The organism is Myceligenerans salitolerans (assembly GCF_017349295.1).
Taxonomy (GTDB): domain Bacteria; phylum Actinomycetota; class Actinomycetes; order Actinomycetales; family Cellulomonadaceae; genus Myceligenerans; species Myceligenerans salitolerans.
Genome location: NZ_JAFMPK010000044.1, coordinates 1 through 57,671, shown reverse-complemented (window position 1 = coordinate 57,671; position 57,671 = coordinate 1). Strand labels below are relative to the sequence as shown.

Here is a 57,671-nt window from a genome sequence, read left to right as displayed (position 1 = left end):
AGCGCGCCTGGCAGCACGACGTCCAGGTCATGGTCGAGGGGCCCGGGCACGTCCCGCTGCACCTCGTACGGGAGAACGTGGAACGCCAGCAGGAGCTGTGCGACGGTGCGCCCTTCTACACGCTCGGACCGCTCGTGACCGACATCGCTCCCGGCTACGACCACATCACCTCGGCGATCGGCGCGACCGAGATAGCCCGGTACGGCACCGCGATGCTCTGCTACGTCACGCCCAAGGAACACCTCGGGCTGCCGAACAAGGACGACGTCCGCACCGGCGTCGTGACCTACAAGATCGCCGCGCACGCCGCCGACATCGCCAAGGGCCACCCCGGCGCGCGGGACCGCGACGACGCGTTGAGCAAGGCCCGGTTCGAGTTCCGCTGGCGGGACCAGTTCGCGCTCTCGCTCGACCCCGAGCTCGCCCAGGAGTACCACGACGAGACGTTGCCGGCCGAGGCGGCCAAGACCGCGCACTTCTGTTCCATGTGCGGGCCCAAGTTTTGCTCGATGAGGATCTCTCAGGACATCCGGGACGAGTTCGGTGGCGCCGCCGAGCAGCAGGCGATCGCCGGGGCGGCACCGGGCGGGCTCACCGCGGAGGAGGCACGCGCGGGCATGGCCGCCAAGTCCGAGGAGTTCCTCGCCGCGGGTGGCACCGTCTACCTCCCCGATCCTCAGGTCGGCGCCCCGAGCTAGCCTCCTGATCCCGGGGACCCGGGAGTGCTGCCCGTGGTGGCAGGCGCAGGAGGCGTCCAGCCCTCATCGCTCCGGATGGCACGCATGATGCGACGAGAGATCTCGCGAAGCTGCCGGGTCTGCGGCTTCGTCAGGCGGTCGAGCACCAGCTGGCGGACCGTGCGCACGTGACCCGGTGTCGCTTCGTGGACCTTCTTCCGGCCCAGGTCGGTGAGAATCGCCAGAGTGAACCGCCCGTCGGCCGGGTCGGGGGCGCGGCGCATCCATCCCTTGGACTCGAGCCGCGTGGCCGCGCGGGACAGCCGCGACAGCGAGCTGTTCGCGTACCCGGACAGGACGCTCATCCGCAGTGTGCCGTCAGGGGCGTGGGCGAGCGCGTACAGGACGCCGTACTCGAAGTGCGTCAGTTGTGCGTCTCGCTGCAGCTGTGCGTCCAGGGCCGCCGGCAACCACTCCATCACGGTGGCCACCGCGGCCCACGTCTCGAGCTCCTCGGTAGTCAGTTCCGCGGGCAGGTCGGGATCCGTCATGCCGCCACAGTAGCGGTGATCGCGCCCGAGGTGACTTGCTTGGGAAACTGTCCCGGCGTAGCGTCTGACTTGACTGAGCAAGTCATTGTCGCCACGGACGGGACGAGAGAGACGGTAACCATGGATCTGGAACTGGCCGGCAAGAGGGCCTTCATCAGCGGTTCGACCGAGGGCATCGGCTACGCGGTCGCCGAGAACCTGCTGCGTGAGGGAGCGGCGGTCGTCGTCAACGGCCGCGACGAGCGCCGGGTGCAGACCGCCGTCGAACAGCTCGAGGCGGAGGTGCCCGGAGCGGACGTGACCGGGATCGCCGCGGACTTCGCGGACCCCGAGCAGGTGCGGCGACTGCTGGCCCGGCTGGGGGCGGTCGACATCCTCGTCAACAATGTCGGAGTCTTCGGCGTCCAGAACTTCACGGAGATCTCCGACGAGGAGTGGCAGCGCTACTTCGACGTCAACGTGATGAGCGCGGTCCGGCTATCCCGGCACGCGATCGGCCCCATGCTCGAGAACGGCTGGGGCCGGATCATCTTCGTCGCGAGCGAGTCGGGCGTGAACGTCCCGGTCGACATGACGCACTACGGCGTGACCAAGGCCGGGCTGCTCGCGCTGGGCAACGGCCTGGCCAAGGTCACGCGGGGCACCCGGGTCACGGTCAACACGATCCTCGGTGGGCCGACCTACTCCGACGGCGTCGCCCGCACGGTCGAGCAGATCGCCCAGGCCCGGAACATGGCGGCCGAGGACCTCAAGAGCGCGATCGTCGCCGGCAACCAGACATCACTTCTGCAGCGCTTCATCGAGCCCGTCGAGATCGCCGACCTGGCTCTCTACCTGGCCAGCTCGCGTTCTGCCGCCACGAACGGCGCGGCGGTGCGTGCCGACGGCGGCGTCCTGACGACGATCTTGTGACGTGACACGAGCGTTGACCACGACCACGACGGCCGGGCGGAACGCCGTCCGGCCGCCGCACCCGGGGGCATCGAGGCAGGCCACGTCAGTGGCAAGCTCGTCATGACGGGAGCGGTGGCATGACCCGGGCCGGGTGTTGACGCAGCCGGCGGGGTGTCACCAGCCAGGGCGCTGAAACGGCCAGCCGCTCACCACGGCGAGAACGGCCACCCCGACGCCGAGACCGAGAAGGACGAGGATCATCGGCTCACGGCCAGGGACGGGATGAGGGGTGCGGCGAGGCCGGCGGGCCTGCCCACGGGGACCGCCGGGGCCGCCGGGAGAAGCATCTGGGGCATGTGAGACATTCTGGTTGTTCTTGCGGGTGACGGCCAGCAAAGTAGCAGTAGCCGCCGGATCGTCGCCGAGCCGGCGTCGTCGAGCCGGTGGTGCGAGCCCGCGCGTCGCCCTCACGGCGCGTGCGCGAGCACGGCATCCAGCAGCCGCACCGCCGCCGCTTTCTCCAGCGGCGAGTTGTACGACCCGCATTTCGGGGACTGCACGCACGCCGGGCAGCCGTCCGGGCACGAGCATCCGGCGATCGCGTCCCGGGTGGCCCGCAGCCAGGTCGCACCGAGCCCGTAGCCCCGTTCCGCGAACCCGGCCCCGCCCGGAAAGGCGTCGTAGACGAACACCGTGGCCTCGCCGGTGTCGGGGTGCAGTTCGGTCGACACCCCGCCCAGGTCCCAGCGGTCGCAGGTGGCCAGGAGCGGGAGCATCCCGATCGACGCGTGCTCGGCCGCGTGCAGGGCACCGGGTGCCTCGTCCGGAGAGATCTCGGCCGCCCGCAGCACGAAGTCCGGGACGGACCACCACACCGCCACGGTGCCGAGGGTGCGTTCGGGCAGTTCGAGCGCCTCCGTGCCCAGGGTCTGCAGATCCGGCAGGCGCCGCCGCTGGAAGCTCACCACCTGGCTGGTCACCTCGACAGGCCCGATTCCCCAGCTGATCGGTCCCCATGCCCGGGTGGTGATCCGCCGGTCCTCGCCGGAGCCGGGTGCCGTGTCGCCGGAGCCGGGTGCCGTGTCGCCGGCCCCGACGACGGTCACCTCCATCACCTCGCGCGACCACGTCCCGTAGTCGACGTCGCGTCGTACGACGACGGCCGTGCGGTCGTCGAGATCCAGGCGGTCCACCACGTAGGTGAGGCCCTGGTGCACGTAGACCGCGCCGTCGTGCACCTGACCGTCCGCCGAGGGCGCGTCCACCGTCCCCAGGAGCCGTCCCGAGCCGGCTTCCACGACCCGCACCGGCGCACCGCCCGACCCCCGCAGGTCCGTCAGACCTGCCGCGGACTGCGCGTGCGTCCAGTACCAGCCCGATGCCCGACGCCGCAGTGCGCCACGAGCGACCAGCACCTCCAGGACGTGGCGGACGTGCTCGGGGGCGCCGAACCGCACCAGGTCGGCCGACCGCAGCGGGATCTCCTGCGCGGCCGCGCACAGGTGCGGGGCCAGTACGTGCGGATTCGCCGGGTCGAAGACCGTGGCCTCGAGGGGCGCCTCGAAGACCGCTTCCGGGTGGTGCACGAGGTAGGTGTCGAGCGGATCCTCGCGGGCCACGAACGCCACGAGCCCGTCGGCGCCGGCGCGTCCCGCCCGGCCTGCCTGCTGCCAGAGCGATGTCCTCGTGCCGGGCCAGCCCGCCACGAGGACCGCGTCCAGTCCGGAGATGTCCACCCCGAGCTCCAGGGCGTTGGTCGTGGCCAGTCCCAGGATGTCCCCGGCACGGACGGCGCGTTCCAGCTCGCGGCGCTCCTCGGGCAGGTAGCCGCCGCGATACGCGGCGATCCGTTCGGACGGATGCACGGCGGCGGGCGCGATCGCGTGGCGCAGGTGGTCCCGGGCGCGTTGTGCCACCGACTCCGCGCCTCGGCGGCTGCGGGTGAACGCGAGGGTGCGGGCGCCGGCGGCGGCCAGGTCGGCGAGGAGGTCGGCGGTCTCGGCCGTGGCGGAGCGCCGGGGACTCTCCCGCGTACCACCGGGCGGGCCTGCCGGCTCGTGGGCGGGATCGGCGTCGAGCGCCCAGGGGTCGTCGACGCCGGCGTCGTCCCCGCGGTCGCCTCCCGTCCGCACGAAGCCGTAGCCCGCGACTTCGGGCGGCCGCCACAGCGCGAACGTGCGCCGTCCGGCGGGCGACGTGTCCCGGTCGACGACGGCGACCGCATCCGGGGGCATCCCGATCAGCCGCCCCGCGCTGACGCCGGGATCGGCGCTGGTCGCGGATGCCACGACGAACGTGACCCCGCGGCCTTCCCGCCCGCCCGGGAGGCCCTGTCCACCGTCGGGGGCGCCGCCTCCGCCGACCTCGCTGCTGCCTCCGTCGGTGTCGACCGTGGCATCGGCCGGGGGGCTCCCGTCGGCGCCGGCGTCGTCGCCGGCGCGGAGGCCCGCGGCGACCGGGCGCGGTGCGGGGCCGGGAAACGACGGGAAACTCGGGACGGTCGCGTAGTGCGCCGCGAGGCGCGTCAGCCGGCGCAGCACGTGGGACACGTGCGCGCCGAACACGCCGCGGTAGGCGTGCCCCTCGTCCACGATCACGTACCGCAACCCGCGCAGCAGCCGCGACCAGCGGCGATGCCCGGGCAGCAGGGCGAAATGCAGGAAGTCCGGGTTGGTCAGCACGACGTCCGCGTGGTTCTGGGCCCAGATCCGCTCCTCGCGCGGGGTGTCGCCGTCGCACGTGGTGACGCGCACGTCGCTCGCACCGGCGGCGTCGAGCACACGCCGCAGCGCGTGGAGCTGGTCCGCGGCGAGGGCCTTGGTGGGGCTCAGGTAGATCGCGGTCGGTCGCGGGGACCTCGCCGGCGACGGCGATCGTGGGTCGTCGCTCGCCGTCGGGCCCGCAGCGCCGTCGGAGGACCGGACGGACGACAGCACCGGCAGCCAGAACGCGAGCGACTTGCCCGAGCCGGTCGACGTCGCCAGCGCGACATGGCGGCCGTGCCACGCGGCGTCGGCGGCGTCGGCCTGATGGACCCACGGCCGGTCGGCCCCCAGGGCCTGGTACCCGGCGACGATCCGGGGGTCGGCCCATCCGGGCCAGTCGGCCCGCTCGCCGGCCCGCCCGGGAAAGGTCCGCACATGCGTGACGCGCTCCGCGCGCGACCCCTGAGCGGTGAGCACGTCGAGCAGCGGATGTTCGGCGAACGACACGGCCCAAGTCTGACAAACGAACACCGGGCGGCGATCGGCTCGCGGTCGCTTGAGCATCGTCCCGACGCGAAGACCGTCCCGCCGATCCAGGCAGGCTCGTGGGTCAGGCCTCCCGCGGCCAGCGGTTCGCCAGGGCCAAGGCCTTGCGCGCCGCGTTCGTGGTGTCTCCGGAGGCCGCCGCCAAGCCGGCCGCGTAGCCGACGGCGTAGGTGGTCAGAGGCGCGGCCGGCCTTGCGACGGCATGTGCCGCGTCCCGGGCCAGGTCGAGGACCGCGTTCATGTCCACGGTCCCGGGATCGAGCCCGAGCTCGGTCTCCAACGCGGCGATCCAGGTCTGCAGGTCGGTCATGCTCGTTCCTTCGGTGAGGGACCGGGGTGGACGCCCAGGTTCTCGGCATCGTCCCACGTGTCGACGTCTGCGGACAGACTGCCAGGGTCCGGGACGTCGAGCAGGCGCAGGCCGGACAGCAGCCGTCGCACGGAGATGCCGCGCCCCGGCGACGTGGCGTGTTCGACGGTGGTCGCGGCGAGCCGCTCCCTCAGCGCGGCGGTGCGATACATCCCGACGAGCCACTGCGCTCGCCCCTCGGCGACGAGATGCGCCCCGTCCACGCCGGGCTCTCCCCCGGCGACGGCGTCGGCGAGCCGCGGCACGGCGTCCGCGGCGCGCGGGACGTCGACGGCGAGGATCAGCACCCATGGCACGTCGCGCGGGGCCGGGGGCTCGGGAGCTCCCAGCGCCGCGAACCCCGCCGCGATCGCGGCCACCGGGCCGCCGAACGGCGGATCCTCCCTGGTGAGCAGGGTCCGGGGAGCGGCCGGGTGGGCAGCGACCGTTCCCGTCAGGTCGTCGGGGCCGACGACGGCGATCCGGCGAGCATCCCCTGCCGCGTCCAGCGCGAGGTGCAGGAGCGGGACGCCGTCGCGGGACCGCAACTCCGGCTTGGCGGCACCGCCGAGTCGGGTCGCGCGGCCGCCCGCGAGCACGATCGCGTCGTGCGGCTCGACGGCGGAGCCGGTCGCACGGGTGGAACCGTTCACAGCGGGACCACCGGCACCGCATCGCCCGGCTCGACCTTCTCGACGTCGGCGGGAACCACGGCAAGTGCGTCCGCCGCCAGCAGTGCCGACAGGTGATGCCCGTCGCCGGTGGGCTCTACGCCATGGGGCAGCACCCGTACCGGCACGACCTGCTCCCGGCCGCGCGGGCTGCTCCACCCGACGGCGGCCGGCCGGGACTCCGGCGCGCGACCCGGGCCGGGCAGCCCGCGCAGCCGCTCGATCGCCGGCCGCACGAACATGGCGAACGAGACGTAGGCGGCCACCGGGGTGCCAGGAACGGCGATCCACGGGACACCGCGCCAGCGCGCGAGCGCCTGCGGCCGCCCGGGCTTCATCCCCACGGCGGCGACATCGACGTCGGACACGGCTCCCGGCCGGCCGCTCTCGGGACCCGAGGCCGCTCCGTCGGGGGCCGCCCCCGGCAACCGCGGCGAGAGCACGGCCCGGACGACGTCGGCCGCACCGGCGGACACGCCGCCGGCGGTGACGACGAGGTCGATCCCACGGCTCCTGGACGGGGCCGCATCGCCTCCCCGGCGGGCGGGGTCCGCCGTGGTGACGGCGTCCGTGGTCGGGTCGCCCGCCCGGAGAGGGTTCGCCGCTTCGCCGACCGCCCTGTCCAGCACGGCGCGCAGCGCGGCGGGGTCGTCCGGCACCGGACCCAGCCGGACGACCTCCGCTCCTGCCGCCCGCACCGCGGCCGCGAGCATGAGCGAGTTCGAGTCGGTGATCTGTCCCGGCCGGGTCGGTGACCCCGCCGGGGCCAGCTCCGAACCGGTCGCGACGACCGCCACCCGAGGCCGTCGTCGGACACGGACGTGCGAGACGCCCGCGGCGGCCAGTCCCGCCACGACCGGTGCGGTCAGCTCGTCCCCGGCACGCGCGAGCACGGATCCCGCCGTCATGTCCGCGCCCCGCCGGCGGATGTGGTCGCGAGCCTGCCGTCCCAGTGTCACCGTGCCGGCGGTGCGGCCCGGGTCGCGGGGCAGAGCCGCGGAGCGACGAGACCCCGCCGCCGGGTCGAACCGGCCGGTCGACGTCCGCTCCACGGGGACGACGGCATCCGCGCCGGGTGGCAGGGGCGCACCGGTCATGATCCTGGCGGCGGTCCCCGGCGCCAGCGCGCGGGGTTCGTTCGGTGCGGCGGGGATGTCGGCCACGACGTGGAGCGTCACCGGTTCGGAGTCGGCGGGCAGGTCGCCGCTGCGAACGGCGTACCCGTCCATGGCGGCGTGGTCGAAGGCGGGGACGGCATGCGCGGCCCGCACCTCCTCGGCCGCCACCGCCGGACCGGGCTGCCCGCCGTCGACGACGTCCGCGAGCGCCGTCTCGCGCGCGGGCAGCGGCGCGACCATCGCGAGCACGCGATCGAGGTGCTCGGCCACGGTCCGGCTCGTCGGTTCCACGACGTCAACGCTAATGGTCCGCCGTTCGCGACGGGTTGCACGGTTCTCACCACCGAGGGGCACGGCCTGTGAGCCGCGGAGCGCCACCCTCCGCCGCCTCACACCGCACCGCGGACGCCTGTGCGTTCTTTCTTACGGTCGCTTCACCGCCTCATGACCGGCATGGAAACACCGCTTTCCTACCGTCGTCGCATCCGGTCCGACGTCGGGCCGGTGCCGGGAGCATCGTTCCCGGATGCCCGACGTCGTCGGGCACCAAGCCATCAGGGAGGCACCACGTGTCCGCACCGACCGCCCGAGAAGACGATCCCACTACCGCCGTCGCGCACACGGCGACCGCGACCGATGTGGCGCGGACCGGCGCGGCGGCAACCTCCGGGAAAGCAGCGACCATCGAGGCCGGCGACGCGACGACCGAAGCCGGCACGGCTCCCGCCCACGCCCTCGAGGCGGCCCGCGCGGCCGGCATCCGCGCCGCCGCGGAACGCCGGCACCACCGCACCGGCCGCTGGATCCAGCACTGGGACCCGGAGGACCCGACCTTCTGGAACGACGGCGGGCGCCGTATCGCCCGCCGCAACCTCCTCATCTCGATCTTCGCCGAGTTCCTCGGGTTCTGTGTCTGGGCGGTCTGGTCCATCGTCGTGCCGCAGCTCCCCGCGGCGGGCTTCGTCCTGACGACCGACCAGATGTTCTGGCTGATCGGCCTTCCCGCCCTGGTCGGCGCGACCCTGCGCATCCCGTACACGCTTGCCGTCCCCCTGTTCGGCGGCCGCAACTGGACGATCGTCTCCGCGACCCTGCTCCTGATCCCCTGCTCGGCGCTCGCCGTCGTCGTGCAGAACCCGGACACGCCGTTCGGGGTGCTGCTCGGTGTCGCCGCGCTCGCGGGCTTCGGCGGCGGCAACTTCGCGTCGTCCATGGCGAACATCTCGTTCTTCTACCCGGAGAGGGAGAAGGGAGCGGCGCTCGGGTGGAACGCCGCCGGCGGCAACATCGGCACGGCGGCCGTGCAGTTCGTGGTGCCGCTGGTGATCGTGACGAGCGCGGGCGTGGCGCTGGAGAACGCGGCGTACGTCTTCGTGCCGTTCGTCCTGCTGGCGATCTTCCTGGCCTGGCGGTTCATGGACAACCTCGGCACGGTGAAGGCCGACCCGCGCCAGTTCGCGATCGCCACACGCAGCAGGCACACCTGGCTCATCAGCTTCATCTACATCGGGACGTTCGGGTCGTTCATCGGCTTCGCCGGGGCGTTCCCGACACTCATGAACGGCCAGTTCCCCGAGGTCTCCCTGTCGCTGGCGTTCATGGGCGCCCTGGTCGGTTCGCTGGCTCGCCCGCTGGGCGGGATTCTCGCCGACCGGCTCGGTGGCGTGTCGATCACGCTAGTCTCGTTCGCCGCGATGGCGGCCGGCACCGTGGGTGCGATCTGGTCGCTCGGCACGCACCACTTCCCGATGTTCTTCGCGTCCTTCATGTTCCTCTTCGTCTTCACGGGCATCGGCAACGGGTCGGTGTACCGGATGATCCCCGCCGTCTTCCGGGTCGCGCGCGGCACCCCGAAGATGGCCGCGGGCTGCATCGGCATCGCGGGTGCGGCGGGCGCGTTCGGCGGGTTCCTGATTCCACGCGGGTTCGCGGTGTCGACGACCGCGACGGGTTCCCTCGTTCCCGCCTTCTGGGTGTTCATCGGGATGTACGCCCTGATGGCCGCTGTCTGCTGGTTCGTCTACGGGCGCGGTGAGATGCGCGCCGCGAAGGTCTGACATGACTGACACCCACTGCCCCTACTGCGCCCTGCAGTGCGGCATGTCCCTGGCGCCGGGCACCGGGCCCGGTGCCGGGGGCGCGCCCGCGACGGCGTCGCCCGCTGGTCACGAGCGCCGTCACCCGCCCGCGACGGCGTCGCCCGCGGGTGACGGCGGTCGTGGCGCGGACGGTCCCTCCTCCGGGGCCTCCCGTCGGCGCGTCCTGCCGCTGACGGTGACGCCGCGCCAGTTCCCCACCAACCGCGGTGGCCTGTGCCAGAAGGGCTGGACCTCCGCCTCGGTCCTGACGGCCACCGACCGCATCACCGTCCCCCAGATCCGCCGCTCCCTCCTCCCGCCCCCGATCCAGGAGCTGCCGCCCTCCACCCAGGAGCTCCCGGCCCCCACCCAGGAGCTCCCGGTGCGCGACCACGCCATTCGTGGGGATGGCGACGTGAACATCGGCGAAAATGACGTGGTCGCGCACGATGGCGTGGTCGCCGATGGGCGTGGCGGCGACAGCGGCCGCGGCGGCGACAGGGGGCGTGGCCATGGTGCCGCGTCGGATGGGGCGGTCGGCGGCGGACGGCCGGGCGCGAAGGCATCTCGGCCGGCGGTGGCGGAGGATCCCTTGGTCCCTGTGAGCTGGGAGGTCGCGCTCGATCTGGTGGCCGGCAAGCTCGCCGCGCTCCGGGCCGAGCACGGACCCGGGTCGGTCGCGGTGTTCGGCGGTGGCGGGCTCACCAACGAGAAGGCGTACGCGCTCGGCAAGTTCGCGCGAACGGTCCTGCAGACCCCGAACATCGACTACAACGGGCGGTTCTGCATGTCGTCCGCGGCGGCCGCCGCCAACCGTGCCCTCGGTGCCGACCGCGGGCTGCCGTTCCCTCTCGCGGATGTCGGCGGGGCCGACGTCGTGCTGCTGCTCGGCTCCAACCTCGCCGAGACGATGCCGCCCGCGGTGCAGCATCTCACCGGCGCGCGTGAGGCGGGCCGCCGCGGTAGGGGCGGGCTCGTCGTCGTCGACCCGCGCGTCTCCGCCACGGCGAAACTGACCGACGACGGTGCGGGCGTCCACCTGCAGCCGGTTCCCGGCACCGACATGGTGGTGCTCCTCGGCCTGCTCCACGTGATCCTCGCCGAGGGCCTGGCCGACCGTGCCTACCTCGCCGAGCGCGTGACCGGGTTCGACGACGTCGCCCGGTCCGTGGCCGCCTGGTGGCCCGAGCGTGCCGAGACCGTCTGCGGCGTCCCGGCCGAGGAGCTGCGCCGCGTGGCCCGGCTGCTCGCCGTGGCGGCGCCGGCGAACGGAGGGCGCGGCGCCTACGTCCTGACCGGCCGTGGCGTGGAGCAGTCCGCCCAGGGCACCGCGACCGTGACGGCCGCGATCAACATCGCCCTCGCCCTCGGCCTCGTCGGCCGAGAGGGCTCCGGATACGGCGCCGTCACCGGGCAGGGCAACGGGCAGGGGGGACGCGAGCACGGCCAGAAGTCCGACCAGCTCCCCGGCTACCGCAAGATCGACGACCCGGCCGCGCGTGAGTACGTCGCCGGTGTGTGGGGCGTGACCCCCGAGTCGCTGCCCGGGCCGGGCAAGCCCGCGGTACAGCTGCTCCAGTCCCTGGGGGCGCGGCCTCGCCCGGCCACCGCGTCGTCCGGCACCGCGCCCGGCGGCACCGCGCCCGGCACCATGTCACCCGGCCCCGGTGCGCGGGAACCCGGACGGGCCGAGACACGCCCCCGGGCGCTCCTGGTGCACGGATCGAACCTGATCGTCAGCGCACCGAACGCGGACTCGGTCGCCGACCGCCTGAGGTCGCTCGATCTTCTCGTGGTCTGCGACTTCGTCCCGTCGGAGACCGCGCGGCTGGCGGACGTCGTCCTCCCCGTCACACAGTGGGCCGAGGAGGAAGGCACCATGACCTCCCTGGAGGGCAGGATCATCCGCCGTCGGCGTGCCACCGACGCGCCGGGCGAGGCCCGGTCGGAGCTCTGGATCCTCGCCGAGCTGGCCCGCCGCCTGGGGACGCCCGGCCAGACCGTACCGGGATCGGTGCGTTTCCCGACCGACCCCGCCGAGGTGTTCGACGAGCTCGCCCTCGCGTCCCGCGGCGGCGTCGCCGACTACTCGGGCCTGTCCCACGCCCGCCTCGACGCCGACGAGGCGTCCGGCGGCCCGGGACTCTTCTGGCCGGTCCCCGCGGCGCCGGTGCCCACGCCTGGCTCCGTCGTCGGCGGGTCTTCCGGCCACCCCGGCACGCCGCGGATGTTCCTCGACGGGTTCCCGACCCCCGACGGGCGCGCCCGCATGATCGCCGTCGACCACCACGGGCCGTCCGACGACGTCCGCCCCGGCGCACCCCTCTACCTCGTCACCGGCCGCGTGCTGCAGCACTACCAGTCCGGGGCGCAGACCCACCGCGTCACGGAGCTGGAGCGGCTCGTCCCGGAGCCGTACGTCGAGATCCACCCGGTGCTCGGCTTCCGCATCGGCGTGCCCGACGGCGCCCGCGCCCGGCTCACCACCGGTCGAGGCTTCGTCGAGGCGACCGCCCGCTGGACCGACGCCGTGCGCCCCGACACGGTCTTCATGCCGTTCCACTGGTCCGGCGTCGGCTCCGTGAACCGCGTGACCACGGACGCCACCGATCCGATCTCCGGGATGCCGGAGTTCAAGGTGTGCGCCGTCGAGGTCGCACCGGTGCCCGACGGCCTCCCGCCGGGCACCGCACCGGGCCGGGCGCCCGGTACCCGCCCCGAGTCCGCCCCCACACTCGAGGAGACCCCCGCATGAGTCTGCGAGTCCCGTTGCGGATCGTCGTGATCGGTTTCGGCATGGTCGGCGGCAGGTTCGTCGACGAACTGCTGCGCCGCGACACCGACGACGCGTTCGACGTCACCGTTCTCGGCGCAGAGCCGTACGAGCCGTACAACCGCGTGCTGCTGAGCGACGTCGTCGCGGGTCGCACCGACGTCGCGGCGATCGGCATGCCCATGCCCGACCTGGAACGCGTGGACCTGCGTCGCGGCGTCGGAGCGGTCTCGATCGACCGTCAGGCGCGGGTGGTCGTGGCCGACGACGGTTCCCGGCATCCTTACGACCATCTGGTCCTGGCCACCGGGTCCGAGGCCAGGATCCCCCCGGTCCCGGGCCTGGGCACGGGCGGCTCGGCCGGGCTGCCCGCCGGCGCGCACGCGCTGCGCACCCTGGACGACGCCCGCGAGATCGTCGCGGCCACCGTGAACACCCCACGTGCCGTCGTGGTGGGTGGCGGCGTCCTCGGCGTCGAGGCCGCGTACGGTCTCGCGGCCCGGGGCCTGGAGGTCACGATCGTCGACGGCGCGCCGTCGCTGATGGCGCGCCAGCTGGACGGGCCCGCCGGCGAGGTGCTCGCCGCCGGCCTCGCCGCCCGCGGCGTGACCGTGCGGGCCGGGGTGCTGCCCAGCGAGGTGCTCGTCGCAGGCGGCCGTGTGGTCGGTGTGCGGCTCGGGAACGACGACGTGGTCGCCGCCGGCCTCGTCGTGCTGTCCACCGGAACCGTCCCGACCGCCGGGATCGCCCGGGCGGCGGGACTGGCGACGGACCGCGGCATCGTCGTCGGCCACGACCTGACCAGCCCGGACGACGAGGCGATCTGTGCGATCGGTGACTGCGCCCAGCCGCCCGAGGGGTCACGCGGTCTGGTCGCCGAGGGCTGGGACCAGGCTCGCCGCCTGGCCGAGCGGTTCGCCGACGAGGCGGCCGCGCGTGCCGCTGCCAGCGCACGGGAGGCCGCCGGCCTCGACCCCGCCGTGGGCGCCTCCGCCGTGACCGGCGGACCCAGGGAGCATCTGCGCTTCCCCGACCAGGGCGAGCGGCCGTCGATGGCCGTGCGGCTCGGTACGCTCCTCGGCTCGCAGGCGGTCACGCGCACGCCGTCCGACACAGGGATCGACACCCGCGGCACCGACGTCGTGAAGGTCAAGGCGGGTGACCTGAGCATCGTCAGCATGGGCGCGGCAGGCCTCGGCCGCTCGCCCCGCCCGGGTGAACGCGCGGTACGCCTCGCCGACCCCGCCGGAGGCCGGTTCGTCGAGGCCGTGGTCGCCGACGGCGTCCTCGTCGGCGCCACGTGCGTGGGTGACCCGCGCGTCGCGGCCGACCTCACCGCCGCCTACACACGACGTATCCCTGCGCCCGCCGACCCGGCGTTCCTCCTGATCACACCGATCATGCCGACCGCGGCGCCGGTGGACTCACCGGAGCACATGCCCGACGACGCCGTGGTGTGCCGGTGCAACGGCGTCACGAAGGGCGAGATCGCCGGCTGCTGCGCGAGCGGCACGGACTCGCTGGAGGAGATCGCCGCGGAGACCCGTGCGACCACCGGCTGCGGTTCCTGCAGGGAGGCCGTCTGCGGGATCGCGGCGTGGGTCCGGTCGGCGAGGCCGACGGCCTCGGAGCTCGACCCGAGCGGTGCGCAGGTGCCCGCATGACGCGCGGCTCACACGCCGGCCCCGGTCCGCGTGAGGAAGATGTTCCCGACGTGCAACCGACGTCGCACCGTACCGAAAAGCTGCCCGCCTACGGTCAAGACATGGTCAACTCATCGGTGCCCGGACCAGCGGGCGACACCCAGCGTGAAGCCGGGAGCGACGACACGCGGCGCGTCGTCGTCGTGGGCGGCGGCATGGTCGCGCAGCGTTTCGTGGAGGCCCTGCGCTCCCGCGACACCGACGGCCGCTACTCCGTCACGGTCTTCGCCGAGGAGCCCCGGCCCCCCTACGACCGCGTCGGCCTGAGCCGCTGGTTCACCGACGGGCCCGAGGCCCTCGCGCTGGGTGAGCCCGAACTGTGGGACGACCCGCTCGTCACCCTGTACCGCGACCGCAGGGTCACGGCGATCGACCGCGAGCGGAAGACCGTCACCGACCGCCTCGGCCGCGTGCACCCCTACGACCACCTGGTGCTGGCCACGGGCTCCTTCCCGTTCGTGCCACCGATCCCGGGAGCCGACCTGCCGGGCGTGTTCGTCTACCGCACCATCGACGACCTGGCCGCCCTGCGCGGCTGGGTCGAGCAGAAGAGAGAGGCGAGCCCGAACAAACCCCTACGTGGCGCCGTCATCGGAGGCGGCCTCCTCGGCCTCGAGGCGGCGGGCGCGCTCAAGGCGCTCGACGCGCACGCGACCGTCATCGAGTTCGGCACGCACCTCATGGGCGTGCAGATCGACCTGGGCGGAGGCGAGGCCCTCAAGCGGCTCATCAACGGCAAGGGCATCGCGGTCCGCACGGACACCGCCACCAAGGAACTCAAGCCCCACCGGCGCACCGGGCACGTCGGGCGCATGGAGTTCGCCGACGGCGGGCGGCTGGACACCGACATCGTCGTCGTCGCCACGGGCGTCCGTCCGCGCGACGAGCTGGCGCGCGAGGCCGGCCTGGAGATGGGTGAGCGTGGCGGCGCCGTCGTCGACCTCGCCTGCGCCACCAGCGACCCGGACGTGTCCGCGATCGGGGAGGTGGCCTGCATCGAGGGCCGCTGCATCGGCCTCGTCGCGCCCGGCTACACCATGGCGGAGATCGTCGTCGACCGCCTGCTGGGCGGCGACGCGACGTTCCCCGGCGCCGACACCGCGACCAAGCTCAAGCTGTCCGGCGTCGACGTCGCCTCCTTCGGCGACGCCCACGGCCGGACCGACGGCTGCGTCGAGGTCGTCTGGGCCGACCAGGTCGCCGGGATCTACAAGAAGCTGGTGCTGTCCGACGACGCCCGCACCCTCCTCGGCGGTGTGTTCGTCGGCGACGCCGCCCCGTACGCGATGCTGCGCCCCCTGCTCGGCGCCCAGCTCCCCGAGGGCGACCCGAGCAGCTTCATCCTCCCCGAGAGCGGCAACGGCGCCGCCCTCGGGGGGCTCGAGCTCCCGGACGACGCCACCGTCTGCTCCTGCAACAACGTGTCGGCGGGAGAGATCAGGGCCGCCGTGGCCGGATCGGACGGAGTGCCCGGCTGCACCGACGTCCCCGGGGTCAAGGCCTGCACCAAGGCGGCCACCACCTGCGGCGCCTGCCTGCCCGTGGTCAAGAAGCTCACCAACACCGAGCTCGAGAAGGCCGGCATCGAGGTCAGTAACGCCCTGTGCGAGCACTTCGAGCTGACCCGTGCCCAGCTGTTCGACGCCGTCCGCGTGGCCGGCCTGCACACGTTCAGCGAGATCATCGGCCGGTTCGGCCGGGCCCCCGAGGGCGCCGCCGGTCCCGGCCGCGGGTGCGACATCTGCAAACCCGTCGTCGCCTCCGTCCTGGCGAGCCAGGGCAACGGCCACATCCTCGCGGGCGAGCAGGCCGCGCTGCAGGACACCAACGACCACATGCTGGCCAACCTGCAGAAGGACGGTACCTACTCCGTGGTGCCTCGCATGCCGGGCGGCGAGGTCACGCCGGAGGGGCTGATCGCCGTCGGCGAGGTCGCGCGGGACTTCGGCCTGTACACGAAGATCACCGGCGGCCAGCGGGTCGACATGTTCGGCGCGCGCGTCGAACAGCTGCCCGACATCTGGCGCCGCCTCGTGGACGCCGGCTTCGAGTCCGGCCACGCCTACGGCAAGTCGCTGCGCACCGTGAAGTCCTGCGTGGGCTCCACCTGGTGCCGGTACGGCGTGCAGGACTCCGTGGGCATGGCGGTCGAGCTGGAGCTGCGGTACCGCGGCCTGCGAGCGCCGCACAAGCTCAAGATGGGCGTCTCCGGCTGCGCCCGCGAGTGCGCCGAGGCCCAGAGCAAGGACGTGGGCGTCATCGCCACCGACAAGGGCTGGAACCTCTACGTGGCGGGCAACGGCGGGCAGCGCCCCGCGCACGCCAAGCTGCTGGCCGAGGACCTCACCCGGGAAGACCTGATCACCACCATCGACCGTTTCCTCATGTACTACATCCGCACCGGCGACCGCCTGCAGCGCACCGCCCCGTGGATGGACGAGGTCGAGGGCGGCCTCGACGGCGTGCGCCAGGTCGTCATGGAGGACTCCCTCGGCATCTGCGCCGATCTGGACGCCGCCATGGCCGACCACGTCGCGAGCTACGAGGACGAGTGGAGGGCCGTGCTCGAGGACCCGGAGAAGCTACGCCGCTTCACCTCGTTCGTGAACGCCCCCGAGGAGACCGACCCGAACCTCGCGTACGTCGCCGAGCGCGGCCAGCACCGCCCTGCCACCGACGCGGAACGTGCAGCGGCCGTCGCGGGCGCGCAGGACGCGCCCGTCCTGATCTCGGGTCCCCACCTGGAGGTGCGCTCATGACCCTGTCCGAACACGAGCTGGACCGCGACGGCTCCCGTACCGTGTCGCGGCCCGGCGGGGCCGTGGCGCTCGCCCGGGGAGCCGAAGGGAGCGAGGACGTGGACGTGCCCGGTGACGTCGTGTGGCACACCGTGTGCCCGGTCGACGACCTGACGCCGGAACGTGGCGTCGCCGCGCTGCTCGACGGCGTCCAGGTGGCCGTCTTCCTGCTGGCCGAACCGTACGACGGCGTCCGGCTGCGTGCCGTGCAGAACCTCGACCCGTTCTCCGGGGCGTACGTCCTGTCGCGCGGGATCGTCGGCACCCGGGGCGGAGTGCCGACCGTGGCCTCACCCGTCTACAAGCAGGTGTTCTCCCTCGTCACGGGTGAGTGCCTGGTCGAGGCCGACAAGGAGCCGAAGCCCGGGCTCGTGGCGGACCTGACGGTCCACCCGGCCCGGGTGGTCGACGGTGTCGTCCGAGTGGGAGCACCGGCGTGAGAGGCCCGCAGACGTCGGGGCCGGGCGGTGCGGCAGGCGATCCGCCCGGCTCCGGCCACCCACCGCGCGGGCGGGTGACCCTCGTGGGCGGCGGTCCCGGTGCCGTCGACCTGCTCACGTTGCGGGCGTGGCGCGCCCTGCAGAACGCCGACGTCGTCGTGGCCGACAGGCTCGGTGCCGTCGGGGTGCTCGACGACCTGCCCGCCACGACGGATGTCGTCCACGTGGGCAAGGCGCCCGGCCACCACCCCGTGCCGCAGGACGAGATCAACCGGATCGTCGTCGCGCGCGCCCTGGCCGGGGCGCACGTCGTACGCCTCAAGGGCGGCGACCCGTTCCTGTTCGGGCGGGGCGGGGAGGAGATGCTGGCCTGCCGGGAGGCGGGGATCGAGGTCGAGGTCGTGCCCGGGGTCACCTCGGCGGTCAGCGTTCCCGGGCTCGCGGGGATCCCCGTGACGCACCGGGGGACCGCTCACGGGGTGCACATCGCGTCGGGGCACGGCGGGCTCGACGCCGCCGCGATCGCCGTGGCCCGGGAGAACACGGCTACGCTGGTGGTACTCATGGGGGTCTCGTCGCTGAGCACCATCGTTCAGCAGGCGCTGCGTGCCGGGACCGACCCGGCCACTCCCGTGGCGATCGTGGAGAACGGCTCCACGCCGGCCCAGCGTGTCACGCGGACCCGCCTCGACGAGGCGGCGGACGTCGCCACCAGGGCGGGTGTGGCGGCCCCCGCCGTCATCGTCATCGGTGGCGTGGCGGCGGACGGACTGCTCGGGGGCGCGCGTGACGGGCGACTGGCAGGTGCCGGTGTCTGAGGCCGCGCAGGGCGTGGCCCTGCCCCGCCCTGCGCTGGGACAGGTCATGGCGGGCTGCACGGTGCTCGTGACCGCCGAGCGGCGGGCCGCGGAGCTGGCCGCCGCCCTGGAACGTCGTGGTGCGCAGATCCGCCACGCCCCCGCGCTGAGCATGATCCCGCACGTCGACGACCAGACCCTGCTCGCCGCGACGCGTGCGATCATCGCCGACCCACCCGATGTCGTGGTCGTCACCACCGGGATCGGGTTCCGCGCCTGGTTCGAGGCGGCGGACGCGCACGGGCTCGCCGAGCAGCTCACCGCGATGCTCGCCGGCGTGCGGATCGTGGCGCGCGGACCGAAGGCGCGGGGCGCGATCCAGGCGGCCGGCCTGTACCCGGACTGGGTCGCCGAGTCGGAGACGTCGGCCGAGGTCGCGGAGGTGCTGCTGAGCGAGGGCGTGTCCGGGCTGCGGATCGCGATCCAGCACCACGGTGCCGGCGCCGACGGGCTGGACGACGTGTTCGAGAAGGCCGGCGCGCAGGTCGCCAGCCTCGTCGTGTACCGCTGGGGTCCGGCGCCGGACCCGGCCGCGGTCGTGGCGTCGGCGGACGCCGCCGCCGTGGGGGAGATCGACGCCGTCGTGTTCACGTCGGCGCCCGGTTCGGAGGCGTGGATCCGAGCCGTCGAGGAGGCAGGGGTGCTGTCCGCCGTGCGGGAACGGGTCGAGGGGGACCGGCTCGTCATGGCTGCCGTCGGGCCGATCACGGCCAAGCCGCTCGAGGACCGCGGCATCAAGACGCTGCAACCGGAGCGGGGGCGCCTGGGCGCGCTCGTGCGGGCACTGGTGGGGCACTACGAGCGGATCGAGTCGGTGGCGCTGGCCACCGTCGCGGGCCCGCTGCAGATCCGGGCACGGGTCGCGGTCCTGGACGGGCGGGTGCTGCCCCTGTCCCCGACGGGCGTCGAGGTGCTGCGGCTGCTCGCCGCCGCCGGGGGTGATGTCGTCTCCCGGGACCAGGTACTGGCCGCGCTGCCGGGCGACTCCACCGACCCCCACGCGGCCGAGGTGGCCGTCGCCCGGCTGCGTGAGACGGCGGGCCGGGACCTGATCCGCACCGTGGTGAAGCGGGGCTACCGCATCGAACTCGCCGTCAGCCCCCGCTGACGGCACCGTCCTCGATCGTGACGGTGATCGGGTCGGAGACCACGAGCCACTCCTCCTCGGAGCTGCCCCCCACGGACATCGCCCCGTAGACGTCGAAGCCGTCAGGGCTCGGGCCCGATCCCTGGGGGCGCACGGCCCTCCATCGATCCCTGGGGGCGTGCGGCCCTCCATCGCGCCACCTCTGCCTCAGCGGTCGGCAGGCCGTAGCCGTCGTCGGCGATCGTTGGGGGCAGGGGCGCTGCCTTCACGATCTCTTCACGTCAGACCTGTATCAGGGCGCCGGGAGGCCGCTCTGAGTCAGATGAGACTCGTTTCGCGTGCGGCACGCGCAATGCGGAAGAATCTCTCGGTTGCCCCCAACCATCGGGGGCGCTCGTTCGTGACGACCTGACATGAGAACCCTCAGGAGGCCCCGGTGCCGCAGTGGGACAAGGAGCTGGCCGACCTCATGATGCATCGAGGAGCCGCTCTGAACGGCTATGCCTACCTGCTGTGCGGTGACCGGCACCAGGCCGAGGACCTGGTCCAGGAGGCGCTGGTCCGGACCTTCTCCCGGTTCCGGCGTCCGGCGGTGCCGCGCGTGGCCGACGCGGGTGGACAGCCGTTCGCCGACGACGCACACGGTGCCGGCCTCGACCCGGCGATGGGCATCGAGCGCTACGTGAAGCGCGCGATGACCAACATCTACGTCGACGGGTTCCGCCGCCGCTCCCGGTGGTTCGGCATCCAGCACCTCCTCGCCGACGACGGCCGGGCGCGCAGCCCGGAACACGCGGCGTCCGCCAAGGCGGACATCGAGGCGGCGCTGGAGCGGCTTTCGCCGCGGCAGCGTGCCGTGGTGGTGCTCCGCCACTTCGAGGACATGACGGTGCCGCAGATCTCGACCACCTTGGGCATCGCGCAAGGTACTGTGAAGCGGCACTTGTCGGACGCCATGTCGGCGCTTCAGAACGTCATGGACGTGCAGCCGGGAGGAAGCCTGTGACGAACGCAGACCACCCGCCCGAAGGAGAACATCCGGGGGCGGGATCCGGTCTTGCCGCCGCACTCGAGGAGATGTCCCGCCGTGGCGAGGCGATGGCACCACCTCACGTCGACGCGTATGCGGCGGTCCGTGGGCGTGTTCGCACCCGGAGGGCGGCGAAGGCCGCGGGGGCGGGCATGATGTCCGTCGCGGCGGTGACGCTCGTGGCGACCGGCGCACTGTACGACCCACCCCACGACATGGGCTACGCGCCCGGTGTCGCGGGGTTCACGACCGCCCCCGACGTGCTCGGCCTGGGCCGGCACGGTGAGGCCCATCTGATGCTCGGATTCCAGCCCCCGGGCTGGGAGGGCAGTCCCATCGCCTGCGGCGGGCGCCTGCCGGCCCGGTTCTTTCCCGACGAGGGCGAGGCGCGTTCCGGGGACGCCGCGCCGGTGGCCGACGGTTCCTCGACCGGTGGGTACGGCCTGCGGATCACCGATGTCCGCCGCAACACCCTCGCCGTGACCCGAACCGAGGAATCGTTGTCGGACGACGTACTGGCCGGCCCGCTCTCCTTCGTCTGGACCCAGGGCGGCCGCGTCGTGTCCCTTCCGGTCGACGCCGTGCAGGACGCGACCGTCGGCATCGAGGACTTCACCCACTACGGAACGCCGTCGACCAGGTCCGCGTGCCTCGGCAGGGACGGCGCCGACGAGGACGTGAGCGGGCCCACCGCGGAGGCGCCCGAACTCCCGGCCGGCACCTACGAGGTGCGCGCGTACCAGTACCTCGTCCCGACGGGCGAGCCGGGGGCGGTGGGCCGGGCCGTCGAGGATCCCTCGTCGTGGAGCGCCGCGGTCACGGTCGTGCTCACGGAGGACGGGGTCCTGCTTCCCGCCGGATGACGCGGCTCCCGCCGCGCCTGCGGGACGGTCAGTTGTCGCCGTGCCGCGCGTCGCGGAGCAGCTCGTCCTCGGCGTAGTCCCATCGCCGGAACTTCGGCACATGGGCGGTCAGCTTCGGCTCCCCGATCCACCAGCCCGTGCCGCCGTCGCACCGCGGCATCCGGTCGGCGGGCTCCCCCGTGGCGATCCAGTGGTAGCGGCTGGTCTCCTCGACCCAGGTGAGCACCGTCATGGCACCGCACATCATGCAGGAGGCGTGTTCACCGGGGAAGGAGCGCTCGCCGGGCGGGATCTCCCCGGCGGTCCGGCCGCCACGTCGTCCTGCCGTGCCGTTGTCGCCATCGCCTCGGGGCGTCATGGGATATCGCGCGGTGTCGAGCGGGTCGCGACGTTGTCCTGGGGGGTGACGGGTAGGGCCGGGGCGCGCACCGCAGCGTGCGTCTCACCGGCCCTGACCTGGGTAGGGACCGAGCACATGCCTCTGGATGCTAGTTTCGCCGAGCGCCCCGGTCGTGCAATTTTCTCAATGTTTCTCGTCGATCTGCCGTGCGGCGATCTGCCGCGCGGCATGGCGCAGCACCGCCCGTGCTCGCTTCCCGTGCACGGCGGCGCTCTCCAGGGCGTCGAACGCGGCGGCGTAGGCCTCGACCTCCGCCGCCTGAGTGAGCTGCAGCAGCGCGGAGACCGTCTCGACCACGACCCGCCGGTCGTCGTAGATGCCGAACGGGTGCTTCGGTGTCACGACGAGCGGCTGGTCGAAGGGAATGATGCCGAAGCGGACGTTCGGCAACGCCGTGGCCTCCCGGAGCCTGTCGACCTGGCCGAGCATGTCGCCCGGAGAGCACAGGTTGTACAGCAGCACCGCCTCGGTGATGACGAACCTGAACTGCTTCGACGGATCGCGCAGCACGTCCTGCCGGCGCATCCGCGCGACGACCGCCGCCTCGAGATCCGTGCGCCCCCACGTCCTGCTCACCCGCTCGAGGATCGCGGTCGCGTACGCGGGTGTCTGCAACAGGCCCGGAACGATCCCCGACTCGTAGCCTCGGAACAGGCGGGTCTCCTCCTCACGCCGCGCGACCGCGTTCTGCGTCGACGCCATGCCGCCACGCAGGACGCGCTCCCACTCCTGATGGCGCGTCTGGAGCGTGTGCAGCTCCGCGAGCAGGGACTCGACCTGGTCCGTACTGTTCGTCGCCGCGCACCACGAGCGCACGTCCTCATCCGTGGGCGGCTGATGCGCGTTCTCGATCTTGGAGACCTTCGACCGCGCCCATGACAGGGACTCGGCGAGCTGCTGCCCGGTCATCCCAGCAGCCCGCCGGAGATCACGCAGCCGAGCGCCCAGTGCGGTGCGCCCCTCACGGATGCGAGGACTCAACGCGGTGCGAGGCACGGGCATCTCTCTTCTATCCGGCAACAGCAGACATCACCGAAGACAAGGTATCGGATACCCAAGTAGGCGATGAATCACACTAACGGATGACCGCTTCCTGATAACGCCTCGCCCACATCACCAGCACCTCCTCGGGCACCTCAACGATGTCCTCGTGCTCGGGCAACTCGCCGACCTCCTGCCGTACCTGAGCATCCGTCACTTTCCAACCCTGGACGACGTACGTCGCCCGATCCGTTCGGTCCGTCGCGAAGAGCGTCGGGGAACCGTCAGGCTCCGAGGCGGGATCCTTCCCGAGAAATCGCACGTGCACGAGCATCCTCCCCTGTTCAGTGGTTTCCAGGATCATCACAGCGCTGCCCGCGCTGGTCCGCACCTGGGTGTGAAGGGCGGATGATGGGCCGAGGCGCTTCCGGTACCCGGCACACCACCGAGGCAACGATCCGCACACCCCGCGCGTCATGGTCAGTGTGTCCGGCAGAACGAGCCGGAGAAGATCCACGGAGAGGTGACGCATCGTGGCGTGGGAGGACGAGCTCGGCGAGCTGATGGCCACGCGCGGCAACGCGCTGGTCCGCTACGCCTACATGCTCGCCGGCGACCGCGCGCTCGCGGAGGACCTGGTGCAGGACGCACTCGTCAAGGTCTTCTCCCGCCTGCGCGGACCGGCCGGCCGTGCCCGGCGCCCGGCGGGGAGCGAGCGGGGAACGCACGTGCACACGCTGGACGACTCGCCGCTCGAGAACACCGAGGGCTACGTGCGACGTGCCATCCTCACCCTCTACCTCGACGGCTACCGCAAGCGGCAGCGCTGGTACGACATCAAGCACCTCCTCGCCGACGACGGCGTCGGCAGGAGTGCCGACGCGGCGGCCACCGCCCGGGTCGACGTGATGGCGGCACTCGCCCGGCTCGGGCCCCGCCAGAGAGCCTGCGTGGTGCTGCGCTACTTCGACGACCTCACCGTGCCGCAGATCGCCGACGCGCTCGGGACGGCACAGGGCACCGTGAAGCGATACCTGTCGGACGCCACCGACCACCTCCGGGACCTGCTCCGCCCCGACGATCTCCGCCCGGCCGAAGGGAGGGCCGCCCCATGACCAGCAACCTGCCCGAGCGAGACGACGCGGACTTCCTTTCCGGCGCACTGCACGGCGCCGCCGACGCGATGCCCGGAGGCGAGACGGAAGAGATGCACCTGCAGTTCGGCGTCGTCCGCGACCGGGTCCACCGGCGTCGCGCCACGAAGATCGGCGGGATCGGAGCCACGGCGCTCGCTGTCGTCGGCGGGCTCGCCGTGGGGGCGGCCCAGTTGTCGCCGTTCGACGACGAGGCCCTCCTCCCCGCAGACCCCACGCCGTCGGACACGGTCACGGTGCAACCGGGTCCGACCCAGGACACGATCCTGGACGGGTACCTGCCCTCCGACATCTACGAGGGGACCCCGCTCGCCTGCGGAGCGGGCGAGGACGTGGTTCCCCGGTCCGCCGACGGGTACGCGATCGAGATCGAGGGACTGTACGTCGATCGCGCCGGGGGCGAGGAGATTCCGTGGCTGGACCTGACCGTCGAGGGCGAGTCCGCGGACTTCCCGGGACACCTGGAGTTCCCGCCCGGGACCGTCTGGGTGCGGGACGGCCAGATCGCGCGCCTCCCCTCGTACTTCGATCCGGAACCGCACCAGGTCGCGTTCGACGAGACCGGGGTGGGGCGGACCGAGGACTACCTGTCGACCGGCAACACGTGCATGCCTCCCGAGGGGTTCGAGGACATCCCGTCCTCCCGGCCGGTGCCGTACGAGCAGCCGCTCCCGGCGGGTGCCTACACCGTCTATCCGATCCTGTGGACCGACGTCACGGCGGGAAGTGCTGACTACGTCGCGGGCGAACCCGTCGTCGTCGAGGTGCTGCCCGGGGGTTCGGTCGCCGGGTTGGACGAGGCGCCGTTCGGGGACGCGCAGGACACGTCGCCGGACGGGCCGGGAAACGAGCCGTCCGGTGACCCCGGGTCGTCCGGCGACGGGAACGGGCCCGGCGCGGGGACGGGCTCGGACGGCGCGGGCGGGTCCGGAGAGGCGGAGGCGGGCGACGCACCGGGCGACTGCTCGGCCGCGGGGCTCGACGACACGAGCGACTTCTCCTTCGAGCCCGAGCCGGTGGCTCGCACGGCACGGGCCCTGGTGGACGCCGCCCTCGCCTGTGACGTGGACGCGCTCGAGCTCGTCGAGGAGCCCGGTGTCACCCAGCTCCACCGGGCCGCGGAGGTCTCGGTGGCGGAGCGGTTCGCCCTTCCGGAGGGGGAGGACGACGTGTACGCGAAGCTCGTGGCCCTGCTGAGCGGGACCGCCGTCGTCGACCCCGGCACGGGGAACCACGTGTGGCCGACCGTTGCCTCGCCGGAGTACCAGGACGACCCGGTCGCCTGGGACTACGCCGTCGAGATGGGCTTCGCCACCCGGGCCCAGGCCGACGCGTGGCGGGCCGCCGGCGGTGCCTACCACGGCTGGCGCATGTCGATCGAGCCGGACGGGACCTGGCGCACCTTCCTCGGGACGGACCCCGCGGCCGGCTGACGGGCCGGACCGGGCCGGCGCGCATAATGTGCCCGTGAGTCCTCAGAATTCGAACCCGCCCGTTCCGAGCCCGCCGCTGCCGCCGTCGATCCCGCCACGCCAGCCGGCGCCGAAGGCGGCCAAGCAGCACGTCGAGGACCTCGGCGCGTTCGTCGCCGCGTCGCCGTCCTCATATCACGCGGCCGCCGAGGTCACGCGCCGTGCCAGGGTGGCGGGGTTCGTCGCGCTGGACGAGAACGATGCCTGGCACGTGGTGCCCGGCGGCCGGTACGTCGTCGTCCGTGACGGTTCGGTGATCGCGTTCGCGATCCCGGCCGACGCCGGTCCGGACTCCGCGTTCACGATCCTCGGCGCTCACACCGACTCACCCGGGTTCAAGCTCAAGCCCAGGCCGACCACCGGTGCGCACGGCTGGTGGCAGGCCGGCGTCGAGGTCTACGGCGGGCCGCTGCTCAACTCGTGGCTGGACCGGGAGCTCGAGCTCGCGGGCCGGGTGGTGACGACCGAGGGCACCGAGCACCTCGTGCGGACGGGGCCGCTGCTCCGCATCCCGCAGCTCGCGATCCACCTCGACCGCGGTGCGAACGACGGGCTGAAGCTCGAGCCGCAGCGGCACACCCAGCCGGTATGGGGACTGGGTGACCTGTCCGGCGCGGACGTGCTCGCGGAACTGGCGCCCCAGGCGGTCGACCCGGCCACGATCGCCGGGTACGACGTCGTGGTCGCCGACACCCAGCCGCCGCGGACCTTCGGCGCGGGACAGTCGATGTTCGCCTCCGGCCGCCTGGACAACCTGCTGTCCACGCACGCCGCACTGACCGCCCTGCTCGCCCGGGTGAACGGCGGGAAGAAGGGGAAGGCCGGCGGCGCGCCGTCGTCGGGCACCGCCGCGAACGGAGCGGCGAACGCCGCCGCGAGCGGGCGCATCGCCGTGCTCGCGGCGTTCGACCACGAGGAGATCGGTTCCGCCTCGAGGTCGGGCGCCGCCGGGCCGTTCCTGGAGGACGTGCTGGGCCGGATCCATGCCGCGCTCGGTGCGTCCGCGGAGGACCGCGCACGGTCGTTCGCCGGATCGCTCCACGTCTCGTCCGACGTCGGGCACGCGGTGCACCCCAACTACCCGGAACGCCACGACCCGGCGAACCGGCCCGTGGCGGGCGGCGGCCCGATCCTGAAGATCAACGCCAACCAGCGGTACGCGACCGACGCACACGGTGCGGCCGCCTGGAACGCGGCGTGTGCGGCGGCGGGCGTGCCGAGCCAGGAGTTCGTGTCGCACAACGACGTGCCGTGCGGGTCGACGATCGGCCCGATCAGTGCGACACGGCTCGGCATCAGGACGGTCGACGTCGGCGTGGCGCTCCTGTCCATGCACTCGGCCCGCGAGATGACGGCCGTGGTGGACCCCTGGTACCTGTCGCGGGCCATGACGGCGGTGCTGACGGGCTGAGGCGACAAGATCCTCCGCCGCCCGTGCGGTTTCTGCCGATTTTGGCCCGCGCGGGCGGCCTGGCACTCTGGCCTGCGACGACGGCCCCAACTGTTCTTCCCGGAGCGGGTGAATTCTTGGCCTGTTCCTCATGCACGCACGCCTTCACGGTGATATCACGGAAGTAATCTGCTCAGTCGAAGAGCGATTTGACGAATCATCTGGGAAAGTCGGTCATACAACGACAACGTCATGGGTTGCCAACAGGGGGAGGCTGGCGAAATGCCCAGTAGCAGAAAGTCACGAACGTGCGCTCGATGCGGTTGCGTGTTGAGCCGATACAACTCCGAGGAGCAGTGCGCCGCGTGCCGGCGCACCGAGCGCGTCCCGGTGGTCGAGCTCCCGACCGTTCCGGCGCACGTCTGGGACGACGCGGGGGTGCGTTCCGCGCTGGAGGACTGGGACTTCGGCCAGGTGAGCCGCATGGTGCGCCAGCTCGTCCCGCTGCGTCAGGAGGACGTCGCCGCGCTGACGGGGCTGAGCCAGTCCTACCTGTCGATGCTCGAGTGCGGTGACCGCAAGCTGACCGACGTCGCCCGTGTGGTGCAGTTCCTGTCGGGGCTCGGCACGCCGGTGGACCTCGTGCGTCTGCCGCTGCCCGGGGCGTCGCGCGGCGAAGGCGCCGACGTCGAGCGTTCGGCGAGCGGCCGGCCGGTGGCCGGTGGCGCGAAGCCCACCACGGGTTCGGTCCGGACCGTGGCCAGGAAGAAGATCGAGGCGGCACGCAAGGTCCCCGCGGCGGTGGACGGCACGGCTGACAACGACGTCGCGCCGAGCCTGACCGACCCGATGCTGGACCCGGTCGAGCCGTGGACCAACGACCGCCTGACGCTCGCGCTGCGGGCGGCGCTCCGGACCGACGTGTCCGTCGAGGAACCAGCGTCCGCGCTGCAGTTCGCCGAGCCGAACCCTGGCAACGCGGCCGTGCTCAGCGGTCTCACGCTCGCCGCCTACGTGCACCACTGGGGCACGGAGGAGACGGAGCTCCTGCGGCGGACCGTCGGGGGCGCGCGGGTGACCCAGCAGATGTGCGACCACCTGCAGGGCACCACCGATCAGCTGCGGATGATGGATGCGGGCGCGGGCAGCGGTAGTGTCGCGGACATGGCGCGCGCCCACCTCGCTCTCGTGCTGCGGGCGCTCGAGCACGGGAACTTCGACGAGTCGGTCGGGCGTCGCCTCGCGGGCGTCGCCGCCGACACGGCGGCGCAGGCCGGATGGTACGCCTTCGACGCGGACCGGCACGCGGCGGCGCAGGCCTACCTGCTCGGCTCGCTCCGGGCGGCGCACACCGCCCAGGACGCCCGCCTCGGTGCAGGCGCCCTGTCCTACCTGGCCATCCACGCATATGCGAACGACCGTCCGCGGGACGCCATCGTCGCGGCCCAGGCCGGCCGGCAGCAGGTCCGCGGCTTCGACGTGCCGCACCTGGAGGCGGTGCTGCTCACCCGGCAGGCCCGCGGCCACGCCTTGCTCGGAGAGCGCGAGGCGGTGCGGCGGGCGCTGGGTACGGCGGCCGAGCTCTGTGTGAAGGGCCCGGGCAAGGACGACCCGCACTGGATCTACTGGATGAACGAGGGGGAGATCCACGGGCAGACGGCGTCGGCCAGCCTGGCCATGGGGGACACCGCCGCCGCGGTCCAGTCGTTCGGGCGCGCGGCCGAGGGGCTGAACCCGACCGAACAGCGCACCCGCGGCCTCTTCCTGTCGCGGGCGGCGCAGGCGTACGCCCGGGCGGGCGACCTCGACGCCGCGTGCGCCACGGGCGGCGAGGTGGTGACGCTGGCAGAGCGCGTGCAGTCGGCGCGGCTGCGCAAGCACCTCACCGACGTGGCGGGCGACGTGCGCACCGCCGCCCGCCGCACCACTCGCGGTCGGTCGCACGCCGGGGCGCGCAACCTCACCGAGCGGATCGCCGTGCTGGCGTAGTGAGGTGAGATGAGCTCCAGTTCCACGGCACGCGGGGAACCCGGCACCATCCTTCTGCTGTGGGACATCGACCGGACCCTGATCTACGTCGGCGACGTGGACCGCACGGCGTATCGCGAGGCGTTCGAGGAGGTCGTCGGACGCCCCGCGAGGCGCTTTCCGGCGCGCGGCACGGGGGTGACCATGCCGCGCGCCATCCGTGGACTGCTGCTGGACAACGCCGTGCCCGAGGACGACCTCGAACAACTGCTGTCCCGGATGCTGAAGGTGGTGCCGGAACGGCTGGCCGCTCATGAGGACGACGTGCGGCGCGACGGTTCCCTCATGCCGGGGGCGAGGGCGGCCGTCACCGCGGTCGCGGCCGCCGACGGGTTCGTACCGGCCGTCGTCACCGGCAACCTCGAGCCGAACGCCCGCCTCAAACTCCGGGCGTTCGGGCTCGACCGGTACATCGATCTCGACGCGGGCGCGTACGCGTCCGACGACGAGCACCGCCCCGCTCTGGTCGCGATCGCCCAGAGGCGCGCGGAGGAGCGTTACGGCGCGCGCTTTACCCGGACGAACACCGTGATCGTGGGCGATTCGCTCGAAGATGTGCGTACCGGTGTGGAAGGCGGGGCGCGCGTCGTGGGCGTGGCCGCCGGCCGGACATCGACCGCGGCGCTCCGTGAGGCCGGTGCCGACGCGGTGCTCCCGGACCTCACGGACGTCGAGCGGCTGTTCCGGGCGGTGGATCCCGCCCGCTAGTGACCGGTGTCACATGCAGGTACACTCGGCGCATTCCCGCTGCCAACGTTGCCGGCGGGACGTTCCATACCCACCAAGGGTCATGACCCGTTCATGGAATCCCCCGTCGAGGAGGACGGATGCTCACACTCGGCTCCACCAGCATCACCGTTGTCACGGTGATCGCCCTCATTGCCGTAGGCGCACTCGTCTGCGCGTTCGTGCTGCGCAGGCAGGTCCTCGCCGCACCTGAAGGCACCCCCAAGATGCAGGACATCGCTCAAGGGGTGCAGGAGGGCGCCTCGGCCTATCTCAACCGCCAGTTCCGCACGCTCGCCCTCTTCGCGGTGGTCGTGTTCGCGTTGCTCTTCCTGCTCCCGGGCGAGAGCGGGGTGCGCGTCGGCAGGTCCGTCGCGTTCCTGTTCGGCGCCGGATTCTCCGCCGCGATCGGCTACCTCGGGATGTGGCTGGCGGTGCGGGCGAACGTGCGCGTCGCCTCCGCGGCGACGCGCCCCGGTGGCCGGGCCGAGGGGGCGCGGATCGCGTTCCGCACCGGCGGCGTCGTCGGCATGTCGGTGGTGGGCCTCGGCCTCCTCGGCGCCGCGATCGTCGTGATCATCTACCGTGAGCAGGCACCCGGTGTCCTGGAGGGCTTCGGTTTCGGCGCGGCCCTCCTCGCGATGTTCATGCGTGTCGGCGGTGGCATCTTCACCAAGGCGGCCGATGTCGGCGCCGACCTGGTCGGCAAGGTCGAGCAGGGCATCCCGGAGGACGACCCCCGCAACGCCGCCACGATCGCCGACAACGTGGGGGACAACGTCGGGGACTGCGCCGGTATGGCGGCCGACCTGTTCGAGTCCTACGCCGTGACGCTGGTGGCCGCCCTCATCCTGGGCAAGGCCGCGATGGGTGAGCAGGGCCTGGTGTTCCCCCTGATCGTCACCGCCATCGGTGCGCTCGTCGCGCTGCTGGGCGTGTTCATCACCAGGGTGCGCGGGTCGGAGAGCGGGCTCACCGCCATCAACCGGGGCTTCTACATCTCGGCGCTCATGGGTGCGGTGCTGGCGGGTATCGCGGCATTCGTCTATCTGCCGGGCTCCTTCGAGCAGCTCGACGGCACGGCGGACCTCGGCGACGTCAGCGGGATCGACCCCCGCATCGTGGCATCGGTGGCTGTGCTCGTCGGCGTGGTCCTGGCCGGCGTCATCCTGTGGATCACCGGCTACTTCACGGACACCAACAAGAAGCCGACCGCACACGTGGCAGCGACCTCGCGCACCGGCGCGGCGACCGTGGTGCTGTCGGGCATCGGCGTGGGCTTCGAGTCGGCGGTCTTCACGGCCGGCACGATCGCCGCGGCGATCTGCGCCGTGTTCCTCCTGGCCGGCGGCTCGGTGTGGCTCGCGCTGTTCCTCGTGGCGCTGGCCGGTTGCGGTCTGCTCACGACGGTGGGCGTCATCGTGGCGATGGACACCTTCGGCCCGGTCAGCGACAACGCGCAGGGCATCGCGGAGATGTCCGGCGAGGTCGACGAGGAGGGCGCACAGATCCTCACCGACCTGGACGCTGTCGGGAACACCACCAAGGCCATCACGAAGGGCATCGCCATCGCGACGGCGGTGCTCGCGGCCACCGCGCTGTTCGGCTCGTACGCGGAGGCGGTGACCCACGCCCTGGCAGGCGTCGAGGAGCAGGGACGCGGCCTGGTCACCTCCATGCTCGACTACCAGATCATCAGCCCGGTCACCCTCGTGGGCGTGATCCTGGGCGGCGCGACGGTCTTCCTGTTCTCGGGCCTGGCGATCGACGCGGTGACCCGCGCGGCCGGGGCGATCGTCTTCGAGGTGCGGCGCCAGTTCCGCGAGCACCCGGGCATCATGACGTTCGACGAGCGTCCGCAGTACGGCCGCGTGGTCGACATCTGCACGCGGGACTCGCTGCGTGAGCTCGCGACGCCGGGTCTCCTCGCCGCCTTCGCTCCCATCGCCGTGGGCTTCGGTCTCGGTGTCGGGCCGCTGGCGGGCTTCCTCGGTGGCGCGATCGGTGCGGGCGTGCTCATGGCGATCTTCCTCGCGAACTCGGGGGGTGCCTGGGACAACGCGAAGAAGATCGTCGAGGACGGTCACTACGGCGGCAAGGGCTCCGAGGCGCACGAGGCGACGATCATCGGCGACACCGTGGGCGACCCGTTCAAGGACACGGCCGGTCCGGCCATCAACCCGCTCATCAAGGTGATGAACCTCGTGGCGCTGCTGATCGCGCCCGCCGTCGTGGCGATGTCGATCCCGGCCGACGCGAACCACGCGCTCCGCATCGGCATCGCGCTCGCCGCGGCAGCGATCGCGCTCGGTGCGGTCGCCTGGACGAAGATCCGCGCCAACCGGGAGAACGGTGCCTCGGAGGCGAGCGAGGAGAAGGCGTCGGCGGTGGTGTGACGACGGGGCGGCTCGCCCCGCTCGGGGCGAGCCGCCCGGATCCGCTCCCTCGCGCGACGGCGCGTCGCCGGGGCGCCGAGTCCCTCTTTCCGCGCCGGTGCGGGAAGATGGCCGCGTGCCTGCCTCTCGTCCGGTGACCCCGTCCGCTCCGCATGTCGATCCGGCGCTCGTGTCCGCGCTCCACGGGGACCTCGAGTCCAGCGGCTACGACGTCGACGGCGTCGAGGACCTGCTCGGTCCGGTGGCCTCGGCTGCGCTGCACCGCGAACAGGCGTTGCCCGCGCGCCGTGTCGTGGAGCCGGTCCGCGCCAAGGACCCTCGTGCCGCGCTGGTCTCCCTCTTCCTGCTGGGGGACGCGGTCCCACGGGCTGCGGTCGACCGTGCGCTGCCCGCCACCGGCGCCGCCGGAGCGGAGCATCTCGGCCTCGTCCGTGCCGCGGGCACCGGTCCCGACGACGGCGTCCGCGCGGCCGTCGACCTGCGTCCCTACGGCGCCACCGACGCCTCGGGCGACGTGCGCTGGTGGCTCGCCTCCGACCTCGGCGAGACGGCCACCGGGTCCCGGCTTCCCTCCGACCACGTGCTCGGCGCGGGCGGTGCCTCCCTGACGCTCGCGCAGGTGACGATCCGCCGGTCCGTCACCCGGGTGCTGGACCTGGGCACCGGTTGCGGCATCCAGGCGTTGCACGCGGCCCGCCACGCCCGGGACGTCGTCGCCACCGACATCTCCCGGCGCGCCCTCGCCTTCGCCGCGTTCAACGCCGCCCTCAACCTGGACGGCGACGGCCGGGACGACGTCGCGGCCGACCGCACCGCCGACCGCACCGCCGACCGCCGCGGCGCGGCGGCACGCGCTGCTCGGCTCGACCTGAGACACGGGTCCATGGTCGAACCCGTCGCCGGTGAGCAGTTCGACCTGGTGGTCTCGAACCCGCCGTTCGTCATCACGCCGCACACCGGTTCCGCGGGGGCGGCGGTCCGCGCGGCGCTCGGTGACTACGAGTACCGTGACGGCGGCAGGGCGGGCGACGACCTGGTCCGTGAACTCGTGACGGGTATCGGAGAGGCTCTGGCGCCGGGTGGGATCGCCCAGATGCTCGTGAACTGGGAGCACCGCCGGGGCGAGACGTGGCACGACCGCGTGGGCGCGTGGCTGGACGTGGCGCACGAGCGGTACGGGTTGGACGGCTGGGTGATCCAGCGTGAGGTTCTCGATCCGGCGGAGTACGCGGAGACGTGGATCCGCGACGGCGGCACCACCCCGGACCGTGAACCCGCGGCATGGGCGGGCGCGTACGAGGCGTGGCTCGAGGACTTCGCGTCCCGTGACGTGGAGGCGGTCGGCTTCGGGATCGTGACGCTCCGGCGGCCCGGTGCCGTCTCCGGCAGCGGCACGAGCGGAGCGTCGGCCGACGACGGCGCCCGGCGGGGCGGCCGGGAAAGGTTGCGCCGCCTGGAGGAGCACGGCGGATCGGTGCGCCAGCCCCTCGGCGGTCATCTTGCCGCGGTGCTGGACGCGCATGCGTGGCTCGCCACGCGCGGTGACGACGAAGTGGCGGTAACCCGCCTTGTACGAGCCGCAGATGTCACGGAGGAAAGGTATCTGACACCTGGATCCGCCGATCCGAACGTCGTGATCCTGCGACAGGGTGACGGGCTGGGCCGTGGTGTCCAGGCGTCGTCACCACTGGCCGCGCTCGTCGGAACGTGCGACGGCGAGCTGACCGTCGGTCAGATTATCGGCGCGCTGGCAGCGCTCTTCGAGGTCGCAGCCGCCGATCTGGCCGCCGAACTGCTGCCTGCCGTGCGGGGTCTTGTCCTGGATGGCTTCCTTGTCCCGGCTGTACACAACGGCGGATGACCTCTGGGTGAACCATCACCGGTGTTTGCACTCGGTTTCACCCAGAGTTGGGTCTGTTTCCGGCATGTAACGGCGGGTGGCGGGCATCCGCCAATTGACTCCAGCCCCAAGACAGGGGCCCGGGCTGGCGCTTATTTTCCTTGACGTGGAACTCGACCTGCGCCACCTGCGGATGGTGGTCGCCGTTGCCGAGTCCGGGAGTGTGACCAAGGCCGCCGCTGTCCTTGGCATCGCGCAGCCGGCTCTGACGGCGCAGCTGAACCGCATCGACCGTGCTTTGGGCGGGAGCGTCTTCGTACGTGACCGCAACGGCGCGCGCTCGACCGAGCTCGGCGATCTGGTACTGCGCCATGCCCGTGTCCTGCTGCCCGCCATGGCCACCCTCACCGACGATGTTCAAAGACTGGTCAACAGCCGGGATGGTGATCCCGGAGCGCTTCGTGTCGGCGTCGCCGGCAGCGGGCTCGGCGGACTCTTCGTCAACCGGTTGCACTCGGCACTGCCCGGAGCCGACGTGACCACCGTCCTGCCACGTACCGGCGGCGATCTCAGCGGTGCCCTGGCGTGCGGAACGATCGAGCTCGCGGTGACCGGGATGTGCTCGGACGCGCCGCCACCCGCCTCCGAGGCGGTGACGTGGACGCGCGTGAGCACCGACCCGCTGTTCGTGCTGCTGCACGAGGGCCACGAGTACGCCGACAAGCCCGAGGTCACGCTGGCCGAGCTCGCGGAGGAGCAGTGGCTCGGAGTGCCCGATGACAGCTGCCTGGCCTCGTGCTTCGTGTCCGCCTGCGTGCGTGCCGGATTCACGCCCAGTGCCGTCGGCGAGGCCGACTGGACGACCGCCGTCGACCAGGTCCGTACCGGGCGCGCCGTCGCGCTCGTCGAACCGGGCCAGCCGGATCCGCCCGGGGTCCGGGCCGTGCCGCTCACCGGTGCGCCGCTGCGCCGGACCCACTACCTGGGGTGGCGCCGCGACGTGCGCGGCCTTCTCGACACCGAGCTCATCGAGGACGCCGCGTTCCGTGCCCATCGCGACGCGGTGGCGCGAAGTCCTCAGTACGGCCTGTGGCTGGAGCGTCATCCGAACATCGGGTGACTCGCGACCGGGAGCCCGGGCGTCAGGCGTTGCAGTCCGCGTTCACGTACCGCGTGATCCGCTTGCTCGTGGCGATCATGTCGTCGGTGTCGACCTTCGTCGACGCGACCTGGGCCGCTTCGGCGATCCCCTCGGCGTCGCCCGCCTTCTCGGCCTCGAGGGCGTCGGCGACCGTCGTGTAGAACGCGTGGGCTGCCTCCCAGTCCTCGGCGATGCCTGCCGGCACGTCGTCCACCGAAGCCATGGCGTCGCGCGCTTCGATGAAGCCGGAACGGACGGAGGCGGGCTCGCTCTCCGAGATCCCGGTCTGCGCGTTGGCTGCCTTGGTCCAGGCGGTCTGCGCCGCCGCGCACTGCTGCGGTGTGGCGGCGGCGAGGTTCTTCCCGGAGCCGAAGTAGTTGGTGGCCCACCCGGCGCCCAGCCCCAGCACGACGGCCACGACGGCCGCCACGATCAGCACCGTGGGTCTGTCGGCCGCCTTCGGCAGTCCCGTGGCCAGGATGCGACGGATCCTTGCCCTGGACGGCCGCGTCGGCGCGGAAGACGCGGTGCGGCCACGGGGTCGCGAGCCGGGCCCGCCGGATCGCTTGCCGGGAGCGTCGCCGGCCGGGACGACGTCGCCCTTCGGCCCGGGCCTTCCCGAGCGGGACCGGCGTGCGGTGCGGCCGGCGGGTTCCTCCTCGGCACGCGCCGACCGGCGGCTCCGGGGCGGTCGCGCCGACTCCTCGGCGGAGGGGTCCGTGCCCGTGTCCGCCGGAGCGGGCTGCGAGCCCGGGGCCTCCGCGACCTTGCCGACACGGCCGCGGCGGCTGCGGCGGGCCGGACGTTCGGACGCGACCGACTCCCAGCCGGGCGTTCCGGCGTCGTCCGGGGCCGAGTCGCTCGTGGCCGATCCGTCGGGCGCGCCGGAGGCCGAGGCGCCGAAAGGCGTGGGAACGTCCGCGGCTCCGGTGGCCTCGGGTGGTCCGGACGCCGCGCTCGTGTCCGTATGGCCGCGCCCGTGATCCGCCCCCGTGCGGCCGAACGGAGAACCGGGGCTCTTCGTGGCCTCCCGGGGAGCCGCCCACGGACCTGACGGTCCGGCCGAGTCCGTGGTCTGTGCTGTCGCGAGACTTTCCGCCCACTCCAACGCGGTCGGCTGCGGTGCCTCCTCGCCCCTCGCGAGACGCTCGGCCCACTCCAGGGCATTGCTGGTGGGCGGGCCGCCGGCACGTGCGCCGGACCGACCGCTTCGCGAGCGTTTACGCCGTGTCGCCATGATTGGCGAGGATACCTGGATCGCGGGCGGGTACAGGAGGCCCGAACAGGGCGAACCCTGTCCGCGCCGGAGGAAAACGGCGTGGGCATACCGGTCGTGTATGACCTGGGTGCTATCTGTGCGTGGGGGACGACCCGCCCTACGGTGAGGGCGCGGGTGAAAAATCAAACCCATCCCCCATCCAAGGAGTCACGTGAGATGAGACGAACACACACACGCGCGCTCGTCGCGGCCACCGCCGCACTGACGGCTGTCGGGGGCGCCTGGACCGCGGGCACCGCGACGGCTGCGCCCGGGCAGGACTCCGCCGCCGCGTCGGCGTACGCCCCCGGCATGCTCGACGCGCTCGAGCGCGACCTCGGCCTGGGGACCGACGAGGCGGTCGAGCTCCTCCAGGCCGAGGCGCACCTCACCACGACCTCCGAGCGCCTCACCGCCTCGCTGGACGAGAGCTTCGCGGGGTCCTGGGTCGGTGACTCCGCAGACCTCACGGTCGCCGTCACCGACGCCGCGGACGTGGCCGCGGTCGAGAAGGCCGGGGCGGAGGCCGTCGTCGTCGAGCACTCCCTCGACGCGCTCGACGCCTGGACCGCCGAGCTGGACGACGCGCTCGCAGGCGCCGACGGTGTGCCGTCGTACTTCGTGGACGTCGAGGCCAACAGCATCGTGATCGGCGTGCGCGAGGACGCGCGCGCCGAGGCTGCGGCACTCGTCGAGCGGGCCGGGATCCCGGCCGACGCCGTCACCTACGAGGTCACCGACGCGGAGCCACGGCCGCTCATCGACGTCGTGGGCGGTAACGCCTACTACATCGGCAGCGGCTCGCGGTGCTCCGTCGGCTTCTCCGTGACCGGCGGCTTCGTCACCGCGGGGCACTGCGGGAGCACCGGTGCGACGACGTCCCAGCCCTCGGGGCAGTTCCGGGTCTCGAGCTTTCCGGGCAACGACTACGCGTACGTCGCCGTGGGCTCGGGCAACAACCTGGTTCCCGGCGTCAACGGCTACGACGGCAACACCTACGCCGTGACGGGGCACTCGGTCGCCCCCGTCGGCTCCACGGTGTGCCGTTCCGGGTCCACGACCGGCTGGCACTGCGGGACGATCGAGGCGCTCAACGCCACGGTGAACTACTCGCAGGGCTCCGTGTACGGGCTGATCCAGACGAACGTCTGCGCGGAGCCGGGTGACTCGGGCGGCTCGCTGCTCGCGGGCAACTCCGCCCAGGGCATGACGTCCGGCGGCTCCGGGAACTGCTCCTCCGGTGGCCGGACCTTCTTCCAGCCGGTCGGTGAGGCGTTGTCGGCCGCCGGAGTCTCGTTGCTGACGTACTGACGACGCGCCGGCGGCCGTTCCTCTGAGAGGCCGGACCCCGGCAGCACGCGACGGGGTCCGGCCCGCCCTCGAGGCCAGGCCCCGTCGCACGTCCGGTCGCCGGTGGATGTTCCATAAAGTCTGTGTATGACCCGAGTGCTATCTGGGCATGAGTTCGTTCAGCCTCTAGTGTGATTTTTGGGTGAAAATCGCCCACCAACCCACACAAGGAGTAGCTGGACATGAGACGAACACGCACCAGGGCGCTCGTCGCAGCCACCGCTGCCACGACGCTCGTCGGCGGCTTCTGGACCGCCGCCGTCGCAAACGCCTCACCGGTACCCGCACCCGAGTCCGACGTCATCGACAAGTACGAGCCCGGGCTCCTGCGCGCAATGGAGCGCGACCTGGGGCTCGAGGCCGCCGAGGCCGTCGAGCTCATGGAGTTCCAGGCCGACGCCAACATCACCGCCGACCGCCTGGCCAAGAACCTGGCCGACGAGTACGCCGGGTCGTGGCTCGACGGCGCCGAGGCGCTCACCGTCGCCGTGACCGACGCCGCCGAGGTGGCAGAGGTCGAGAAGACCGGCGCGGAAGCCGTCGTCGTCGACCACTCGCTGGAGGCCCTGGACGGCTGGAAGGCCGAACTGGACGACGTGCTCGCGGACACGAAGGGCGTGCCGTCGTTCTACGTGGACGTCGAGAGCAACCAGGTCGTCGTCGACGTGCACCGTGGCGCCAAGGCCAAGGCGGCCAAGGCGATCCGGAAGGCTGGCATCCCGGCCGGCGCCGTCAGCTACCGGGTCACCGACGAGCAGCCGCGCACGCTCATCGACGTCGTCGGCGGCAACGCCTACTACATCGGCTCCTCGCGCTGCTCCGTCGGCTTCTCCGCGACGGGCGGCTTCGTCACCGCCGGTCACTGCGGACGGGTCGGGGCGACGACGAGCTCGCCGTCGGGCACCTTCCGCACGTCGAGCTTCCCGGGCAACGACTACGCCTACGTCCAGGTGAACTCGGGCAACACGCTGATCGGCGGGGTCAACAACTACTCCGGCGGACGCGTCAACGTCTCGGGCTACTCCCAGGCCGGCGTCGGCACGTCCGTGTGCCGCTCCGGTTCGACGACCGGCTGGCACTGCGGCACCATCCAGGCGCTGAACGCCACGGTGACCTACGCGCAGGGGTCCGTGTACGGCCTGATCCGCACGAACGTCTGCGCCGAACCGGGCGACTCGGGCGGCTCGCTGCTCGCCGGCACGCTCGCGCAGGGCATGACCTCGGGCGGCTCCGGCAACTGCTCCTCCGGCGGTACCACCTACTTCCAGCCGGTGGGTGAGGCGCTGTCCGCGGCCGGGGTCTCCCTCATCACCAACGGTGGTGGCGGCGGCGACCCGCAGCCGGGTGACGACTGCTCCGACTACGAGTCGTCGTTCTCCGGCTCGGCCTCGTCCGGATCGGCCTACGCGCACCCGAGCGGCGGCTACTTCTACTCGGGCGCGGGCTCGCACGCGGGCTGCCTCGACGGACCGAGCGGCGCGGACTTCGACCTGTACCTGCAGCGGTGGAACGGCAGCAGCTGGAGCACCGTCGCACAGGGCATCACGCCGGCGCCCGACGAGACCGTGACCTACTCGGGCTCGTCCGGCTACTACCGCTGGGTCGTCGACGCGTACTCCGGCTCCGGCTCCTACACGGGCGGCTACAACGCTCCGTGACCCGGCCGGCCCGGCGTCGCACCACACCCACACCGCCTGACGCCGGGCCTCGTCGCCGATCAGCCGGCCGCCGGGAGCGGGGTTCCACGAGAACCGCCCTCCCGGCGGCCGGTCCCGTCGCCTGCCGGTCCCGTCGCCTACCGCGCCGGTCCCGCCGCAGGGATCCTGACCTCGATCGCCGTTCCTGCTCCGCCGGGTCGTCCGACGACCGCGACCGTGCCGTCGTGAGCCGCGACGACGGCCGCGACGATCGCCAGTCCGAGGCCCGTCGAGCCTTCTCCGCGGCCCCGGGCCCGGTCGCCGCGCGTGAACCGCTGGAACAGCGTCCCGCGCAGTTCCGCGGGAATTCCCGGACCGTCGTCCGACACCCGGACCACGGCACTCGCGGGGCCGGCCACCCGGCCGGCCACCCCTCCCGCCGCCCCGGTTTCCGGCGCGAGCGGTACCGGTGGTTCCGTACCGACCGACACCACCACGCGTGTTCCTTCCGGGGTGTGCATGCGCGCGTTGCCCAGCAGGTTCGCGAAGACCTGCCGCAGCCGTGCCTCGTCCCCGACGACCACCGCCTCGGGCGGGATGCCGTCGGCCTCCGGCCCGTCGGTGGCCGCGTGGTGGGCAGTGCCGTCCCCGGCGCCCGGTGCCGGGACCTGGGAGGCAGCGGTGTCCAGGTCCAGCTCCCACACGTGTCCCGGGCCGGCGGCGTGCGCGTCGGCGACCGCGTCCGCCGCGAGCGCCACGAGGTCCACGGGTGCCCGTTCCAGGGGGCGCCCCGCGTCCAGCCTGGCGAGGAGCAGGAGGTCGTCCACGAGCCCGCCCATGCGGACGGACTCCGCGTGGATCCTGGTCAGTGCGTGGTCGACGTCGGATCCCGGGCGTCGCGCGAGTTCCGCGTACCCGCGCACGGAGGCGAGGGGCGTACGGAGCTCGTGGGACGCGTCGGCGACGAACTGCCGGACCTGCGACTCGGAGTCGTGTCGCGCCGTCAGTGCGCGCTCCACGTGTCCCAGCAGGCGGTTCAGGGCGGCGCCGACCTTGCCCACCTCGGTCCGCTCGTCGGTGTGGGCGGTGGGGACGCGGGGGATGGTGCCGACCTCGCCGCGTGCGAGTTCGAGGTCGGAGGCGTTCACCGCGGCGGCGGCCACGGTGTCGAGCGGGCGTAGTGATCGTCGCACGAGCCAGGTTCCGGCGGCCGCGGCGACGGCCATGCCGCCCACGCCGATCACGATCTCGACGGCGACGTAGCGTGCCAGCGCGTCGGCGACGTCGCTGGCGGGCATGGCGACGACGGAGGGTTCGCCGTCGGCGGTCGTGGTGGCGACGGCGCGGTAGGCGCCGAGGTCGGGGACGGTCACGGCGTGGGGCCGGTCGTCGGTGGGAACGGTTTCCAGGGCGGTGATCTGCTCCTGGGTCAGTGAGGTGAACCCTTCGCCGGTGAGGTATCCGGCACGGGAGACGGTGCCGCCGTCGTAGACGAGCATGAGGGTGCCGGCACTCTGGCCGAGCCACGGGGCGTAGAGCAGCGGCGCCGTGTCGCCGGTGGATCCCGGTGCGGTGTCCGGGGGCGCGCCGAGCATTCTGGCGCGGAGCATCTGCGCGGGTGGGGAGGCGGCCCGCTGGGAGGCTTCGACGAGTTCGGCGTCGAGCTGGTCGGTGAGCTGGGAGCGCAGTGCGAGGGTGGAGGCGGTGCCGACGACGAGCGTGAACGTGAGCAGCACGAGCAGGAGCATCGCCACCAGGTGGGTGCGGAGGGTGGGAGCGAGGGGGGTCACGGGATGTCGGCCGGGGTGCTTCCGGGGGCGGGCTTGAGGACGTAGCCGACTCCGCGGAGGGTGTGGATCATCGGTTCGCGGCCTTTGTCCACCTTGCGCCGGAGGTAGGAGATGTACAGCTCGACGATGTTGGCGCGTCCGCCGAAGTCGTAGTTCCACACGTGGTCGAGGATCTGGGCCTTGGACAGCACCTTGCGGGCGTTGCGCATGAGGTAGCGCAGCAGCTCGAACTCGGTCGCGGTGAGGTGGATCTCGGTCCCGTCCCGTGTGACGTCGCGCGACTCCTCGTCCAGGACGAGATCGCCCACGACGACGGCGGCCCCGGGGCGGATCGGTGACGCGCCGGCGCGTCGCAGCAGGCCGCGCAGCCGGGCCACCACCTCTTCCAGGCTGAACGGCTTGGTGACGTAGTCGTCGCCGCCCGCGGTGAGGCCGGCGATCCGGTCCTCGACCGCGTCCTTCGCCGTGAGGAACAGGACCGGCATGTCGTGCCCGCTCGCGCGGAGGCGTCCGAGCAGTGACACCCCGTCGGAGTCCGGCAGCATGACGTCGAGTATCAGCAGGTCGGGCGCGTCCTCGCGGACGGCGGCGGTCGCCGCGTTCGCCGTCCCGGCGGTGGAGACGTCCCAGCCCTCGTAGCGCAGGGTGGCGGCGAGCAGTTCGGCGATGTTGGGCTCGTCGTCGACCACGAGGACGCGCAGGGGTGAGCCGTCGGGGCGGGTCAGATGCGGGGTGCCGGGGGCCGGGGTGGTGCCGGCGCCCGGCGTGTTCCGGTGCGCGGTCGCGGTCATGAGTTCAGTCTGCGCCCGTCGATGAGGGATCGCTGAGGCGAGCCTGTGTCGGTGCTGTGGCTGCGCCGGGCGGTGCGTGACACTGGTCTCGTCGATAGTGTCTGGTCGCGACTCGTGGCGTACCGTGAGTTTTTCCGGTGTCGCACGCGGACGTGGTGACCCGGCCCCGTGAACTCGCCCACCCCGATGCCCCAGGAAGCAGGAACGGATGCCCCAGCCACGCAAGCTCGTGATCGTCGAGTCGCCCACGAAGGCGCGGAAGATCCAGGGCTATCTCGGCGACGACTTCGAGGTCGAGGCCAGTGTGGGGCACATCCGCGACCTCCCGCAGCCGAGCGACCTGCCTCCCGAGATGAAGAAGGGCCCGTACGGGAAGTTCGCCGTCGACGTCGACAACGGGTTCGACCCCTACTACGTGGTCCACACGGACAAGAAGAAGAAGGTCACCGAGCTCAAGCGGGCGCTCAAGGAGGCCGACGAGCTCTACCTCGCCACGGACGAGGACCGCGAGGGCGAGGCGATCGCCTGGCACCTGATCCAGGAGCTGAAGCCGAAGGTGCCGGTCAAGCGGATGGTGTTCCACGAGATCACCCGCGAGGCGATCATGCGGGCGCTGGAGAACACGCGCGAGCTCGACCAGGACCTGGTCGACGCGCAGGAGACGCGGCGCATCCTCGACCGCCTCTACGGGTACGAGGTGTCGCCCGTGCTGTGGCGCAAGGTCGGCAAGGGAACGTCCGCGGGACGCGTGCAGTCCGTCGCGACGCGGCTGGTCGTCGAGCGGGAGCGGGAGCGCATGGCGTTCGTGTCCGCCGACTACTGGGACGTCACGGGGACGTTCGCGGTGGTGGACGACGCCGATCAGCCCGCCTTCCGTGCCAGGCTCGCCCAGGTCGGCGGGGACCGGGTCGCCACGGGCCGCGACTTCGACGACCGCGGGCGCCTCAAGGTGCGCACCGGCGTGGTGGCACTGGACGAGGCAGCGGCGACGGCCGTCGTCAGCGGGCTCGACGGCGCGGACTTCCAGGTCAAGAGCCTTGAGACGAAGCCGTACACGCGCCGCCCCGCGGCGCCGTTCACCACGTCCACCCTGCAGCAGGAGGCGGGCCGCAAGCTGCGCATGAGTTCCCGGCAGACCATGCGCACCGCGCAGGCGTTGTACGAGAACGGCTACATCACCTACATGCGTACCGACAGCCCGTCGCTGTCGAAGGAGGCCACCGACGCCGCACGCCGTCAGGCGGCCGAGCTGTACGGCGCGGAGTACGTGCCCGGGCCGCCACGGCTGTACCAGTCGAAGAGCAAGGGAGCCCAGGAGGCGCACGAGGCCATCCGGCCCGCCGGCGACTCGTTCCGCACGCCCGCGCAGGTGGCCGGCGAGCTCGCGGGTGACCAGTTCCGGCTGTACGAGCTGATCTGGAAGCGCACGGTGGCGTCGCAGATGGCGGACGCCAAGGGCTCGACGGCGACCGTGCGCCTGGGGGCGCACGTGGCGGCCTCCGCTCCGGCGCACGGGGGCAGCGAGGCGGTGTTCTCCGCGTCGGGCACGGTGATCACGTTCCGTGGGTTCCTCGCCGCCTACGAGGAGTCCCGCGACCTGGACCCGGACGCGGAGGGCGGGGACACGACGTCGTCGGGCAGGAACGACAAGGAGACGCGCCTGCCGCGGATGGCCGAGGGCGACGCGCTCACCGGGCGCGATCTCGCCGCCGACGGCCACACGACGTCGCCTCCCGCGCGATACACCGAGGCGTCGCTCGTCAAGGCGCTGGAGGAGCGCGGTATCGGGCGGCCGTCCACGTACGCGGCGATCATCTCGACGATCCAGGACCGCGAGTACGTGCGAAGCCGTGGTCAGGCGCTCGTGCCGACCTGGCGTGCGTTCGCCGTGGTCCGGCTGCTCGAACGGCACTTCGTGCGGCTCGTCGACTACGACTTCACGGCGGCCATGGAGGCCGACCTCGACGAGATCGCCGCCGGCGACCGCCACCGGGTGGCGTGGCTGCGGGAGTTCTACTTCGGGGAGGACGCCCCCGGCGTCGACGACGCCGGCGGCACGTCGGACGCCATCGGCGTCGACGCGCACGGCGGCGGCCTGCGAGACCTGGTCGAGCACCTCGGGGAGATCGACGCGGCGGCGATCAACTCCGTGGAGATCGGCGAGGGGATCCGCGTGCGCGTGGGTCGGTACGGGCCTTACCTGGAGGACACCCGGGCCGAGGTGCCCGACGGCGAGAAGCCGGTGCGCCCCCGCATCCCGGACGACATCGCGCCGGACGAACTCACCGTCGAGAAGGCGCGTGAACTCTTCGCCGCGGGGGCCGACGACGGTCGTGTGCTCGGCGCCGATCCCGCCTCCGGCCACCCGATCGTGGCGAGGAACGGGCGCTTCGGTCCGTACGTCACCGAGCAACTGCCGGAGCCCGACCTCGACCCGGACCTGTCCGCGGCGGCGCGGAAGCGTGCGCTCGCGAAGCTGCCGAAACCGAGGACGGCCTCCCTGTTCAAGGACATGGCGCTGGACACCGTCACGCTCGACGACGCGTTGCGGCTGCTGTCGCTGCCGCGAGTGGTGGGTACCGACCCGGAGAGCGGTACGGAGATCACCGCGCAGAACGGTCGCTACGGGCCCTACCTCAAGAAGGGGACGGACTCGCGTTCGCTCCCCACCGAGGAGTCGCTGTTCACCGTCACGCTGGAGGAGGCCCTCGAGCTGTACAAGCAGCCCAAGCGCCGTGGCCGTGCGGCCGCCGCTCCCCCGTTGCGGGAACTGGGCGAGGACCCCACCAGCAAGAAGCCGATCGTCGTGAAGGACGGCCGGTTCGGGCCGTACGTGACCGACGGCGAGACGAACCGGACGCTGCCCCGCGACCTCACACCGGACTCGATCACGCCCGACCGCGCGATCCAGCTGCTCGAGGAGAAGCGGGCGCAGGGGCCGAAGAAGAAGACCACGCGGAAGTCCACGGCCAAGAAGCCGGCGGCGAAGTCGACCGCCAAGAAGCCCGCGGCCAAGAAGTCCACGAGCACGTCGACGGCCAAGAAGTAGCGGGCTCCGGCGAGGCGCCGTAGTTCGACGCGGCGGCGGCCTCGGGCTCGTCCCGTCGTCGATGTCTCACTGCCCGGCTACTGTGGCGGGCGTGAGCACACCGGGATTCTTCATCTCCTTCGAGGGCGGCGACGGCGTCGGGAAGTCGACGCAGGCACGCCTCCTCGGTGACTGGCTGGCCGAGCTGACCGGCCGTGAGGTACTGCTCACCCGCGAGCCCGGGGGCACCGACCTCGGCAAGGAGCTGCGGGCCGCGGTGCTGCACGGTGGGGACATGGGTCCGCGCGCGGAGGCGCTCCTGTACGCGACCGACCGCGCGCACCACGTCGACTCGCTGATCCGGCCCGCCCTCGGGCGAGGCGCGGTGGTGATCACGGACCGTTACCTCGACTCGTCGGTGGCCTATCAGGCGGGCGGCCGTACGCTCGGCGAGGAGGAGGTGGAGCGCTTGTCGCTGTGGGCCACGGACGGGCTGCTCCCGGACGCCACGGTGCTGCTCGATCTCGACCCCGCCGTCGCCGCGGAACGTCGCGCCGCCACCGGGGAGGCGCCGGACCGCCTGGAACGCGCGGGCGACGAGTTCCACCGCCGAACCCGTGAGGCGTACCTGCGCCGTGCCGGAACGGACCCGGAGCGCTGGATCGTCGTCGACGCGGCCCGGCCGGTCGAGGACATCCAGGCACAGATCCGGGTGGACGTCGCGGCCCGGCTCGGGCTGACCCCGGTGGTGACCGAGGCGGTGACGGAGGCCGCCGCTCCCCTCCCGAGCAGCGGCGAGGAGCACGCCTCGCACCAGGAGGGCACCGGTGACGGCGCCACGGAACACAACCCGGCCGCGACCGGGGCGGAGAGCACGCAGACGTGGGAGGGCGAGCGGGCATGAGCGTCTGGGACGAGGTGGTGGGCCAGGAATCGGCCGTCTCCATGCTGCAGGGCTCGGTGACCCGTGCCGAGGCCATGACGCACGCCTGGCTGCTCACGGGACCGCCCGGTTCCGGACGCTCCGTCGCCGCCCGGGCGTTCGCCGCGGCACTGCAGTGCCCCCAGGGCGGCTGCGGCTCGTGCCACGCGTGCACGACGGCGCTCGCGGGCACGCACCCGGATGTCACCCTGCTGGCGACCGACAAGGTCGTCATCACGATCGACGAGGTCCGGGACCTGGTCGGCACGGCCGCTCGCACGCCCACCCTCGGGCGGTGGCGCGTGATCATCGTCGAGGACGCCGACAGGATGGCCGAACGGACCACGAACCTCCTGCTCAAGTCGATCGAGGAGCCGCCGCCCCATACGGTCTGGGTGTTGTGCGCGCCGTCCGTCCAGGACGTGCTGCCCACGATCCGCTCCCGCTGCCGAGCCGTGGTGCTGCGGGTCCCGCCGGCCGATGCCGTGGCGGACCTGCTGGTCCGGCGTGACGGCGTGGATCCGGCCGTCGCGCTCACGGCCGCACGGGCTGCGCAGAGCCACGTCGGCATGGCCCGGCGCCTGGCCCGCGACGCCGGCGCCCGGGAGCGTCGCGCGGCGGTGCTCGGCATCGCACGCCGGATCCGAGGGGTCGGGGACGCCGTGCTGGCCGCCGGCGAACTGGTCGATGTCGCCAAGCAGGAGGCAGCCGCCGCGACGGAGGAGCGGGACGCCGCCGAGAAGGCGGAACTGCTGCGTGCCCTCGGCGTGGCCGACGGCGAACCGCTGCCGCCCAAGCTGCGCTCCCAGGTGAAGCAGCTCGAGGAGAGCCAGAAGCGCCGCGCCACGCGCCGGCAACGGGACGTGCTGGACCGCGCCATGCTGGACCTGCTCTCCCTCTACCGCGATGTGCTGGTGCTTCAGCTCGGCGCCGACGTCGACCCGGTCAACGCCGAGCACGCGGGGATGGTCCGCGACCTCGCCCGGGACTCCACGCCGGAGCAGACGATCCGGCGCATGGACGCGATCGCCGTGGCGCGCCAGCGTCTCGACGGCAACGTCGCACCGCTGCTCGCGTGCGAGGCGATGACGATCGCGCTGCGGCCACAGGGGTGATCGGGTCGCCATCAACGTCCCGTGTTGTCCGGAATGAGCATCGCTCGCTAGGCTCACGGCTCGGCACCCCCCGAGGCCAGAACCCACAACTGAAGGAGCCCCGTCGCGATGCGGATCCTGCTGCTCGTCTCAGCATTCAACGGCTTGACCCAACGTGTGTGGTGCCACCTCCGGGAGCACGGGCACGACGTCGGCCTCGAGCTGGCCGGAACGTTCGACAAGCCGCGGGAACTCGTCGCCGCCGTGGAGGCCGCGGCGCCGGACCTGATCCTGTGCCCGTTCCTGAAGCACCGCGTGCCCGAACAGGTCTGGCGCAGGTACCCGACCGTGATCGTGCACCCCGGCCCGGTAGGGGACCGCGGGCCCTCGTCGCTCGACCACGCGATCCTCGACGGGCGTCCGCAGTGGGGCGTCACGGCACTCTCCGCCGTCGAGGAGATGGACGCGGGTCCCGTCTGGGCGTCGAACGTGTTCGACATGCCGGCCGCGCCGACCTCCAAGGCGGCCCTGTACAACAGCCGTGTGGCCGACGCCGCGATGGCGTGCGTGGACGAGGTGCTGCGCAAGGCCGGCAGCGGTGACCTGCCGATCGATGCGGACCAGTGCCTGCGGGTCGTCGCCGACACCGGCGAGCGCCCGCTGCTGCGCCGCAAGGACTTCGAGCTCGACTGGGCCGAACCGGCCGAGGAACTCGCCCGCCGCGTCGCCGCGGCGGACAGCGCCCCCGGGGCCCCGGCCGACGTGCAGGGGCGCCGGGTGTGCCTGTTCGACGCCGTCGCCTCCGACACCGAGACGGGCGCGGCACCCGGAACCGTCGTCGGGCACAACGTGGACGCCGTGGCCATCGCCTGCGGGACGGGCACGCTCTGGGTCGGCTATGCCGCCGTGCTCACCGAGCGTCGCGGTACCAAGCTGCCCGCCGCACGGGTGATCGACGCCAGCCGGACCCCCTACCTCAAGATTCCCGACGCACTCGCCGAGACCTCGTACGTCCGGGACGAGCACGTCGGCTACCTCACGCTCCGCTCCTACAACGGGGCGATGTACGCCGAGCAGTGCCGGCGGTTCACCGGTGCCGTCGAGAAGGCGCTCACCGAGGACACCCGGGTGCTCGTGGTGCGCGGCACCGAGCACACGTTCTCCAACGGCATCCATCTCGGCGTGATCGACGCGGCACCGGACCCTGCCGCCGAGGCCTGGGAGAACATCTGGGCGATCGACGAGCTGTGCCTCGTGCTGGCCAACGCCGACCAGCTCACCATGACCGCCTTCACGGCGAACGCCGGGGCCGGTGGCGTGATGGCGGGGCTCTGCACGGATGTCACCGTCGCGCGCGACGGCGTGGTCCTCAACCCGTACTACGACATGGGAATCTACGGTTCGGAGCTGCACTCGTGGGCCCTGCCGCAGCGGGTCGGCGAGCAGCGTGCCGACACGCTGCTGCACCGCAAGCTGCCGATCTCGGCCGCCGAGGCGGACCGGATCGGCATGCTCTCCGGCGTCGGTCCGCGGGACATGGCGGCCTTCGATGCCTGGCTCGCCGAGACCGCCCGCGGGTACGCCGAGCCGGCCACGCTCGCCACGATGCTCGCGCAGAGCGCGGAGCGGCGCGCCCGGTCCAAGCCGCTCTCGTACCACCAGACCGTCGAGCTGGCGGAGATGGCGCGGGACTTCTTCGACGACCGCAACGGTTTCTCCGACCTGCGTCGCCGCTTCCTCGCGAAGGTGGCGCCCGAGGTGACCCCGGCGAAGCTCCGGTTCGGCTGATCCATCCGGCCGCGGCCGGATCGCCCCTGCGGACCGCCCGCCCCGGACTGTTCCCGGGCGCACTGTTCGCGGGCGTCGGCCGCGGGCCGGCGACGACCGGGCCGGCCCCGCTCCGAGGAAGAGGCAACGCAACCGAACGCACTGTCGCTGCCGCGCGCACCGCAGTGTGCACATCCTGGGCGTAGCGGGCGCCCATCACCCGATGTGGCGCGCCCGACCCGAGACCCAGGGGGTTGACGCCATGAAGGATGCAGTTCGCCAGTGCTCGCCGCGCGGCGTGACGGCGGTGGGGGCGGGTATCGCACTCGCCCTGCTGACCGCCGGTGCCGCGGCTCCCGCCGGAGCGGCGGCCGGCCCGGCCGCCGGACCGCCAGGCGTCGTGAGCGGCACGGACCCGGCCTCCGGTGCGCACGGAGAAGGCACGCCGCCCGAAGCCGCCCCATGGGCCGGCGAGGGCACCCTGTCGCCCGACGACTTCTTCGTTCTCGAACCGGGCCGGAGCCGGCTCGGCCTACCTCCCGGCGTCCCGTTCGACGACGCCACCGGGACGACCGCCGGGGGGGCGTGGACACCCGTGCCCGGCCTGCTGTACGTCGTGACGCTCGGGTCCAGCAGCTGTCCCCGGATCGCTCAGCCGGTGGCGACCAACAGCATGGCGGGTTCCGGACTCGCCGCGGACGGCGACGTGGCCGACATCGACGTCACGCTCCCCGAGCCGGAGTCCGGTGTCGTGTGCACGACGGACTGGGTGCCGACGACCACCGTGGTCGCGGCGCCCGAGGGGAAGGACCACGGTGCGGTCGTGTCGCTCCGGATCGACGGGCTGGGCAAGGTCGACCTCCGGCCCCGGCCGGCCGACGGCGAACCGGGCCCGCCGTCGTGGATCGACGCCGGGTGACGGGGTACCGGCCGCAGAGACCTGCGCGGCGAGCCCCGCGCCTCGCCTGACCGGTCCTACCGCATCGACTTCCGGTCCGGGTGCAAGCCTGCCGGGTCGGACGACATGTGCGGGGTGGGTGACGCTCCGGAGTGTGGGCCGGAGCGTCACCCACCACATCCGCCGGTGAGGAAGGATCGCGACATGACGAGGACGACGGGCACCCGTGGCATGCGGTTCGCCGGCCTGGCCGCAGCGGTACTGGCGTGCGCGGTACTGGCCGGCTGTGCCGGGGCCGACACGACGGGCGGTTCCGGCGCGAGCACACCCGTGACGGACGAGAGCACGGCCGGGAGCACGCCGTCGGACACCCCCGGCACCGGCGACGAGGAGAGCGACATGGACGACGACGGAGCACGCAACCTCAGGCCGAAGAACTCGGCGACCGAGATCGACCCGCTGACGGCCGGCGCCACCGGCACGGGACTGCCGGAGGGGGTGGAGGGCAGCACGTCGTCGCCCGCGGGAGCGGCCTGGTCACCCGAACCGGGCCTGATCTACGTGGTCACGAACGACTCCAGCTCCTGCCCGATCATCGCCGAACAGACCGCCACGGAACAGGACGGCCAGGTCGTCGTGGGCCTCCTGCCACGGCGGGACGGCATGTGCACGATGGACTGGGTGCCCACCACGAGCGTCGTGCGGATGCCGGACGGCGTCGAGGACGGTGCCGCGGTGACGGTACGCCTCGGTGACAAGGGCACGCTGGACCTTCCCGCGCGGGAGAAGGACGGCGATCCCGGACCGATCGCGTGGGTCGCGAACTGAGGTCCAGGTCGTCGCGTGACGGGGCCGGCATCCGGCTGGAGCGGGATGCCGACGGAAACGTCGTGAGGGTGCGGTGAATCCTGCCCGGCGCGGACCGGTCCCGGTCGCGATTTTCGATAGGTTGTCCAGGTGATCCGCCCAGCCCGACGCCCCGCGGCCGTCGTCGCCTGCCTGCTCGTGCCCGTCCTGCTGCTCGCGGCGTGCGCGGTGCCGCCCAAGAACCAGGTGGCGCTCGAAGACGTCGGAAAGTCCGGGAACGGGGCAGGCGGAAACCTCGCCGCCGCGTCGGGCGCACCCGACGGGTTCGAGGACTTCTACACGCAGGCAGTCGAATGGAACGACTGCAGCGGCTTCCAGTGCGCCACCGTGGACGCCCCGCTCGACTGGGACGACGCAGGTGCCGGCAGCATCGAGATCGCGATGAAGAAACTGCCTGCCACCACGGACGAGCCGCAGGGGTCACTGCTCGTCAACCCCGGCGGTCCGGGGGCGTCCGGCATCGGGCTCGTGGAGCAGACCAGCAACTTCGGTTTCCGCCTGCGCGCGGAGTTCGACATCGTCGGGTTCGATCCGCGTGGCGTCGGCGAGTCCACGCCTGTGACGTGCGTGGACGACGAGGCGAAGGACGAGTTCCTCACCACTGACTACCCGGACACCGACGAGGGCATCGCCCAGCAGATCGCCGCCGTCCGCGAGTGGGGCCAAGCCTGTGCGGACAACACGGGCGAACTGCTCGGCAACGTCGACACGCAGAGCGCGGCGCGCGACATGGACATGCTGCGCGCCGTGCTGGGCGACGAGAAGCTGAACTATCTCGGCTACTCCTACGGCACGCAACTGGGCGCCACCTACGCCGGGCTGTTCCCCGGTAACACGGGCCGGCTCGTCCTCGACGGCGCCATCGACATCACCCTCAGCCCCGACGAGGTGGCGGCGGAGCAGGCCGTCGGCTTCGAGAACGCCCTGCGCGCGTACGTCGAGGACTGCCTCGCCGGGTCGGAGTGTCCCCTCGGAGGGTCCGTCGACGTGGGCCTGCAGCAGATCCGGGCCATGGTGAACGACGCGGCGGCACACCCCATATCGACGTCTTCCGGCCGCGCGGTGACCAAGAAGCTCGCGTTCTACGGCGTCGCCATGCCGCTGTACAACGAGGCCAACTGGTCGTACCTGACCACGGCCCTGCAGGAGATCTTCTGGGAGAGCAGGGGTGACACCCTCCTGCTGCTCGCCGACAACTACAACGACCGGAACCCTGACGGCAGCTTCAACTCCAACAGCGAGGAAGCGTTCCGTGCCATCAACTGTGCGGACGGCCGTGCCACCGAGGACCTCGAGGAGATGCGGAACCTCGCCGCGGAGATCGTGGAGGACGCCCCGACGCTCGGTGAGTCGTTCGGCTTCTCCGGCGTCGACTGCGCGGACTGGCCGTACCCGCCCGCCGAGCAGGAGTTCGACATCCACGCGAAGGGGGCGGCGCCGATCATGGTGATCGGCACGACCAACGACCCCGCGACGCCGTACCGCTGGTCCGAGGCGTTGGCGCGCACGCTCGACTCCGGCTTTCTCGTCACGTACGAGGGTGAGGGCCACACCGCCTACGGCCGCTCCAACGAGTGCGTCAACGGAGCCGTGGAGGACTACCTCGTGGACGGCACCGTCCCCGACGGTGAACTGACCTGCTGACCGAGCCGACGACGACGGCCACGGCGGGCGCGACCCTTGCCCGCGGCGGGTCCGCGAGGCAGATCGCCCGTCATGGACCGGACGACGCAGATCACATCCGATTCGCTTTGGTGACTCGGCCCGACGTCAGGTACTGTTGGGGCCGCTGCCAGGTGGTCCACCACCCGGAAGCAACGCCGCCTTAGCTCAGTCGGTAGAGCGGTTCACTCGTAATGAACAGGTCGACAGTTCGATTCTGTCAGGCGGCTCAACGACGGAAAACCCCGCACGACCAGGGATCACATCCCGCCGGTCGGTCGGGGTTTTTCGCGTCTCAGGCACCGTCACGCGCATCTCGCGCACCCCCCGCGCTCCCCAGGCCGTCATTCAGCTTGTTCAGACCCGCCTTGTCCGCATCGGTCCCGAGGAAGTGCAGGTAGCGGTTCGTCGTCGCAATCGACTCGTGCCCGCACCACGCCTGTACGGTCCCCGGCTCCACCCCGCGAGACAGCCACAGGCACGCCGCAGTGTGGCGCAGATCGTGCAGACGACGACCCCGACCCGTCTTCTTCCACTGGAGTTCCCGCACGGTGTGAGTGCGCCAGAGCTGGCCACCACCTCGGGTCGTGAACAACAGGTCACCCGGAGCCTTGCCCTCCGCGAAGCTCCGCACGATCGACAGCACGCGATCGGCCAGCGGCACGCGCCGTACAGACCGCCCCTTGGTCGACTTCACCGCGAACCCTTCCGGCTGGCTGCGCCGCACCATCAGACCCGGAGTCGGCACCTCCACGAAGTTCGCGACCTGCATCGCACGCACCTCGCCCCAGCGCAGACCCGTCCACCCCATCACCAACAGGATGTCCGCCAGGCGCTCGTCCTTCATCTTCCACGTGAGGTAGGCCGCCTCCAGCTCGTACTCACTGAACGGATCCATTTCAGCGACCTCATCGGAACCCTTGGGCACCTTGACCCCCGTGACCGGGTTGGACGCGATCAGCTTCTCGCGCACGCACCAGGCGAAGAACGCCGACAGGCTCGCCCGGTAGCGCACCACCGAGCCATCAGCGAGCCCTTTGGCCAACAGCGTCTCGAACGAGCGCGCGACCTCACGCTCCGAGATGGCCGACAGGTGCACGTTCTTCATGCTGGTGGGCAGGAGTCGCACCATGTTGCGGTCACCCCTGTACGTCGTCGGCGCGACGGTCGACTCACGGACCTTCAGCCACCGCTCAACGACCAGGCTCACGCGCTCCTTGCCCGCCCGCGGGTCGATCCCACCGTCGAGGGCGGCTTTCTCCCGCTTGAGCCAGGCCGACGCCTCCTTCTTCGTGTCGAAGGTGCGCGAGCCCACGAACTGCCGACCGTTCTTGAGCTGGGCCCGGAACCGGCCACCGGGTGTCTTGCGGATGCTCACGCCGCCACCGCTTCCAGCCACTGCGCGACGTGCTCACGCCGGTAGCGCGGCAGCGACTCCGACAGCCACGTCACCCGAGGTCCCCGGCCCGCCAGCCGCCACCGGCACACCGTCGAGGGCGCGACCTTCAACCACGCCGCGACTTCCTCAGTCGTCAGATACTCATCCATCGCTACATCCCCTTCCGCGTGTGTCTGTCACGCCGTCGTCGTGTTCTGCTTGCGCTGATCGGCCTGCCATTGGGCGTATTCGCGGGCGCGTGCGGCTGCGGCGTCGGCGAGGATCTTGTCTCCGGGTGAGCCCCATCCGGCGGCGCGGAAGGTCCATTCGCCGACCACGAGGGTGGTCTCGTCGTCCTCGTCGGCCAGGAGCCGCCGTTCGAGATCTGCCACGTCCAGGGGCACGCCGCGGCGGTCGGCATCAGCCTTGAGGCGGGCGTAACGAGCGCGGGCGGTGCGCAGCTTGCCGAGCGTGACCGAGTAGGCGCGGGACTTGGACGAGAAGTGGCCCCGGAAGCCGAGCATGCGCGCCCATTTCGCCAGCAGCCGGTAGGGCGAGTCGGCGCACGTGCCGCACCAGCAGCCCTCGTCGTCGTCCGGGTCCGGGCCGTCCAGGGTGCGGCAGGCGGTGGCTGCCCGTTCGGCCAGGTACCGGGAGGTTTGTGCCATGCGGGCCAGGTGGGGGCGTGGTGCGGCGGGGTCGACGCCGGTGGACTTGGTGGAGTACTTCGCCAGGTAGCCGGCCACCTGCTCGGGGCTCAGCTTCCCGCCGTCGTCGTTGGTGTCCGGTAGGCCAGTGCGCACGGTCCGCACTTTCTGCTGTTCTCCGAAGGACAGCAGGCGCGGCACGTCTGCACCGTCGACCGGAGGAGCCTCGAACGACACCGCGGCGATGGCGTGTTCGACGGCGGCTTTGAGCGCTTCCCCGTCCAAGGGCGCGGGGTTCCCGGCCTCGGTCAGGCGTGCGCCGATGGGGGCGGTGTTGGGTCCGTCGAGGCGGATGAGGGCGTGGAAGTGCACGAGGCCGCGTGCTTGGAATTCGGCGACCTTGGCGAACTCGAACGAGGCGTGGTCGCGCAGCTTCGATTCGGGGACGCCGAGCACGGACGCCAGGTGGCGCCGCAGGGTGATGGTGAAGCGTCGCCACAGTTCCGGGGCCCACCACTGCCAGATGACGGCGGTGTTCCAGTCGTAGCAGTCGAAGCACAACGGCTCCCCCAGGTGCACATCGTCGGGGGTGTGTTTGCGCCAGCACGAGACGGGTCGGCCGTGGCGGCAGCGCTTGGCCCGTCCTCGGGGCAGACAGGGCGCCGGTGAACCGTCGGACGTGGTCCGGATGCCGTGGACGTGTCCGACGCTGGGGGCGGTGAGGGTGGCGAACACCAGTGGGTTCGCCGTCACGGTGGTGGGGACGGTCTTGCCGCCGACGGCTCCGGCGCGGATCATCTCGAACGTGTCCCGGGCATACACGCGCGAGCAGGCCGGGCAGACATCGGCACGCCGGTTGCCGCACGCCCGGTACAGCTCGCCCAACGGCGCATCCGTGGACCGGTACTCGGACAGCACCTCACCGGTGGCGCGGTCGATGGTCATCGAGGAGCCCGCGAGTCGGACCGGGTGGGAGCAGTAACCGACCGAGGCCGCCACGTCGGCGAAGGCCCCGGTGGTGCGGTTGCGGAGTCGACCGATGAGGGAGCCGACTTCGGCGTCGGTGAGGTTCCCCAGGTCCAAAGGCGCGTCTGGCCCGAACCCGGGGAACCCCGACCCGCCCGCCTCGGGGACGTCGAGGACGCTCACGCGGCCCCCACCAGGTCTAGGCCCAGGGTGTCCTGCACCGCCACGCCGTCCAGGGCGGCGGCCGCGGTGTCGTTGTCAAGCTCGGCGGTGCCGCGCTGGCTGCCTGCCCAGAACCCGGACGTCATGGCCCGTGCTTCGACCCCGCAGGCCAGCCGGACCGGGCAGCCAGCGCACACGCGCGCCATGGCGGCGATCTGGAGGGGCGAGGCGATGCCGGGTTCTTCGATCCAGGGCAGCAGCCGGGCCGGACCGGACGTGCATGCGCCGTCGGCCATCCAGTCGGGCAGCGGTCCCGCCAGGAGCAGGGTGGGGGCGGTCATGAGGTCACCGCCGCAGGCTCGAAGTCCAGGCCCGGCAGGGTCGCCTGGGCAAGCGGGGCGGCGCGGCCCACGCGAGGCGCACGACGCACCACCGGCGCAGGGACAGGCGTAGGAGCCGGGACCGGCTCAGGCCTCGTCTCGGCCGGGGCGGATTGTTCGGCAGGCGTGGCGATCGCGGGCACGGGCTCCGGCTCGGCAGCCGGGACGACCTCAGCGGCACGGACCGAGACCGGCTCAGGAGTAGTGACCGGCTCAGCGGCGAGGCCCGCGCCGGGTGCGTCGGCGACCACGAGGGAGGCCAGCGCGTGAGTGGACGTCAGTACCGACAGGGGCGCGAGGGCGACCAGGACGACGCCGACGAGGGCGCGGACCTCGGGACCGACGTCGTAGGCGTGGGCGGCGTTCGCGCCGACGCTGACCACGGTGAATCCGAACATCAGGAGCCAGGCCCAGGCTGAGGAGCGTCCGCGTGCCCGCAGCACGAGCGCGACCAGCCCGTAGACGAGGACCGAGGCGTCGATCACGACCGGCACGAGGAACGCCAGCGCTTCGGGGACGCGGCCCCAGGTCGCGGCATCCCGTAGGGAGGCGAACGACAGGGCGAACGAGGCCAGGGCGACCGCGACGGTCAGGGCGACGGTGAAGACGAGGACGGGCCGGGAGTCGGCCGCGATCCGGGCGACGGGCCCGGCGGGAGGGCGGGTCATGAGCTTGTCTCCTGTTCGGTCGTGGCCGTGTCGGCGGCCTGGGTGGTGGCGTCGGCCGGGCGGCGGTTGCGGGTGGACTTGCGTGCCGAGCGCTTGCGCTTGGGGGTCTCCGTCGTCGAGGCAGCGGCGTCGTTGACGGGGTTGTCGTTGGCCGGGCCGTTGTCGGTCGGGCCGGGGTTGGTCGCAGCGTCGGGGACGGGCAGATGTCCGCCGGCGGCGAGCCAGGCCGAGGCCGCATCCGCCACCGGGGCCGGGGCGGGGGTGTCGGTGTAGGCGGGTGCGGGGTAGCGGCCCGCGACGGCGCGGATGAGCCGGTCGGGCCAGTAGTCGAACCGGCACAGGGTCGGGGTGCCGTCCTCGGTCACGAGGTAGGCCGTCCCCGCCGTAGCCGAGACACCGCCGGGCTGGATGTCGGCCGGGATGTCATGGGCCGGTGCCAGGGGTGCGGCGGTGCCCAGCACCATGTCGGTTTCGACCTCTGAGTCCAGGCGCAGGGCGATCTTCTGCGGCCACAGACCCCGGGTGCCGCCCAACGCTTCCTGCCGGGGGTTCTGCACACACCCGAGGACGACGACGCCGAGGGCCCGGCCCTGGGTGAGCAGCTTGGACAAGAGGCGTTCGGCCTCGCGCTTGTGCTCGAACTCGGAGTAGGCCATCAGGTCGGCCAACTCGTCGATCACGAGCACGTGCAGCGGGGCATCGGGGGTCGCGTCATGGTTTCGCGAGACACCACGCATGAGAGCCCCGCGCTCGTTCATGATCCGCACCAGGGTTCCCAGCACGGTCACGGCCTGTTCGGCGGTGTAGGCGACCTGCCCGAACAAGGCACGGCCCGTCTCGACCTCGATGCCCTGTTTCAGGTCCACGCCCCACAGCCGCACATACCCCGCATGCACGGCCGGGGCCAGGTTGCCCGCGACCGACCAGAGGACCGAGCCCTTCCCGGCGCCGGTCGCGCCGACGACGAGGGTGTGTCGGCCGCGCACCACCAGGTCCAGCCGCCGCCCGTCACGGCGCATGCCTGCCGGAACGACGCCCACCGGAGCCGCGCCCGAGAATTCGGCCGGCATCACCGCCGTACGCGGGGCAAGGCGCGCGATGAGGAACAGCACCAGATCGACCACGCCAGGCTTCACGGGGCGTAGCTCGTGACCGTGCGCGCCGTAGGCCGTGGCGATCCGCGAGGCGGCACGAACGATGTCGTCGACCGTCTGCCCAACCACGACGTTCAGGCGCAGCACGGCCGCACCGGGAGCGAACCGCACCTTGATACCGGGCACGAGGACTCCGCCGTCGGGTTGACGCACACCGAGCCCGGCAGCCGTGCCCACGGCCTCGGAGCCCTTGCGGCCCCATCGGGCGGGGGTACCGGTGAGCCAGCGGCGCACGTACCAGACCCGCAGCCGCGAACGCCGGTATGCGGCCGGAGCGGCGGCGGCCCACAGGCCGAACAGCAGGCCGGGAGACCAGAAGAGCGCCCACACGATCGCAGGTCCCGTCAGGGTCGAGTTCGGCCAGCCCGAGGCTTCCAGCCCCAGCCACAGCAGGCCTGCGACCACGAGCCCGAACACAGACAGAAGCAGGTGGCGACCCGCCCACGCGAACGTGGCCTGCACGAGCATCCACGAGCGGCCCAGCACGAAGGCCAGGACCGCGAACAGGGCCCGCAGCACGACACCGAGGACGCCGGGGCGGCCCAGGGTGGCGGCGTGGGTGCGGGCCCGAGCCCGGGCCACAG

At 72.4% G+C, this 57,671-nt stretch carries 46 protein-coding genes and 1 tRNA gene (1 of these 47 running past the window's edge); 29 read left to right on the top strand and 18 right to left on the bottom strand.

Translation table 11 applies throughout. The features are described 5' to 3' along the window. Positions 1–698, top strand: partial view of a phosphomethylpyrimidine synthase ThiC gene (gene thiC, locus J0911_RS11340; protein WP_207275562.1) — the 3' portion only. The gene continues 1,126 nt to the left of window position 1, outside the view; only the last 698 of its 1,824 coding nucleotides appear in the window; its start codon lies off the left edge, out of view; it ends in the stop codon at positions 696–698. On the opposite strand, the gene J0911_RS11335 is transcribed toward thiC, so the two are convergent. Then, the gene (locus tag J0911_RS11335; RefSeq protein ID WP_207275561.1) at positions 695–1,228 is read right to left on the bottom strand and encodes a MarR family winged helix-turn-helix transcriptional regulator; all 534 of its coding nucleotides are present in this window, start codon (positions 1,226–1,228) and stop codon (positions 695–697) included. The genes thiC and J0911_RS11335 overlap by 4 nt on opposite strands. Positions 1,229–1,348: 120 nt before the next feature. On the opposite strand from J0911_RS11335, the gene J0911_RS11330 reads away from it, so the two are divergent. Beyond that, positions 1,349–2,140: an SDR family NAD(P)-dependent oxidoreductase gene (locus tag J0911_RS11330; protein WP_207275560.1), complete on the top strand. Its 792-nt coding sequence runs from the start codon at positions 1,349–1,351 to the stop codon at positions 2,138–2,140. Between the two features lie 449 nt (positions 2,141–2,589). On the opposite strand, the gene J0911_RS11325 is transcribed toward J0911_RS11330, so the two are convergent. From J0911_RS11325 to J0911_RS11310, 4 genes are all read right to left on the bottom strand, one after another. After that, a complete protein-coding gene (locus tag J0911_RS11325) occupies positions 2,590–5,334 on the bottom strand; it encodes a DEAD/DEAH box helicase (protein ID WP_307865037.1) in 2,745 nt (914 codons plus the stop codon). A 103-nt stretch (positions 5,335–5,437) separates the two neighbouring features. After that, positions 5,438–5,683, bottom strand: a complete 246-nt coding sequence (locus J0911_RS11320) for a DUF6457 domain-containing protein (protein ID WP_207275558.1) — start codon at positions 5,681–5,683, stop codon at positions 5,438–5,440. Further along, the gene (mobA, locus tag J0911_RS11315; protein ID WP_307865036.1) at positions 5,680–6,375 is read right to left on the bottom strand and encodes a molybdenum cofactor guanylyltransferase; all 696 of its coding nucleotides are present in this window, start codon (positions 6,373–6,375) and stop codon (positions 5,680–5,682) included. Before mobA ends, J0911_RS11320 begins: the two co-directional genes overlap by 4 nt. After that, complete coding sequence (locus J0911_RS11310; protein WP_307865035.1) at positions 6,372–7,802, bottom strand: molybdopterin molybdotransferase MoeA; 1,431 nt, start codon at positions 7,800–7,802, stop codon at positions 6,372–6,374. The genes mobA and J0911_RS11310 overlap by 4 nt, the downstream gene beginning before the upstream one ends. 467 nt (positions 7,803–8,269) lie before the next feature. On the opposite strand from J0911_RS11310, the gene J0911_RS11305 reads away from it, so the two are divergent. The 7 genes from J0911_RS11305 to J0911_RS11270 all read left to right on the top strand — a co-directional run bounded on the left by J0911_RS11305 (position 8,270) and on the right by J0911_RS11270 (position 19,268). Beyond that, positions 8,270–9,568 (top strand): MFS transporter, encoded by a 1,299-nt coding sequence (locus tag J0911_RS11305; RefSeq protein ID WP_207275758.1) that lies wholly within the window; start codon positions 8,270–8,272, stop codon positions 9,566–9,568. A 1-nt stretch (position 9,569) separates the two neighbouring features. Beyond that, entirely contained in the window at positions 9,570–12,344 is a 2,775-nt protein-coding gene (locus J0911_RS11295) for a molybdopterin oxidoreductase family protein (protein ID WP_242636613.1), read from the top strand. Then, positions 12,341–14,026: an FAD-dependent oxidoreductase gene (locus J0911_RS11290; protein WP_207275557.1), complete on the top strand. Its 1,686-nt coding sequence runs from the start codon at positions 12,341–12,343 to the stop codon at positions 14,024–14,026. The genes J0911_RS11295 and J0911_RS11290 overlap by 4 nt, the downstream gene beginning before the upstream one ends. Positions 14,027–14,127: 101 nt before the next feature. Then, complete coding sequence (gene nirB, locus J0911_RS11285) at positions 14,128–16,824, top strand: nitrite reductase large subunit NirB (RefSeq protein ID WP_207275556.1); 2,697 nt, start codon at positions 14,128–14,130, stop codon at positions 16,822–16,824. Then, positions 16,821–17,303, top strand: coding sequence for a nitrite reductase small subunit NirD (gene nirD / locus J0911_RS11280; RefSeq protein WP_207275555.1), 483 nt, complete (start codon positions 16,821–16,823; stop codon positions 17,301–17,303). Before nirB ends, nirD begins: the two co-directional genes overlap by 4 nt. Next, positions 17,300–18,121: a uroporphyrinogen-III C-methyltransferase gene (cobA, locus tag J0911_RS11275; RefSeq protein ID WP_307865034.1), complete on the top strand. Its 822-nt coding sequence runs from the start codon at positions 17,300–17,302 to the stop codon at positions 18,119–18,121. Before nirD ends, cobA begins: the two co-directional genes overlap by 4 nt. Positions 18,122–18,167: 46 nt before the next feature. Further along, positions 18,168–19,268 (top strand): uroporphyrinogen-III synthase, encoded by a 1,101-nt coding sequence (locus J0911_RS11270; RefSeq protein WP_207275756.1) that lies wholly within the window; start codon positions 18,168–18,170, stop codon positions 19,266–19,268. Here J0911_RS11270 and J0911_RS11265 read toward each other — a convergent pair. After that, positions 19,255–19,401, bottom strand: coding sequence for a hypothetical protein (locus tag J0911_RS11265; RefSeq protein ID WP_207275553.1), 147 nt, complete (start codon positions 19,399–19,401; stop codon positions 19,255–19,257). The genes J0911_RS11270 and J0911_RS11265 overlap by 14 nt on opposite strands. A gap of 282 nt (positions 19,402–19,683) precedes the next feature. On the opposite strand from J0911_RS11265, the gene J0911_RS11260 reads away from it, so the two are divergent. Beyond that, on the top strand, positions 19,684–20,253 hold the full coding sequence (locus J0911_RS11260; RefSeq protein WP_207275552.1) for a sigma-70 family RNA polymerase sigma factor: 570 nt from the start codon (positions 19,684–19,686) through the stop codon (positions 20,251–20,253). Continuing rightward, positions 20,250–21,140, top strand: coding sequence for a hypothetical protein (locus tag J0911_RS11255; protein WP_207275551.1), 891 nt, complete (start codon positions 20,250–20,252; stop codon positions 21,138–21,140). Before J0911_RS11260 ends, J0911_RS11255 begins: the two co-directional genes overlap by 4 nt. 28 nt (positions 21,141–21,168) lie before the next feature. Here the strand turns inward: J0911_RS11255 and J0911_RS11250 are convergent, their stop codons facing one another. The 3 genes from J0911_RS11250 to J0911_RS11240 all read right to left on the bottom strand — a co-directional run bounded on the left by J0911_RS11250 (position 21,169) and on the right by J0911_RS11240 (position 22,885). Further along, complete coding sequence (locus J0911_RS11250; RefSeq protein WP_207275550.1) at positions 21,169–21,498, bottom strand: hypothetical protein; 330 nt, start codon at positions 21,496–21,498, stop codon at positions 21,169–21,171. 165 nt (positions 21,499–21,663) lie between these two features. Next, positions 21,664–22,542, bottom strand: coding sequence for a helix-turn-helix domain-containing protein (locus J0911_RS11245; RefSeq protein WP_242636612.1), 879 nt, complete (start codon positions 22,540–22,542; stop codon positions 21,664–21,666). Positions 22,543–22,615: 73 nt separating this feature from the next. Next, positions 22,616–22,885, bottom strand: a complete 270-nt coding sequence (locus J0911_RS11240; RefSeq protein ID WP_242636611.1) for a hypothetical protein — start codon at positions 22,883–22,885, stop codon at positions 22,616–22,618. A 169-nt stretch (positions 22,886–23,054) separates the two neighbouring features. On the opposite strand from J0911_RS11240, the gene J0911_RS11235 reads away from it, so the two are divergent. From J0911_RS11235 to J0911_RS11200, 8 genes are all read left to right on the top strand, one after another. Further along, on the top strand, positions 23,055–23,636 hold the full coding sequence (locus J0911_RS11235) for a sigma-70 family RNA polymerase sigma factor (RefSeq protein ID WP_307865033.1): 582 nt from the start codon (positions 23,055–23,057) through the stop codon (positions 23,634–23,636). After that, positions 23,633–25,108 carry a hypothetical protein gene (locus J0911_RS11230; RefSeq protein WP_207275549.1) on the top strand — a complete coding sequence of 492 codons (1,476 nt, stop codon included), beginning with the start codon at positions 23,633–23,635 and terminating at the stop codon, positions 25,106–25,108. Before J0911_RS11235 ends, J0911_RS11230 begins: the two co-directional genes overlap by 4 nt. A gap of 76 nt (positions 25,109–25,184) precedes the next feature. Then, the gene (locus J0911_RS11225) at positions 25,185–26,558 is read left to right on the top strand and encodes a M18 family aminopeptidase (RefSeq protein ID WP_207275752.1); all 1,374 of its coding nucleotides are present in this window, start codon (positions 25,185–25,187) and stop codon (positions 26,556–26,558) included. 309 nt (positions 26,559–26,867) lie between these two features. Beyond that, entirely contained in the window at positions 26,868–28,526 is a 1,659-nt protein-coding gene (locus tag J0911_RS11220; protein ID WP_242636610.1) for a helix-turn-helix domain-containing protein, read from the top strand. A gap of 9 nt (positions 28,527–28,535) precedes the next feature. Beyond that, positions 28,536–29,273 carry an HAD family hydrolase gene (locus J0911_RS11215; RefSeq protein WP_207275548.1) on the top strand — a complete coding sequence of 246 codons (738 nt, stop codon included), beginning with the start codon at positions 28,536–28,538 and terminating at the stop codon, positions 29,271–29,273. 119 nt (positions 29,274–29,392) lie between these two features. Next, complete coding sequence (locus J0911_RS11210; RefSeq protein ID WP_207275547.1) at positions 29,393–31,687, top strand: sodium-translocating pyrophosphatase; 2,295 nt, start codon at positions 29,393–29,395, stop codon at positions 31,685–31,687. A gap of 115 nt (positions 31,688–31,802) precedes the next feature. Next, positions 31,803–33,548, top strand: coding sequence for a DUF7059 domain-containing protein (locus tag J0911_RS11205; protein WP_307865032.1), 1,746 nt, complete (start codon positions 31,803–31,805; stop codon positions 33,546–33,548). A 145-nt stretch (positions 33,549–33,693) separates the two neighbouring features. Beyond that, on the top strand, positions 33,694–34,647 hold the full coding sequence (locus J0911_RS11200) for a LysR family transcriptional regulator (protein ID WP_307865031.1): 954 nt from the start codon (positions 33,694–33,696) through the stop codon (positions 34,645–34,647). A 22-nt stretch (positions 34,648–34,669) separates the two neighbouring features. Here the strand turns inward: J0911_RS11200 and J0911_RS11195 are convergent, their stop codons facing one another. Beyond that, positions 34,670–35,098: a hypothetical protein gene (locus J0911_RS11195; protein WP_207275546.1), complete on the bottom strand. Its 429-nt coding sequence runs from the start codon at positions 35,096–35,098 to the stop codon at positions 34,670–34,672. 1,005 nt (positions 35,099–36,103) lie between these two features. On the opposite strand from J0911_RS11195, the gene J0911_RS11190 reads away from it, so the two are divergent. Both J0911_RS11190 and J0911_RS11185 read left to right on the top strand, forming a co-directional pair. Beyond that, entirely contained in the window at positions 36,104–37,237 is a 1,134-nt protein-coding gene (locus tag J0911_RS11190; protein ID WP_207275545.1) for a S1 family peptidase, read from the top strand. 221 nt (positions 37,238–37,458) lie between these two features. Continuing rightward, positions 37,459–38,934 carry a S1 family peptidase gene (locus tag J0911_RS11185; protein WP_207275544.1) on the top strand — a complete coding sequence of 492 codons (1,476 nt, stop codon included), beginning with the start codon at positions 37,459–37,461 and terminating at the stop codon, positions 38,932–38,934. A gap of 137 nt (positions 38,935–39,071) precedes the next feature. Here J0911_RS11185 and J0911_RS11180 read toward each other — a convergent pair whose 3' ends face one another. Both J0911_RS11180 and J0911_RS11175 read right to left on the bottom strand, forming a co-directional pair. Next, a complete protein-coding gene (locus J0911_RS11180; RefSeq protein WP_207275543.1) occupies positions 39,072–40,703 on the bottom strand; it encodes a sensor histidine kinase in 1,632 nt (543 codons plus the stop codon). Next, on the bottom strand, positions 40,700–41,494 hold the full coding sequence (locus J0911_RS11175) for a response regulator transcription factor (RefSeq protein WP_278186794.1): 795 nt from the start codon (positions 41,492–41,494) through the stop codon (positions 40,700–40,702). Before J0911_RS11175 ends, J0911_RS11180 begins: the two co-directional genes overlap by 4 nt. Before the next feature lie 208 nt (positions 41,495–41,702). Here J0911_RS11175 and topA point away from each other — a divergent pair, with 208 nt between their 5' ends. The 8 genes from topA (at position 41,703) to J0911_RS11135 (ending at position 51,962) form a co-directional block, all read left to right on the top strand. Beyond that, the gene (gene topA / locus J0911_RS11170; RefSeq protein WP_207275542.1) at positions 41,703–44,543 is read left to right on the top strand and encodes a type I DNA topoisomerase; all 2,841 of its coding nucleotides are present in this window, start codon (positions 41,703–41,705) and stop codon (positions 44,541–44,543) included. 61 nt (positions 44,544–44,604) lie between these two features. Continuing rightward, the gene (gene tmk, locus J0911_RS11165; RefSeq protein ID WP_207275541.1) at positions 44,605–45,426 is read left to right on the top strand and encodes a dTMP kinase; all 822 of its coding nucleotides are present in this window, start codon (positions 44,605–44,607) and stop codon (positions 45,424–45,426) included. Continuing rightward, positions 45,423–46,559 (top strand): DNA polymerase III subunit delta', encoded by a 1,137-nt coding sequence (locus J0911_RS11160; RefSeq protein WP_207275540.1) that lies wholly within the window; start codon positions 45,423–45,425, stop codon positions 46,557–46,559. The genes tmk and J0911_RS11160 overlap by 4 nt, the downstream gene beginning before the upstream one ends. A 144-nt stretch (positions 46,560–46,703) precedes the next feature. After that, complete coding sequence (locus J0911_RS11155; protein ID WP_242636609.1) at positions 46,704–48,326, top strand: enoyl-CoA hydratase-related protein; 1,623 nt, start codon at positions 46,704–46,706, stop codon at positions 48,324–48,326. Positions 48,327–48,567: 241 nt separating this feature from the next. Beyond that, on the top strand, positions 48,568–49,224 hold the full coding sequence (locus J0911_RS11150; protein ID WP_207275538.1) for a hypothetical protein: 657 nt from the start codon (positions 48,568–48,570) through the stop codon (positions 49,222–49,224). A gap of 183 nt (positions 49,225–49,407) precedes the next feature. Next, positions 49,408–50,031 (top strand): hypothetical protein, encoded by a 624-nt coding sequence (locus tag J0911_RS11145; protein WP_207275537.1) that lies wholly within the window; start codon positions 49,408–49,410, stop codon positions 50,029–50,031. 129 nt (positions 50,032–50,160) lie between these two features. Continuing rightward, positions 50,161–51,714, top strand: a complete 1,554-nt coding sequence (locus J0911_RS11140; RefSeq protein ID WP_207275536.1) for an alpha/beta hydrolase — start codon at positions 50,161–50,163, stop codon at positions 51,712–51,714. A gap of 175 nt (positions 51,715–51,889) precedes the next feature. Then, a tRNA-Thr gene (locus J0911_RS11135) sits at positions 51,890–51,962 on the top strand. Positions 51,963–52,027: 65 nt separating this feature from the next. Here the strand turns inward: J0911_RS11135 and J0911_RS21110 are convergent. From J0911_RS21110 to J0911_RS11105, 6 genes are all read right to left on the bottom strand, one after another. Further along, positions 52,028–53,110, bottom strand: coding sequence for a tyrosine-type recombinase/integrase (locus tag J0911_RS21110; RefSeq protein WP_207275535.1), 1,083 nt, complete (start codon positions 53,108–53,110; stop codon positions 52,028–52,030). Further along, positions 53,107–53,280 (bottom strand): helix-turn-helix transcriptional regulator, encoded by a 174-nt coding sequence (locus J0911_RS11125; RefSeq protein ID WP_207275534.1) that lies wholly within the window; start codon positions 53,278–53,280, stop codon positions 53,107–53,109. Before J0911_RS11125 ends, J0911_RS21110 begins: the two co-directional genes overlap by 4 nt. Before the next feature lie 27 nt (positions 53,281–53,307). Further along, entirely contained in the window at positions 53,308–54,906 is a 1,599-nt protein-coding gene (locus tag J0911_RS11120) for a replication initiator (RefSeq protein WP_207275533.1), read from the bottom strand. Continuing rightward, positions 54,903–55,226, bottom strand: a complete 324-nt coding sequence (locus J0911_RS11115) for a WhiB family transcriptional regulator (RefSeq protein ID WP_207275532.1) — start codon at positions 55,224–55,226, stop codon at positions 54,903–54,905. The genes J0911_RS11120 and J0911_RS11115 overlap by 4 nt, the downstream gene beginning before the upstream one ends. Then, positions 55,223–55,933 carry a DUF2637 domain-containing protein gene (locus J0911_RS11110; protein ID WP_207275531.1) on the bottom strand — a complete coding sequence of 237 codons (711 nt, stop codon included), beginning with the start codon at positions 55,931–55,933 and terminating at the stop codon, positions 55,223–55,225. Before J0911_RS11110 ends, J0911_RS11115 begins: the two co-directional genes overlap by 4 nt. Continuing rightward, positions 55,930–57,671, bottom strand: a 1,742-nt coding sequence (locus J0911_RS11105) for an FtsK/SpoIIIE domain-containing protein (protein ID WP_207275530.1), incomplete at its 5' end; no start/stop codon positions are given. The genes J0911_RS11110 and J0911_RS11105, both read right to left, overlap by 4 nt.

Coding starts and splice junctions, on each gene's coding strand:
- nirB (WP_207275556.1), top strand. CDS start 14,128: ATGGTCAACTCATCGGTGCCCGGACCAGCGGGCGACACCCAGCGTGAA.
- J0911_RS11115 (WP_207275532.1), bottom strand. CDS start 55,226: ATGACCGCCCCCACCCTGCTCCTGGCGGGACCGCTGCCCGACTGGATG.
- J0911_RS11185 (WP_207275544.1), top strand. CDS start 37,459: ATGAGACGAACACGCACCAGGGCGCTCGTCGCAGCCACCGCTGCCACG.
- J0911_RS11295 (WP_242636613.1), top strand. CDS start 9,570: ATGACTGACACCCACTGCCCCTACTGCGCCCTGCAGTGCGGCATGTCC.
- J0911_RS11230 (WP_207275549.1), top strand. CDS start 23,633: ATGACCAGCAACCTGCCCGAGCGAGACGACGCGGACTTCCTTTCCGGC.
- tmk (WP_207275541.1), top strand. CDS start 44,605: ATGTCTCACTGCCCGGCTACTGTGGCGGGCGTGAGCACACCGGGATTC.
- J0911_RS11190 (WP_207275545.1), top strand. CDS start 36,104: ATGAGACGAACACACACACGCGCGCTCGTCGCGGCCACCGCCGCACTG.
- J0911_RS11125 (WP_207275534.1), bottom strand. CDS start 53,280: ATGGATGAGTATCTGACGACTGAGGAAGTCGCGGCGTGGTTGAAGGTC.
- J0911_RS11210 (WP_207275547.1), top strand. CDS start 29,393: ATGCTCACACTCGGCTCCACCAGCATCACCGTTGTCACGGTGATCGCC.
- J0911_RS11145 (WP_207275537.1), top strand. CDS start 49,408: ATGACGAGGACGACGGGCACCCGTGGCATGCGGTTCGCCGGCCTGGCC.
- J0911_RS11250 (WP_207275550.1), bottom strand. CDS start 21,498: ATGACGCCCCGAGGCGATGGCGACAACGGCACGGCAGGACGACGTGGC.
- J0911_RS11150 (WP_207275538.1), top strand. CDS start 48,568: ATGAAGGATGCAGTTCGCCAGTGCTCGCCGCGCGGCGTGACGGCGGTG.
- J0911_RS11320 (WP_207275558.1), bottom strand. CDS start 5,683: ATGACCGACCTGCAGACCTGGATCGCCGCGTTGGAGACCGAGCTCGGG.
- J0911_RS11290 (WP_207275557.1), top strand. CDS start 12,341: ATGAGTCTGCGAGTCCCGTTGCGGATCGTCGTGATCGGTTTCGGCATG.
- J0911_RS11335 (WP_207275561.1), bottom strand. CDS start 1,228: ATGACGGATCCCGACCTGCCCGCGGAACTGACTACCGAGGAGCTCGAG.
- topA (WP_207275542.1), top strand. CDS start 41,703: ATGCCCCAGCCACGCAAGCTCGTGATCGTCGAGTCGCCCACGAAGGCG.
- J0911_RS11175 (WP_278186794.1), bottom strand. CDS start 41,494: ATGACCGCGACCGCGCACCGGAACACGCCGGGCGCCGGCACCACCCCG.
- J0911_RS11160 (WP_207275540.1), top strand. CDS start 45,423: ATGAGCGTCTGGGACGAGGTGGTGGGCCAGGAATCGGCCGTCTCCATG.
- J0911_RS11245 (WP_242636612.1), bottom strand. CDS start 22,542: ATGCCCGTGCCTCGCACCGCGTTGAGTCCTCGCATCCGTGAGGGGCGC.
- J0911_RS11270 (WP_207275756.1), top strand. CDS start 18,168: ATGGCGGGCTGCACGGTGCTCGTGACCGCCGAGCGGCGGGCCGCGGAG.
- nirD (WP_207275555.1), top strand. CDS start 16,821: ATGACCCTGTCCGAACACGAGCTGGACCGCGACGGCTCCCGTACCGTG.
- J0911_RS11240 (WP_242636611.1), bottom strand. CDS start 22,885: ATGATCCTGGAAACCACTGAACAGGGGAGGATGCTCGTGCACGTGCGA.
- J0911_RS11110 (WP_207275531.1), bottom strand. CDS start 55,933: ATGACCCGCCCTCCCGCCGGGCCCGTCGCCCGGATCGCGGCCGACTCC.
- J0911_RS11330 (WP_207275560.1), top strand. CDS start 1,349: ATGGATCTGGAACTGGCCGGCAAGAGGGCCTTCATCAGCGGTTCGACC.
- J0911_RS11215 (WP_207275548.1), top strand. CDS start 28,536: ATGAGCTCCAGTTCCACGGCACGCGGGGAACCCGGCACCATCCTTCTG.